General features: G+C 53.9%; 52 protein-coding genes, 1 tRNA gene and 1 pseudogene (1 of these 54 running past the window's edge). 42 read left to right on the top strand and 12 right to left on the bottom strand.

The window, feature by feature from the left end:
- From FD744_RS15665 to FD744_RS15615, 11 genes are all read left to right on the top strand, one after another.
- A protein-coding gene (locus FD744_RS15665) for an ABC transporter ATP-binding protein (protein ID WP_160833345.1) crosses the window boundary here: on the top strand, nucleotides 1-508 show its 3' portion. The gene continues 488 nt to the left of window position 1, outside the view; 508 of the gene's 996 nt are visible here — the last part of the coding sequence; its start codon lies off the left edge, out of view; it ends in the stop codon at nucleotides 506-508.
- Nucleotides 505-1,566, top strand: a complete 1,062-nt coding sequence (locus FD744_RS15660) for an ABC transporter ATP-binding protein (protein ID WP_160868670.1) — start codon at nucleotides 505-507, stop codon at nucleotides 1,564-1,566. The genes FD744_RS15665 and FD744_RS15660 overlap by 4 nt, the downstream gene beginning before the upstream one ends.
- Nucleotides 1,567-1,584: 18 nt before the next feature.
- Nucleotides 1,585-3,102: an ABC transporter substrate-binding protein gene (locus FD744_RS15655; protein ID WP_160868669.1), complete on the top strand. Its 1,518-nt coding sequence runs from the start codon at nucleotides 1,585-1,587 to the stop codon at nucleotides 3,100-3,102.
- Between the two features lie 17 nt (nucleotides 3,103-3,119).
- Nucleotides 3,120-4,061, top strand: a complete 942-nt coding sequence (locus FD744_RS15650) for an ABC transporter permease (protein WP_034827746.1) — start codon at nucleotides 3,120-3,122, stop codon at nucleotides 4,059-4,061.
- A 2-nt stretch (nucleotides 4,062-4,063) separates the two neighbouring features.
- Nucleotides 4,064-4,945 carry an ABC transporter permease gene (locus FD744_RS15645; RefSeq protein ID WP_160868668.1) on the top strand — a complete coding sequence of 294 codons (882 nt, stop codon included), beginning with the start codon at nucleotides 4,064-4,066 and terminating at the stop codon, nucleotides 4,943-4,945.
- A gap of 9 nt (nucleotides 4,946-4,954) precedes the next feature.
- A complete protein-coding gene (locus tag FD744_RS15640; RefSeq protein WP_160868667.1) occupies nucleotides 4,955-6,553 on the top strand; it encodes a gamma-glutamyltransferase family protein in 1,599 nt (532 codons plus the stop codon).
- 273 nt (nucleotides 6,554-6,826) lie between these two features.
- Complete coding sequence (locus FD744_RS15635; protein ID WP_034827740.1) at nucleotides 6,827-7,540, top strand: DUF3053 domain-containing protein; 714 nt, start codon at nucleotides 6,827-6,829, stop codon at nucleotides 7,538-7,540.
- A 479-nt stretch (nucleotides 7,541-8,019) separates the two neighbouring features.
- Entirely contained in the window at nucleotides 8,020-9,954 is a 1,935-nt protein-coding gene (locus tag FD744_RS15630) for a PTS mannitol transporter subunit IICBA (RefSeq protein ID WP_058961114.1), read from the top strand.
- A gap of 94 nt (nucleotides 9,955-10,048) precedes the next feature.
- On the top strand, nucleotides 10,049-11,197 hold the full coding sequence (gene mtlD / locus FD744_RS15625) for a mannitol-1-phosphate 5-dehydrogenase (protein ID WP_160868666.1): 1,149 nt from the start codon (nucleotides 10,049-10,051) through the stop codon (nucleotides 11,195-11,197).
- Between the two features lie 76 nt (nucleotides 11,198-11,273).
- A complete protein-coding gene (locus FD744_RS15620) occupies nucleotides 11,274-11,807 on the top strand; it encodes an MltR family transcriptional regulator (RefSeq protein WP_034827734.1) in 534 nt (177 codons plus the stop codon).
- An 88-nt stretch (nucleotides 11,808-11,895) separates the two neighbouring features.
- The gene (locus FD744_RS15615; RefSeq protein WP_058961117.1) at nucleotides 11,896-12,258 is read left to right on the top strand and encodes a YibL family ribosome-associated protein; all 363 of its coding nucleotides are present in this window, start codon (nucleotides 11,896-11,898) and stop codon (nucleotides 12,256-12,258) included.
- 7 nt (nucleotides 12,259-12,265) lie between these two features.
- On the opposite strand, the gene FD744_RS15610 is transcribed toward FD744_RS15615, so the two are convergent.
- The 3 genes from FD744_RS15610 to FD744_RS15600 all read right to left on the bottom strand — a co-directional run bounded on the left by FD744_RS15610 (nucleotide 12,266) and on the right by FD744_RS15600 (nucleotide 15,291).
- Nucleotides 12,266-13,270, bottom strand: a complete 1,005-nt coding sequence (locus tag FD744_RS15610) for a VirK/YbjX family protein (protein ID WP_160868665.1) — start codon at nucleotides 13,268-13,270, stop codon at nucleotides 12,266-12,268.
- Between the two features lie 190 nt (nucleotides 13,271-13,460).
- Nucleotides 13,461-14,078 carry a superoxide dismutase [Mn] gene (gene sodA / locus FD744_RS15605; RefSeq protein WP_034827730.1) on the bottom strand — a complete coding sequence of 206 codons (618 nt, stop codon included), beginning with the start codon at nucleotides 14,076-14,078 and terminating at the stop codon, nucleotides 13,461-13,463.
- A gap of 187 nt (nucleotides 14,079-14,265) precedes the next feature.
- Nucleotides 14,266-15,291: a LacI family DNA-binding transcriptional regulator gene (locus tag FD744_RS15600; RefSeq protein WP_160868664.1), complete on the bottom strand. Its 1,026-nt coding sequence runs from the start codon at nucleotides 15,289-15,291 to the stop codon at nucleotides 14,266-14,268.
- Between the two features lie 294 nt (nucleotides 15,292-15,585).
- On the opposite strand from FD744_RS15600, the gene FD744_RS15595 reads away from it, so the two are divergent.
- From FD744_RS15595 to alsE, 4 genes are read left to right on the top strand one after another with little or no spacing between them, the layout of a single operon-like run.
- Nucleotides 15,586-16,026: a PTS sugar transporter subunit IIA gene (locus tag FD744_RS15595; RefSeq protein ID WP_034827726.1), complete on the top strand. Its 441-nt coding sequence runs from the start codon at nucleotides 15,586-15,588 to the stop codon at nucleotides 16,024-16,026.
- Nucleotides 16,027-16,044: 18 nt separating this feature from the next.
- The gene (locus tag FD744_RS15590; protein ID WP_034827725.1) at nucleotides 16,045-16,311 is read left to right on the top strand and encodes a PTS sugar transporter subunit IIB; all 267 of its coding nucleotides are present in this window, start codon (nucleotides 16,045-16,047) and stop codon (nucleotides 16,309-16,311) included.
- 29 nt (nucleotides 16,312-16,340) lie between these two features.
- Nucleotides 16,341-17,603 (top strand): PTS ascorbate transporter subunit IIC, encoded by a 1,263-nt coding sequence (locus FD744_RS15585; protein ID WP_034827723.1) that lies wholly within the window; start codon nucleotides 16,341-16,343, stop codon nucleotides 17,601-17,603.
- Between the two features lie 51 nt (nucleotides 17,604-17,654).
- A complete protein-coding gene (gene alsE / locus FD744_RS15580) occupies nucleotides 17,655-18,335 on the top strand; it encodes a D-allulose 6-phosphate 3-epimerase (RefSeq protein WP_160833339.1) in 681 nt (226 codons plus the stop codon).
- 119 nt (nucleotides 18,336-18,454) lie between these two features.
- Here the strand turns inward: alsE and FD744_RS15575 are convergent, their stop codons facing one another.
- Entirely contained in the window at nucleotides 18,455-19,795 is a 1,341-nt protein-coding gene (locus tag FD744_RS15575; RefSeq protein WP_160868663.1) for an aspartate aminotransferase family protein, read from the bottom strand.
- Nucleotides 19,796-19,967: 172 nt separating this feature from the next.
- Here FD744_RS15575 and FD744_RS15570 point away from each other — a divergent pair, with 172 nt between their 5' ends.
- Nucleotides 19,968-20,744, top strand: coding sequence for a DeoR/GlpR family DNA-binding transcription regulator (locus tag FD744_RS15570; protein ID WP_160868662.1), 777 nt, complete (start codon nucleotides 19,968-19,970; stop codon nucleotides 20,742-20,744).
- Here the strand turns inward: FD744_RS15570 and fdhD are convergent.
- A complete protein-coding gene (gene fdhD, locus FD744_RS15565; RefSeq protein WP_373424417.1) occupies nucleotides 20,741-21,523 on the bottom strand; it encodes a formate dehydrogenase accessory sulfurtransferase FdhD in 783 nt (260 codons plus the stop codon). The genes FD744_RS15570 and fdhD overlap by 4 nt on opposite strands.
- A 305-nt stretch (nucleotides 21,524-21,828) precedes the next feature.
- Between fdhD and fdnG the strand changes: the two genes are divergently transcribed.
- The 9 genes from fdnG (at nucleotide 21,829) to FD744_RS15520 (ending at nucleotide 31,984) form a co-directional block, all read left to right on the top strand.
- A complete protein-coding gene (gene fdnG / locus FD744_RS15560) occupies nucleotides 21,829-24,876 on the top strand; it encodes a formate dehydrogenase-N subunit alpha (RefSeq protein WP_160868660.1) in 3,048 nt (1,015 codons plus the stop codon).
- 10 nt (nucleotides 24,877-24,886) lie between these two features.
- Entirely contained in the window at nucleotides 24,887-25,786 is a 900-nt protein-coding gene (fdxH, locus tag FD744_RS15555) for a formate dehydrogenase subunit beta (RefSeq protein WP_097118464.1), read from the top strand.
- A complete protein-coding gene (gene fdoI / locus FD744_RS15550; protein WP_034827952.1) occupies nucleotides 25,786-26,427 on the top strand; it encodes a formate dehydrogenase cytochrome b556 subunit in 642 nt (213 codons plus the stop codon). Before fdxH ends, fdoI begins: the two co-directional genes overlap by 1 nt.
- Nucleotides 26,427-27,353, top strand: coding sequence for a formate dehydrogenase accessory protein FdhE (gene fdhE / locus FD744_RS15545; protein ID WP_034827709.1), 927 nt, complete (start codon nucleotides 26,427-26,429; stop codon nucleotides 27,351-27,353). Before fdoI ends, fdhE begins: the two co-directional genes overlap by 1 nt.
- Before the next feature lie 129 nt (nucleotides 27,354-27,482).
- Nucleotides 27,483-28,094 (top strand): glutathione S-transferase, encoded by a 612-nt coding sequence (locus FD744_RS15540; RefSeq protein ID WP_034827706.1) that lies wholly within the window; start codon nucleotides 27,483-27,485, stop codon nucleotides 28,092-28,094.
- A gap of 13 nt (nucleotides 28,095-28,107) precedes the next feature.
- Complete coding sequence (gene selA / locus FD744_RS15535) at nucleotides 28,108-29,487, top strand: L-seryl-tRNA(Sec) selenium transferase (RefSeq protein ID WP_160868659.1); 1,380 nt, start codon at nucleotides 28,108-28,110, stop codon at nucleotides 29,485-29,487.
- A complete protein-coding gene (gene selB, locus FD744_RS15530; RefSeq protein WP_160868658.1) occupies nucleotides 29,484-31,334 on the top strand; it encodes a selenocysteine-specific translation elongation factor in 1,851 nt (616 codons plus the stop codon). The genes selA and selB overlap by 4 nt, the downstream gene beginning before the upstream one ends.
- 109 nt (nucleotides 31,335-31,443) lie before the next feature.
- Entirely contained in the window at nucleotides 31,444-31,728 is a 285-nt protein-coding gene (locus tag FD744_RS15525) for a type II toxin-antitoxin system ParD family antitoxin (RefSeq protein WP_058961180.1), read from the top strand.
- Nucleotides 31,694-31,984 carry a type II toxin-antitoxin system RelE/ParE family toxin gene (locus tag FD744_RS15520; protein ID WP_160833336.1) on the top strand — a complete coding sequence of 97 codons (291 nt, stop codon included), beginning with the start codon at nucleotides 31,694-31,696 and terminating at the stop codon, nucleotides 31,982-31,984. The genes FD744_RS15525 and FD744_RS15520 overlap by 35 nt, the downstream gene beginning before the upstream one ends.
- A 50-nt stretch (nucleotides 31,985-32,034) precedes the next feature.
- On the opposite strand, the gene glyS is transcribed toward FD744_RS15520, so the two are convergent.
- On the bottom strand, nucleotides 32,035-34,104 hold the full coding sequence (glyS, locus tag FD744_RS15515; RefSeq protein ID WP_034827701.1) for a glycine--tRNA ligase subunit beta: 2,070 nt from the start codon (nucleotides 34,102-34,104) through the stop codon (nucleotides 32,035-32,037).
- 9 nt (nucleotides 34,105-34,113) lie between these two features.
- Nucleotides 34,114-35,025, bottom strand: a complete 912-nt coding sequence (gene glyQ, locus FD744_RS15510; protein ID WP_034827699.1) for a glycine--tRNA ligase subunit alpha — start codon at nucleotides 35,023-35,025, stop codon at nucleotides 34,114-34,116.
- A 342-nt stretch (nucleotides 35,026-35,367) separates the two neighbouring features.
- Here glyQ and FD744_RS15505 point away from each other — a divergent pair, with 342 nt between their 5' ends.
- From FD744_RS15505 to FD744_RS15460, 10 genes are all read left to right on the top strand, one after another.
- Complete coding sequence (locus FD744_RS15505) at nucleotides 35,368-35,760, top strand: RidA family protein (protein WP_038643895.1); 393 nt, start codon at nucleotides 35,368-35,370, stop codon at nucleotides 35,758-35,760.
- Complete coding sequence (locus FD744_RS15500; RefSeq protein ID WP_160868657.1) at nucleotides 35,760-36,731, top strand: D-2-hydroxyacid dehydrogenase; 972 nt, start codon at nucleotides 35,760-35,762, stop codon at nucleotides 36,729-36,731. Before FD744_RS15505 ends, FD744_RS15500 begins: the two co-directional genes overlap by 1 nt.
- 86 nt (nucleotides 36,732-36,817) lie before the next feature.
- Nucleotides 36,818-37,714 (top strand): transporter substrate-binding domain-containing protein, encoded by an 897-nt coding sequence (locus tag FD744_RS15495; protein ID WP_160868656.1) that lies wholly within the window; start codon nucleotides 36,818-36,820, stop codon nucleotides 37,712-37,714.
- A 76-nt stretch (nucleotides 37,715-37,790) separates the two neighbouring features.
- On the top strand, nucleotides 37,791-39,317 hold the full coding sequence (locus FD744_RS15490; RefSeq protein ID WP_160868655.1) for an amino acid ABC transporter permease/ATP-binding protein: 1,527 nt from the start codon (nucleotides 37,791-37,793) through the stop codon (nucleotides 39,315-39,317).
- Nucleotides 39,304-40,344 (top strand): alpha-hydroxy acid oxidase, encoded by a 1,041-nt coding sequence (locus FD744_RS15485; protein ID WP_160868654.1) that lies wholly within the window; start codon nucleotides 39,304-39,306, stop codon nucleotides 40,342-40,344. The genes FD744_RS15490 and FD744_RS15485 overlap by 14 nt, the downstream gene beginning before the upstream one ends.
- Nucleotides 40,344-41,267 (top strand): ABC transporter substrate-binding protein, encoded by a 924-nt coding sequence (locus tag FD744_RS15480; protein WP_160868653.1) that lies wholly within the window; start codon nucleotides 40,344-40,346, stop codon nucleotides 41,265-41,267. The genes FD744_RS15485 and FD744_RS15480 overlap by 1 nt, the downstream gene beginning before the upstream one ends.
- Nucleotides 41,267-42,643, top strand: coding sequence for a dihydroorotase family protein (locus FD744_RS15475; protein WP_160868652.1), 1,377 nt, complete (start codon nucleotides 41,267-41,269; stop codon nucleotides 42,641-42,643). The genes FD744_RS15480 and FD744_RS15475 overlap by 1 nt, the downstream gene beginning before the upstream one ends.
- A gap of 14 nt (nucleotides 42,644-42,657) precedes the next feature.
- A complete protein-coding gene (locus FD744_RS15470; protein ID WP_160868651.1) occupies nucleotides 42,658-43,419 on the top strand; it encodes a GntR family transcriptional regulator in 762 nt (253 codons plus the stop codon).
- Nucleotides 43,420-43,455: 36 nt separating this feature from the next.
- Nucleotides 43,456-44,571, top strand: coding sequence for a mandelate racemase/muconate lactonizing enzyme family protein (locus tag FD744_RS15465; RefSeq protein WP_160868650.1), 1,116 nt, complete (start codon nucleotides 43,456-43,458; stop codon nucleotides 44,569-44,571).
- Between the two features lie 315 nt (nucleotides 44,572-44,886).
- On the top strand, nucleotides 44,887-45,882 hold the full coding sequence (locus FD744_RS15460) for an acyltransferase (protein WP_160868649.1): 996 nt from the start codon (nucleotides 44,887-44,889) through the stop codon (nucleotides 45,880-45,882).
- Here the strand turns inward: FD744_RS15460 and FD744_RS15455 are convergent.
- Nucleotides 45,867-46,799, bottom strand: coding sequence for a GlxA family transcriptional regulator (locus tag FD744_RS15455; RefSeq protein WP_160868648.1), 933 nt, complete (start codon nucleotides 46,797-46,799; stop codon nucleotides 45,867-45,869). The genes FD744_RS15460 and FD744_RS15455 overlap by 16 nt on opposite strands.
- 228 nt (nucleotides 46,800-47,027) lie before the next feature.
- Nucleotides 47,028-48,470 carry a xylulokinase gene (gene xylB, locus FD744_RS15450; RefSeq protein WP_160868647.1) on the bottom strand — a complete coding sequence of 481 codons (1,443 nt, stop codon included), beginning with the start codon at nucleotides 48,468-48,470 and terminating at the stop codon, nucleotides 47,028-47,030.
- A 167-nt stretch (nucleotides 48,471-48,637) separates the two neighbouring features.
- On the opposite strand from xylB, the gene FD744_RS15445 reads away from it, so the two are divergent.
- From FD744_RS15445 to FD744_RS15425, 6 genes and pseudogenes are all read left to right on the top strand, one after another.
- Nucleotides 48,638-48,732 (top strand) — tRNA-Sec (locus tag FD744_RS15445).
- A gap of 159 nt (nucleotides 48,733-48,891) precedes the next feature.
- Nucleotides 48,892-50,088, top strand: a pseudogene (locus FD744_RS15440) (tyrosine-type recombinase/integrase).
- Between the two features lie 471 nt (nucleotides 50,089-50,559).
- Nucleotides 50,560-50,922, top strand: a complete 363-nt coding sequence (locus FD744_RS15435; RefSeq protein WP_039556197.1) for a hypothetical protein — start codon at nucleotides 50,560-50,562, stop codon at nucleotides 50,920-50,922.
- 17 nt (nucleotides 50,923-50,939) lie between these two features.
- On the top strand, nucleotides 50,940-51,491 hold the full coding sequence (locus FD744_RS15430) for an ABC-three component system protein (RefSeq protein WP_096164791.1): 552 nt from the start codon (nucleotides 50,940-50,942) through the stop codon (nucleotides 51,489-51,491).
- Nucleotides 51,478-51,714 (top strand): ABC-three component system middle component 6, encoded by a 237-nt coding sequence (locus FD744_RS25980; RefSeq protein WP_015461032.1) that lies wholly within the window; start codon nucleotides 51,478-51,480, stop codon nucleotides 51,712-51,714. The genes FD744_RS15430 and FD744_RS25980 overlap by 14 nt, the downstream gene beginning before the upstream one ends.
- Nucleotides 51,701-53,392, top strand: a complete 1,692-nt coding sequence (locus tag FD744_RS15425; RefSeq protein WP_160868646.1) for a DUF2326 domain-containing protein — start codon at nucleotides 51,701-51,703, stop codon at nucleotides 53,390-53,392. The genes FD744_RS25980 and FD744_RS15425 overlap by 14 nt, the downstream gene beginning before the upstream one ends.
- A 174-nt stretch (nucleotides 53,393-53,566) precedes the next feature.
- On the opposite strand, the gene FD744_RS15420 is transcribed toward FD744_RS15425, so the two are convergent.
- Both FD744_RS15420 and FD744_RS15415 read right to left on the bottom strand, forming a co-directional pair.
- Nucleotides 53,567-55,192: a UvrD-helicase domain-containing protein gene (locus FD744_RS15420; protein ID WP_160868645.1), complete on the bottom strand. Its 1,626-nt coding sequence runs from the start codon at nucleotides 55,190-55,192 to the stop codon at nucleotides 53,567-53,569.
- A 1-nt stretch (nucleotide 55,193) separates the two neighbouring features.
- A complete protein-coding gene (locus tag FD744_RS15415; RefSeq protein WP_160868644.1) occupies nucleotides 55,194-56,894 on the bottom strand; it encodes an ATP-dependent endonuclease in 1,701 nt (566 codons plus the stop codon).
- Between the two features lie 207 nt (nucleotides 56,895-57,101).
- On the opposite strand from FD744_RS15415, the gene arsR reads away from it, so the two are divergent.
- Nucleotides 57,102-57,446: an As(III)-sensing metalloregulatory transcriptional repressor ArsR gene (arsR, locus tag FD744_RS15410; RefSeq protein WP_160868643.1), complete on the top strand. Its 345-nt coding sequence runs from the start codon at nucleotides 57,102-57,104 to the stop codon at nucleotides 57,444-57,446.
- 15 nt (nucleotides 57,447-57,461) lie between these two features.
- Here arsR and FD744_RS15405 read toward each other — a convergent pair.
- A partial coding sequence (locus FD744_RS15405; RefSeq protein WP_160868642.1) for an IS3 family transposase occupies nucleotides 57,462-57,671 on the bottom strand: 210 nt, incomplete at its 5' end.

Raw genomic sequence — 57,671 nt, 5'->3', positions numbered from 1 at the left:
GATGATCGCCATGGCATTGATTAACAATCCAAAGCTGCTGATTGCCGATGAGCCAACCACCGCACTCGATGTCACCATTCAGGCACAGATTCTGGCGCTGCTGAATACCCTGAAGCAGGAAACCGGCACCGCCGTATTGATGATTACTCATGACCTGGGCGTGGTGGCGGAAGTCGCGCAGCGTGTGGCGGTGATGTACGCCGGTCAGGTGGTAGAAACCGGCAGCGTGGAAGCGATTTTTAACGATCCCCAGCATCCGTACACCATTGGCCTGATGGGATCGATTCCCAGCCTGAGCGCACGCAGCGGCACACTGGCCACCATTCCTGGCCAGGTTCCATTACCGGAAAACATGCCCGCAGGGTGTCGTTTTGCCAACCGTTGCCCCTTTGCCGAACTCCGCTGTCAGCACAACCGCCCGACGCTGCGTGCGCTGGCTACCGATCATCAGGTCGCCTGTTTCCGCGCGCCGCTGGAACAGTACGTCTCGTTGGGAGAGATCGCATGAAGCCGATTTTAGAGTGCCGCGATTTAAGCAAAACCTTTGCCGGACCCAACCGCCTGTTCAAACGCAATCGCGGCGTCACCGCGGTGGATCGCGTGTCGTTACAGGTGATGCCGGGTGAGACGCTGGCAATTGTCGGCGAATCGGGGTCGGGTAAATCGACCCTCGGTCGTTTGCTGCTACGTCTGCTGGCGGCCAGTACCGGAGACGTGTTTTATCAGGGCGAAAGTATTACCGATGCCAGCGGCGCACGCCTGAATCAGCTGCGCCGCGAACTGCAAATCATCTTTCAGGACCCCTTTGCCTCACTAAATCCGCGTATGACGGTGCAACAGATTGTCGGCGAGCCGCTGTGGCTGCATGAAAAACTGAGCCGAGAGGCGCGCCATGCGCGCGTCGCTGAGTTACTGCGCACCGTGGGTTTACCGGGTGCCTGGGCAGAGCGTTATCCGCACGAATTTTCCGGCGGTCAGCGTCAGCGTATCGGCATCGCCCGTGCCCTCGCCTCCCAACCCAAATTGCTGCTGGGCGATGAGCCGGTTTCCGCCTTAGACGTTTCCGTGCAGGCGCAGGTGGTGAATCTGCTGGAAAGCCTGAAACAGCAGTTTGGCCTGACGATGATCATCGTGGCGCACGGTCTGGCGGTGATTCGCCATATGAGCGATCGCGTGGCGGTGATGTACCTCGGACAGATTGTTGAAGTCGCCACCGTGGACGAGATTTTTGACGCGCCGCTGCACCCCTATACCCAAGCGCTGATCGCCTCCGCGCCGCAGATGCAACCGGGTGTCAGCCGCCAGATTCCGATGTTGCAGGGCGATCTGCCCAATCCAGCCAATCCGCCTAGTGGCTGTCGTTTTCACACACGCTGCCCATGGGCGACATCGGATTGCCGTCAGTTTGAACCGATTAACCAGGTGCTGAGCGGTGGCCGCCAGATTGCCTGTCATCGCTGGCAGGAGATTAACCGCGATCGCAGCGTCATCGTGATTGCCCCCCCTTCTGCCGCCTTTTTACGTCGCCGCGCGCTGTTTGAGCAGGCGGTCAAGCAACAAGCCTAACCCTCTGGAGATTCGCCTGTGAAGAAAGCTCGTATAACGTTACTCACGGCCTTAAGCGGCCTGCTCTTGCTCGGTGCCAGTGCACACAGCCAGGCGGAAAGTGTGATTCGCATTGGTCTGGGTGCCGACCCAGACATGCTCGATCCGCATCTGGCGCGCACCTATTACGGACGTTTCGTGTTTGCGGCTATGTGCGACCGCTTGGTGGATGTGGATGAGAACCTGAAAGTGGTGCCCGGCCTGGCAACCGATTGGGCGTGGAGTGATGACGGTAAAACCCTGACTATGAACCTGCGCGAGGGCGTGACCTTCCAGGATGGCGAGAAGTTTGATGCTAACGCGGTGAAGTTCAATATTGAGCGTGCGCTGACGCTGCCGGGTTCGCTGCGTAAAAGCGAAATCTCTTCCATCGACAGCGTGGAAGTGAGCGGGCCGATGCAGGTGAAATTCCACCTGAAAACACCGGATGCGGCGCTGCTCAGCCAGCTCACCGACCGCGCTGGCGCGATGCTGGCACCGGAAGCCGCTAAAAAACCGGACTTCGCGACCCATCCAGTCTGCTCCGGCCCGTATCAGTTTGCCAGCCGCGTGCAGCAGGACCGTATCGTGTTGACGCGCTTTGAAAACTACTGGAACAAAAGCGCATACCACTTCGATAAAGTGATTTTCCTGCCGATCCCGGATGCCTCAGTGCGTCTCGCCAACCTGCGCGCAGGCGATCTCGACCTGACAGAAGGCGTGGCGGCCAGCGATGTGAAAACGGTTGAAGGCGACAGCAAGCTGGCGCTGGCCAAAGTCACCGGCCTCGGTTATCAGGGCATTACCTTCAACATCAATAACGGCAAGGTTGACGCCAACAGCCCGCTAAAAGATCCGCGCGTACGTGAGGCCTTCTCGCTGGCGATCGATCGCGATGCGCTGAATCAGGTGGCGTTTGAAGGCTTATATACCCCATCCAACCAAGCCTTCTCGCCGGTCAGTGCCTATCACGTCAACACCCCAATCAGTACACGCGATGTGGAGAAAGCCAAAGCGTTGCTGAAGGCGGCGGGTGTCACCACGCCGCTCAATCTGACGCTGCTGGTCACCAACAATCCAACCGCACAGCAGGTCGGCCAGGTGATTCAGGCGATGGTCGGTGAAGCGGGCATTAACCTCAACTTGCAGATGAGTGAGTTCGCCAGCTTGTTGGATCGTCAGCAGCGCGGCGATTACCAACTCAGCTTATCTGGCTGGTCCGGCCGTCCCGATCCCGATGGCAGCATCTACTCGTTTATCAACAGCAAAGGCACGCTCAACGACGGTCGCTACAGCAATCCCCAGGTTGATGAGTGGCTGAACGCCGCACGTCTCACCAACGATCAGGCGCAGCGCCAGGCGTTTTACACCAAGGTGGTGAATCAGCTGCAAACCGATATGCCAATCGCCTATCTCTATTTCGAGCCGCGCATCTTCGGCATGACGAAAAAACTGCAGGGCTTTAAAGCCTGGCCTGATGGCTTAGTACGCCTCGCGGGTGTGAGCATGGCGCAGTAAACCGCTGAGGAGCGATGATGCTGGAACTGATAGTTAAACGCTTACTGCTGGCGATCCCCACGCTGCTGCTGGTGAGCATCATGGTGTTTGCGCTGCAAAAGCTGCTGCCGGGCGATCCGGTGCTGGCGATGGCGGGTGAGGAGCGCGATCCTGCGGTCATCGCACAGCTGCGGGCGGAATATCACCTGGATGATCCGATTCCCACGCAGTATTTCTCGTGGATCGGCAATGCGCTGAAGGGTGACTTAGGCATGTCACTGCGCACCAAAGAGCCAGTGACCTCGCTGATCGCCAGTAAGTTGCCGGTAACGCTGGAGCTGTCGCTGCTGGCGATGGTGATTGCGCTAGGTATTGGCATCAGCATGGGCATTATCGCGGCGGTGCGCAAAGACACCTGGGTCGATCACACCACCAATTTTGTCGCGCTCTCCGGCATATCGGTGCCGCATTTCTGGCTGGGGATTCTGCTGATCCTGCTGTTTTCCGTGCATCTGCAATGGCTGCCAGCCTCAGGCTTTGTCCCCATCAGTGAAGATGTGGCGCAGAACCTGAAAACGCTGCTGCTGCCGGCGTTGGTGCTGGGTACCGGCCTCGCCGCCACGCTGATGCGCCATACGCGGGCGTCAATGATCAGCGTGCTGAAGGCCGATTACATCCGTACCGCGCGCGCCAAAGGTCTGCTGGCCCCGAAAGTGGTACTGAAGCACGCCTTTCGTAACGCACTGATGCCGATCGTCACGCTCACCACCTTGCTGTTTGGTGAGTTGCTGGGCGGTGCGGTGTTAACCGAGCAGGTTTTCACGCTGCCCGGCTTCGGCAAGATGATTGTCGATGCGGTGTTTAACCGTGATTACGCGGTGGTTCAGGGCGTGGTGCTGGTGGTGGCGATCGGCTTTCTGCTGCTGAACCTGCTGGCGGATGTGCTCTATCTGTTAATCAACCCGAAAATGCGAGGCTAGCCATGAGCGAGGTGTTAACAGCAGGCGCTGTGCCTGCGGTCGCAAAGCCCAACCGCCGGGTGCTGAAGAAATTCCTGCGCAATAAGAGTGCGCTGATCGGCGCGGTGATCGTGCTGCTGTTTGTTGCAGTGGCGCTGCTGGCGCCCTGGCTGGCACCGGCCGATCCGATCAAGGCGAACTTCCTTGCCGTGCGCAAAGCCCCTTCCGCGCTGTTCTGGTTGGGGACCGATGAGCTGGGCCGCGATATTCTGTCGCGTCTGATTTGGGGTGCCCGCACCTCGCTGCTGGCGGGGTGCATCTCCGTGATGATTGCCATTTTGATTGGCGTGCCGCTGGGCTTGGTCGCCGGTTACTGGCAGGGCTGGTGCGATGGCATTATCTCGCGCTTTATTGAAGCGCTGCTTGCCTGCCCGTTTCTGATTCTGGCGATTGCATTGGGTGCCTTCCTTGGGCCGAGCTTATCCAATGCAATGATAGCGATTGGGCTTTCCGCCATGCCCATCTTTGCTCGCCTGACGCGCGGTCAGGTGATTGCTATCCGCCATGAAGAGTATATCGACGGGGCACGCGCCATCGGGCTGCCAGACCGCTGGATCATCCTGCGTTATGTCCTGCCCAACGTGCTGTCACCGATTCTGGTGCAGGCCACGCTGGCGATTGCCTCGGCGATCATCACTGAAGCCAGCTTGTCATTTCTCGGCCTTGGCCAGCAGCCGCCGTCACCTTCCTGGGGCGCGATGCTGAACACCGCTAAAGGCTATCTGGAGCAGGCGCCATGGATGTCAATTTTCCCTGGGCTGGCGATTTTTCTCACTGTGCAGGGCTTCAATCTGCTGGGTGACGGACTGCGCGACGCACTTGATCCGCGCAATGACTCACATTAAGGAACCGTTATGAGCGATTTGGATTTCAACGTTAGCTATGCCTCGCACCGCGCCCCAATGATGGGCCGCAATGCAGTCGCCACCTCACAGCCGCTGGCGGCACAGGCGGGGATGCGCATGTTGCAACAGGGCGGTAATGCGGTAGACGCGGCGATTGCTACGGCGATGGCGCTCACCGTACTGGAACCCACCGGCAACGGCATCGGCAGTGATGCGTTTGCCATTATCTGGGATGGGAAAACGCTGCATGGCTTAAATGCCTCCGGCCGTTCCCCCGCCAGCTGGAATGCAGAACGCTTTGCCGGACAGAGCACCATGCCGGAAACCGGTTGGGAAGCCGTGACCGTACCGGGCGCGGTTTCTGCCTGGGTCACGCTGGCCGAGCGCTTTGCCACGCTGCCGCTGACCACACTGGCACAACCGGCGATCGAGTACGCCCGCGACGGCTTCCCGGTTTCGCCGCTGATCGCCCATCTGTGGCAGCGCGGCTACAACAAACTGAAGTCTCAGCCGGGTTTTGTTGAGTGTTTTGCGCCAGATGGCCGACCGCCGCGTGCTGGTGAGCTGTTCCGTAACCCGGCGCAGGCCGCCACACTGCAGAAAATCGCCGAAACCAGGGGGGAAGCCTTCTATCGGGGCGATCTGGCGGAAAAAATGGTGGCATTTGCCGGGCAGCACGGCGCGGCACTGAGCATGGCCGATCTCAACAACCATCGCGCCGATTGGGTGGATCTGTTGTCACGCCCGTTTGCCGATGGCTCGGTGCAGGAATTACCGCCCAACGGTCAGGGCATCGCCACTCTAATTGCGCTCGGCATTCTGGAGCAGTGGGACATCGGCAGCTACACGCCTGATTCCGTGCCGTGGCTGCACTTGTCGATTGAAGCGATGAAGCTGGCGCTGGTCGATCTGGATCGTTACGTCACCGATTACGACCATCTGGAATTCCCGGCAGAGTTGCTGCTGAGTGACAGCTACCTCAAGCAGCGCGCTCAGCTCATCAATCCTGACCAGGCCGGGGATTTTACCTTCGGCTCCCCACAGCAGAGCGGCACCGTATATCTGTCGACTGCCGATGCCAGCGGCATGATGGTCTCCTTTATTCAGTCCAACTATATGGGCTTTGGTTCAGGCGTGGTGGTGCCGGGCACCGGCATCAGCTTGCAGAATCGCGGCTGCGGCTTCTCGCTCGATCCGCACCATCCGAACGTAGTGGCCGGTAGCAAACGTCCGTTCCACACTATTATTCCGGCGTTTGCGCTGGATGCGGCGGGACAGCCATTGATGTCGTTTGGCGTGATGGGCGGCCCGATGCAGGCGCAGGGGCACTTACAGCTGGCGTTGCGCATCATGCAGCACAAGCAAAACCCGCAGGCAGCGATTGATGCGCCGCGCTGGCGTGTTGAGCAAGGCCGTGCGGTAGTAGTGGAGCCGGGTATTGACCGTAATGTGCTGGCGAAACTGCGCGAGATGGGTCACCAGATTACGGTGGAGGATCCATTACAGAGCTACAACTTCGGCGGTGCGCAGGCGATTGTGCGTGACCCGCAGGGCTTCTACATAGCCGCCACTGAAAGCCGGAAGGATGGGCAGGCGCTGGTGTTTTAAATCACAATCTGGCGGCATCAGTGCGGACTGCCAGATGCCGCCAGGTGATTTCAGCCTTTGGGTTCGGTTTTTGCCTGCGTTCGTTGGTGTCGATGGAGCACAACCTTTAGGGCCGACTACCCGCACATTTCTTTCATGACCTTAATCCGGCGCGCCAGAGTGCGCCTTTTCCCACAGTTTGCCGCGCCTCAACCCGTTGTACACGCCAAGCCATTGCACTATCCTTTAGGACCATTCCCACCGAATCGAAATTAGCCATAACAGGAGTTCAACATGGCGTCAGGATTATCCCGCATCTGGATGCGTACCGGCATGCTTATGATCAGCGCACTGGTTGTGCTGCAACTTACCGCCTGTGGCGATAAAGAAGGTGATCAGCGTAAAGCCTTCACCGATTTCCTGCAGAACACCGCGATGCGTAGCGGCGAACATCTGCCAAGCCTGAGCGAAAACCAGAAGCAAACCTTCGGTAACTACGCCAGCGACTACGCCATTTTGTATGGCTTCTCACAGCAGGCCAATCAGGCGGTTGAGCAAGGCATGCGCCCTGTGGTTGATGAACTGGCTGCGATTCGTGTGCCACAAGATTATCTGACCCGTCGCGATAGTCTGCGTCAGGCGAGCGGCAACCTCAGTGTGCTGTCACAGCAGATTCAGAGCGCCAAAATGCAGGCCGACAGCAGCAAAGCCACGCTGAAGCAGCCTGACGATCTGAAGAAAGTGTATGACAGCGTCTACGCCAAAGTGGTGACGCAGCCAGCGGGTACACTGATTCCGCTACTGCCTCAGCTTCAGGCGTTGAGCCAGGCGGCGGTGCAAACCGGTGATTATCTGCAGTCGCAGGGCACGCGTGTGACCTTCAATGACGGTGGCGTTCAGTTCCCAACGCAGGATCAGGCCACGCAGTACAACACCCTGATGAGCAACCTTTCCAGCAATGCTCAAGCCCTGACTCAGGCACAGAATGCTGTGCAGGGTGGTTTGTAACCTCGCTTTGAATGCGTTCAGGGGCGACTAACAGGTCGCCCTTTTCCTGACATACTTTTCATTGCATCTTTCAGATTTTTCGTCACTTCCTTACACCTTACTTATCAGCATCGCTATTGTGTGATCTGACGCATTTTCAACCAAAAATAGTTTGTGATCTCAATCACATTTATGAAACAAACCTGAGAGCTGCAAAGGTGACTTAAGTCACATTTATCCCGTTGTTTTGTATAAAATTTCGCCTTCGTACTTTTCTTACACTCTATTTATGTGATCTTCATCACCTTATAGCACCCTGACCACCCCAATTTTGAGTGATCTGCATCACACTTATCCCGGATGCTACGCAGCGTAATAAACTAGTGCTAGAGTCCGCGTGCATACAGTGATGCCACGGCCCGCGCCGGAACGGCTCAATAAAAGTCTTAACAAAAACAACCGCGCTCTTATTGCAGCGCGTCTCAATAAGGGGTGGGTTTATGTCCTCATCAGCGAAGGTCAAGGTCCAGAGCTTTGGTCGCTTTCTGAGTAACATGGTGATGCCAAACATCGGTGCGTTTATCGCCTGGGGTATCATCACAGCACTGTTCATCCCAACCGGATGGATTCCAAACGCAACGCTGGCGAAACTCGTCGGCCCAATGATCACTTACCTGCTGCCATTGTTGATCGGTTTCACCGGTGGACGTCTGGTGGGCGGCGATCGCGGTGGCGTGGTCGGTGCCATTACCACCATGGGTGTGATTGTCGGTGCAGATATGCCGATGTTCCTCGGCGCGATGATTGCCGGTCCACTGGGCGGCTGGGCGATCAAAACCTTTGACCGTATGGTTGATGGTAAAATCAAAAGCGGCTTTGAGATGCTGGTTAACAACTTCTCAGCCGGTATCATCGGTATGCTGTTGGCGCTGCTGGCGTTCATCGGCATCGGTCCATTGGTTGAAGGTCTGTCACACATTCTTGCGGCGGGCGTAAACCTGATGGTGCAGAACAACCTGCTGCCACTGACTTCTATCTTTGTTGAACCGGCGAAAATCCTGTTCCTCAACAACGCCATCAACCACGGTATCTTCTCGCCACTGGGTATCCAGCAGGCTAGCGAAGCCGGTAAATCCATCTTCTTCCTGATTGAAGCGAACCCAGGCCCAGGTATGGGTGTACTGGTTGCCTACATGATTTTTGGTCGCGGTAGCGCTAAGCAGTCTGCAGGCGGTGCGGCAATCATCCACTTCCTCGGTGGTATCCACGAAATTTACTTCCCGTACGTGCTGATGGCGCCACGTCTGCTGCTGGCAGTGATCCTCGGTGGTATGACAGGCGTGTTTACCCTGACCGTACTGAATGGCGGTCTGGTCTCTCCAGCGTCTCCGGGTTCTATTCTCGCAGTACTGGCGATGACGCCAAAAGGCGCATACTTCGCCAACATCGCGGCCATCATCGCGGCGTTTGCCGTCTCCTTCGTGGTCTCTTCAATCCTGCTGAAAACCAGCAAAGTAAAAGAAGATGACGATATCGAAGCTGCGACTCAGCGTATGCGTGATATGAAAGCGCAGTCGAAAGGTCAGGCCGTTGCCGGTTCTCCGGTTATCGCCGATGCCAACAGTGTTGATGTGAGCCACGTGCGTAAAATCATCGTGGCCTGTGACGCCGGTATGGGTTCCAGCGCCATGGGTGCCGGTGTGCTGCGTAAGAAAGTGCAGGATGCGGGCCTGAGCAATATCTCGGTCACCAACAGCGCGATTAACTCGCTGCCGGGCGATGTGGATCTGGTGATTACCCACCGCGATCTGACCGAGCGTGCGATGCGTCAGGCTCCGCAGGCGCAGCATATTTCGCTGAACAACTTCCTCGATAGCGCGCTGTACAGCAATCTGACTGAACGTCTGATTGCCGCTAACCGCAGCGAAGCGCATCGTGAAACCGTGCAGACCACGCTGGCAGACAGCTACGACGATGGCAGCGCTAACTTGTTTAAATTGGGCGCGGACAACGTGTTCCTGGGCTTGAGCGCCAACAACAAAGAGCAGGCGATTCGCTTTGCTGGTGAGCAGTTGGTGAAAGGCGGTTATGTCCAGCCAGAGTACGTTGAAGCGATGCTGGAACGTGAAAAGCTGACCCCGACCTATCTCGGTGAGTCTATCGCTGTGCCACACGGCACCGTGGAAGCCAAAGATCGCGTGCTGAAAACTGGCGTGGTGTTCTGCCAGTACCCAGCGGGCGTGCTGTTTGGCGAAGAAGCCGATGACGTGGCGCGCCTGGTGATCGGTATTGCGGCTCGCAATAACGAACACATTCAGGTGATTACCAGCCTGACCAACGCGCTGGATGATGACAGCGTGATTGAGAAGCTGGCGAACACCACCAGCGTTCAGGATGTGCTGGATCTGCTGTCAGGTAACACCGCGAAAGCGTAATACCACGTTTTAACTTCCCTGGGGCGGGCAAGCCCGTCCCACATTTCCGGGGCGGATTTGCCCGCCCTTTCGTCATTTGATATGGGTCAAATTTATGAAAGCGTTACATTTTGGAGCAGGTAACATCGGTCGCGGTTTTATCGGTAAGTTGCTGGCTGATGCCGGTATCGAACTGGTCTTCGCGGATGTGAATCAGGTGGTTCTGGATGCCCTTAACGCCCGTCATGAGTATCCGGTTCATGTAGTTGGCGAGCAGGCAAAGGTCGAAATCGTTACCGGCGTTAGCGCAGTGAACAGCACCAGCGACGACATCGTCACGCTGATTGCTGAGGTTGATATCGTTACCACGGCGGTTGGTCCGCAAATTCTGGAGCGCATCGCAGGCGGTGTGGCGAAAGGTCTGGCCAAACGCAGCGACAACGGTAATGTCCGTCCGCTGAATATCATCGCCTGTGAAAACATGGTGCGCGGCACCAGTCAGTTGAAGCAGCACGTTCTGAAAGCGCTGCCAGAACAGTATCACGCGTGGGTTGAAGAGCACGTTGGCTTCGTCGACTCCGCCGTTGACCGCATCGTGCCGCCATCTGAGGCCGGCAGCAACGATCCGCTGGAAGTGACAGTCGAAACCTTCAGCGAATGGATTGTCGATAAAACGCAGTTCAAAGGTGAATTGCCAAACATTCCTGGCATGGAGCTGACTGATAACCTGATGGCATTTGTCGAGCGCAAACTCTTCACGCTGAATACCGGCCATGCCATCACCGCGTATCTTGGCCAGTTAGCTGGCCACGCCACCATCCGTGATGCGATTCTGGATGAGAAAGTGCGTGCCGTGGTGCAGGGTGCGATGCAGGAGAGCGGCGAGGTGCTGATCAAGCGCTATGGCTTTGATGCCGACAAGCACGCCGCTTACATCCAGAAAATCCTCACTCGTTTTGAAAATCCGTACCTGAAAGATGATGTTGAACGTGTTGGCCGCCAGCCGCTGCGTAAACTCAGCGCGGGCGATCGTCTGATCAAACCCACGCTCGGCACCCTTGAGTACCACCTGCCACACGCCAACCTGGTGCAGGGTATTGCTGCCGCGATGCACTACCGCAGCGAAGCCGATCCGCAGGCGCAGGAACTGACTGCCCTGTTGGCTGAAAAAGGCCCGCAGGCAACGCTGGCCGAGATCTCTGGACTGGAAGCCAATAGCGAAGTGGTCACCTCAGTGGTGAGTGCTTACAACGCTATGGCATAATGCGCGCCTTTTAATAGCTCACTCGGGCGCGGTGCCAACCGTGCCCGTCGGCGGTAGCGGAACGATGCAGGCAATAATGGAAGAGAAGCAAGCTTTTGAAAACCGGGTGCTTGAGCGCCTGAACGCCGGTCGATCGGTGAGAAGCTTCCTGATCGCCGCCGTTGAGCTATTGGCTGAAGCGGTCAACCTGCTTGTGTTGCAGGTTTTCCGTAAAGACGATTATGCCGTAAAGTACGCGGTTGAACCGCTGCTGCTCGGTGACGGTCCGCTGGGCGAGCTATCGGTGCGTTTGAAACTGATTTACGGTTTGGGCGTGATTAATCGCCATGAATATGAAGATTGTGAGCTGCTGCTGGCGCTGCGTGAAGAACTCAATCACGACACCAGCGACTACCGCTTTACTGACGATGAGATTTTGGGGCCATTTGGTGAACTGCACTGTGTTGTAGCGTGGCCGCCACAACCTGACTTCACCCGGGATGACGAAGCATTACGCAGTATGCAGCAGCAGCGCTATCTGCAGATGGTGCGATCCACCATGGTGCTGTCGCTCACCGAGCTGATATCGCGCATCTCCCACAAGCAAGCCTTCAAGAAGCCGGCCGTTTAGGGGCACTGTCGCGGTCGAATCCGCCCCGCTGCAAAATCGCCCCGTTTTGATGTATCCTTTGCCTGTTTTCCTTAACGAGTTTCCCCTGATGAAAGAACAAGAAAAAGCCGAGATCAAACTGCTCAGTGATCAACTGGACGCATTGAATCGCAAAGAACCCCAGCTGCTGGAATCTGGCGATGCCGAAAAACTCGGCGAGCTGCTGCGTGAAAAAGAGAAGCTGGTGCAGGAAATTGAACGTCTGCGCAGTGTTCGCGATGAGAAACTGAGTAAAGAAGCGCAACAGCTGCAGAAGCTGGGTTTCAGCCGTGAGATCACCAGGAAAGAACAAGCCAACATGGGCGCATTTAAGAAGAGCGTGCGCGGCCTGGTGGTGGTGCATCCAATGACCGCGCTGGGACGTGAGATGGGGCTGAAGGTGATGACCGGCTACGCGAAGCAGCCGTTCTGATACCCGATTACGCGGCGTGTGATACGTCGCGTTCCACGCTCTGTTCCTGCACTGCTTCAACCCCTGCCACGGGTTCAACCCCTGCTGCCAGCAATACCTGGGTGTTCAACGCATCCAACAGTGCATAGCGACGACGATACTCCGCACGTTTCTTACTGGCGATCTCTTCCAGTGCTTTCCTTTCCATCTGCAGCGGCAACGTAAACAGGTCGTCGGCACGGGCTTCACCGCCCAGTGACAGCCAAAACTCGCTGTAGCTGGCAAAGAACTTATCACCTTTACTGTGGCGATAACGCATGCTGCGGAACACATGCGTGGTATCTCCTACTGCGCAAATCGCTTGCACGCCACATTGTTGCGCCAGAATAAATACCGCTTCCATTAACAGACGTTTCGGGAATACGCCATGTGCGGCTTTGGTTGCATCGCGAATAACATCATTTGAGATGTGTTTGCGCGGCCCCTGCAATCCACCAATCAATAATGTGCGCTTGCCCTTTTCCTGAATAATGGAAAAAGAGAGCGAGGCAATATTCATGGTTTGATAATGCAGTGTCAGGGTTATTTCACCTTCACGGTCAAAATGTCCTGGGCAGCAATTAATAGCAAACACCTCATCATTTTTTCCGTTAAAAGTGGCAATCACATTTAACACCGGACTCAGCAGTAACTGGCGCAGTTTGGCATTATCCAGTTGATCCATCAGCGTGTAATGGTCAAGCAGTGCCTGCGCACGTTGTGCCACGCTAAAGCCTGCGCGCAGGTAAGGGCGATGCGGTTTAGCCGGCAGCAAACCCTGCATTTTCAGCAGTTGCGGCAGAAACGGCAGTTTCGCTAATGCGTTAAGGTAATTGAATGTTGTAACAGGAAAGATTAAAGACCTTAAAGCAAATTTAAAGCGGAACATACTGCTATTCCATAACTTATCAGGTCTGACTTTTCCGCTAATTAACGGCAAAAACAGGGATGCCGACGAATCTTTATTCGCCACAGGGGTAGTGATAGTAGACATAGTTATTTTACTTTCGTGTGATCAACTGCGGCTACTGTATGCCCCAAATTATCAACGGCAGGTTAATAACGGCCGTAACGGTATTGTCAGCAGAGGTAATATCGAGGTGGTTTAAGAAGTGTTTAGATTTCGTAAAGAAAAAACCGGTGAAGCAGCTTCACCGGTTGTATGCGTTGGCTATCGCCTGAACTTACTTAGCAGCAGCGAAACGTGCAGCTGCTTCGTCCCAGTTCACCACGTTCCAGAACGCTTTGATGTAGTCAGGACGTTTGTTCTGATACTTCAGGTAGTAAGCGTGTTCCCACACATCCAGACCAATGATTGGCTCACCGGATGCGCCAGAAATGGCTTCACCCATCAGCGGGCTATCCTGGTTAGCGGTTGAAACCACTGCCAGCTTGTCGCCTTTTTTCACCAGCCACGCCCAGCCTGAACCGAAACGGGTGGTAGCGGCTTTCTCGAACTCAGCCTGGAAAGCTTCAACGCTGCCGAAATCTTTTTCGATAGCGGCTTTCAGTTCGCCTTGCAGGCTGGTGCCCAGTTTCAGGCCTTTCCAGAAGAAGCTGTGGTTAGCGTGGCCGCCTGCGTTGTTACGCAGTGGACCTTTTTTATCTGCTGGCAGCTGATCCAGTTTAGCGATCAATTCTTCAACCGGCAGGTTAGCGAATTCGGTACCTTCCAGCGCTGCATTCGCGTTGTTAACGTAAGCCTGGTGGTGTTTAGAGTGATGGATTTCCATCGTCTGCTTGTCGAAGTGTGGTTCCAGTGCGTCGTACGCGTAAGGCAGGGATGGCAGTGAATAACTCATGTTCTTCCTCTCCATTTAGTGTTTTGCAGCATCACCTTAGCAGGGTGCCGCGTAAGCAGTCGGATCATTATAGTTAAAATCATGATCGGTAAAAGGGTTATCAATGCCTTAGTAATGATAAGGATTTGATGAATCTGGGAAAAGCACCGCACGCAGAGTCACATCCCATGCACGCGATGCCGCAGGATTACATCTTGTGCGTGCTGGCACGCAGCTTGAGCTGTACCGGCAGTTCGTTGATGGCAGGTGGCTCATCGCCCTTCAATGCGGAGAGTAAGCGCTTGCCCGCCATGCGCCCCATCTCTTCATAAGGCAGGACAACGCTGGTGAGCGGCGGTGAGCAGACGGCTGCCAATGGGCCGCCACCGATGCTGGCAATCGCCAGCTGGCTGGGAATGGAGATGCCTGCGGCGTGGCAAGCCATGATGGCACCGCACGCCACTTCATCGCTGGTACAAATCAGCACATCCAGTTCCGGCCAGGTCAGCCGGATCTCCGCCAGCAGGCTATGTCCAGCGGCAAAGGTCGGCATTTTCGGCGAGGTCACCACGCGGTGCGGCGCCTGATTTGATGCCAGCATGCCGCTATGCCAGCCATTCAGCAGTTGGCGGAAAATCGTGGTATTGGTTTGCGTACACAGCAAGCCGAGATGACGATAACCGCGCTCCACCAAACTCTGCAACAGCTGGCGAATCGCTTTAGCGTAATCGACACCAATGCTAATACCCGCAGATTCCTGATGCACCCCGCCGATATCCATCACCGGCAGGCCGGAATTACTCAGCAAACGATGAGCTTCAGCGGCATTGTCGAAGTTGAAATGCACCATCGCCGCCGGATTATACGAGAGCAGCATCTCGATCAACTCGCTCTCTTCCGCCGCCGAGTGGTTGGCTTCCGCCAGCATCATGTTGTAACCCTGCGGACGCAGAATCTCTTGCAGCGCTTCCGACACAATCGCGCTGCCCGGCGTGGCGAACGAAGGCACCACCATGGTGACTAGCTTCGACGATGCCGACGCCAGATTACGCGCCTGGATATTGGGCACGTAAGCCAGTTCGGCGACGGCCGCATCAATTTTGGCGCGGATTTCAGGCGAGACCTTTTCCGGCATGCGTAACGCACGTGATGCCGTCATGGTGCTCACGCCGACCAAACGGGCAACATCGGCCAGTGTGCTTTTGCCGGTACCGCGCCGTTTTTTTTCTGCCATGCCTTCTCCTAACTGACTCGCTACAAATGCCCGCACGCAGCTTAAAACCAAATGCGTCAACGTGCCACGTTAATCACCACAGATTCGGGCACGCCTCACCTGCTGAGCATTTTCAGAATCTCCGAGCATGTCAGGTGCTTGCAACGATGACAAACGGGCTGCACAAAAATGTTAGCGATAACACAGTTTTTAACAACATCCGTGTTAGCGCTAACTTTTGCGACAATCATCACAGAAAAGCGCTGAGAAAATCACCTAAAGTGCACTCCATCGACGAATAACCAGGAATTACTGATGCTCACTCAATGGCTGACACCGCAACATATTCGCATCGTAGAACAGGTCAGCGACTGGCAGGACGCGGTACGTTTATCCGCTGAGCCGCTGCTGGCCGAAGGGGCGATCACCCCGGCTTACCTCGATGCCATCTTTACTTCGCATGCCGAACTGGGGCCTTACTACGTACTGGCACCCGGCCTGGCGATGCCGCATGCCCGTCCGGAACAGGGCGCGCGTAAGAATGGTTTGTCGTTGCTGCATGTGAAGAACGGTGTGAGCTTTGCAGCGGATGAAAACGATCCGGTGCATGTGGTGATTATGCTGTGCGCCGTTTCCGGCGACGATCATATCCAGATGATCACAGCATTAGCCGAAGTATTCAGTGACGAATCTCGCCTGCAGCAATTGCTGACGGCGGCAACCCTACCAGCGATTGAAGCTGTTATTACAAATTAACCACCAGAGAATCCTATTATGAAAAAAGTCCTGATTGTGTGCGGTAATGGTTTAGGCAGCAGCTTTATTGTGGAAATGAACGTGAAGAAAATTGTGGCGGAACTAGGGAAAGAGGCCGAAGTGGGCCATACCGATTTAACCACGGCGAAATCTGAACAGGCCGACCTCATTATCAGCGCCAAAGATATTGCCGATCAGTTATCCGGGCACAGCGCACAGGTATTCGGTCTGACGAATTTATTAGATAACGCCAAAATCAAAGAAATCCTGGCGGAAAATCTGTAATAGCCCGATTTTACTCACATGGAGTAATTATGCTGCAATTTATCATCAAGGATGTTCTTGGAACACCCGCAATACTTGTCGGCCTTTTTTCCCTGATTGGTTTATTACTGCAAAAGAAACCGGTGTCGGATGTGATTTCCGGTACGCTGAAAACCATCATGGGTTTTGTGATTCTTATCGCCGGGGCCAACCTGATTGCGGCGACACTGACCATTTTCAGCCAGCTGTTTGAGCACTCATTCAATATTCAGGGTGTGGTGCCGAATACCGATGCGATGGCCGCGCTGGCGCAGAAGAGTTACGGTACTGAAACCGCGATGATCATGGTGTTCGGTATGCTGGTGAACATCCTGCTGGCGCGTATCACCCCGCTGAAGTACATCTTCCTGACCGGTCATCACACGCTGTATATGTCGGCGATGCTGGCGGTGATTCTTTCCGTCGGCGGCGTACATGGCTTCTGGCTGGTGCTAATCGGTTCACTGATTCTCGGCACCATGATGGTGGTGTGCCCGGCGATTCTGCAGCCGTTCACACGTAAAATCACCAATTCGGACGATCTGGCGCTCGGCCACTTCGGCTCAACCGGTTATCTGCTGTCTGCGCTGGTCGGTAAAGCAGTGGGCAAAGGCAGTCCATCCACCGAAGAGTTGAAGGTGCCGAAAACCCTCAACTTCCTGCGTGATTCCTCGGTCGCGATTTCGCTGACCATGATGATTCTGTTTATCGCGCTGGTGTTGGTGGCGGGTAAAGAGTTCACCGAAAGCCAGGTGAGCGGCGGTCAGAACTTCATCGTGTTCGCGATTATTCAGTCCATCACCTTTGCGGCGGGCGTTTATATCATCCTCGCCGGTGTGCGTATGGTGATTGCCGAGATCGTGCCGGCCTTTAAAGGCATCGCAGATAAGTTAGTACCGAACGCCAAACCGGCGCTGGACTGCCCAACCGTGTTCCCGTTCGCGCCGAATGCCGTGATCATCGGCTTCCTGTGCAGTTTCTCCGCCGGTCTGATCAGCATGTTCCTGTGCCCATTGTTTGGTCTGAGCGTGATTGTTCCTGGTCTGGTGCCCCACTTCTTCTGCGGTGCCACCGCGGGTGTATACGGCAACATCACGGGTGGACGTCGTGGCGCGGTAGTCGGCTCCTTTGTACAAGGGCTGCTGATCTCCTTCCTGCCGGCGATTCTGCTGCCGCTGATGGGCGACCTGGGCTTTGCCTCGACCACCTTCGGCGACGCGGACTTCGGTATTGTCGGCATCGTACTCGGCCACATTATTTCGTTCTTCCATTGATGTCATAACACAGCGCCTGCGGGCGCTGTTTATGTAATGAGGAAAAAAACAATGAACGCTCAATTTTCACCGTCATTAATGTGTATGGATCTCACCCGCTTTCGTGAACAGATCGAAGCGATGAATAGTACTGCGGCTTTTTATCATGTCGATATTATGGATGGCAGCTACGTTAAAAATATTACGTTATCGCCGTTCTTTATTGAGAACCTGCGTAAAATTACCGATGTGCCAATTGATGTGCATTTAATGGTCAATCACCCGGAAGATATTATTCCGATGTGCATTGAAGCGGGGGCGGATATTATTAGCTTCCATCCCGAAACCGCGAATAACAAAATATTCCGCCTGCTGACTCAAATCAAAGAAGCGGGCCGTCGCTGCGGCGTGGTATTAAACCCGGCGACACCTGCCGAGAGCATTCGTGAGTATGCACATCTGCTGGATAAGGTTACGGTGATGTCGGTGGATCCTGGCTTTGCGGGGCAGAAATTTATTCCGGAAACGCTGAACAAGATTCGCCGGCTGATTGCCATGCGCGAAGAGCACGGTTATCACTATCTGACCGAGATTGATGGTTCCTGCAATGCGCGCACCTTTAAGCAGATTGCGGCTTCTGGTGTGGATGTGTTTATCGTTGGCACGTCAGGTTTGTTCAATCTGGATGACGATGTGGCGCAGGCGTGGCAGAAGATGGAAAGTATTTTTGCCGAGGAAACGGCAGCCGCGTAATCCTTTCCAGGTGCGCATCCACGTGCACATTGAGTGAAACGTGCAGATTCTCAGCCGGGTCGCCAGGAATGGCGACCCGCTTCATCTTCCTGATACTGCTTTGGGGCAACCTTAGCCTTTTACCGACCCAGCTCGGTCAGTGACTTATCCAGCGCACCCACCAGCCAATCAATATCCGATTCCTGGAACGCCAATGGTGGACGCAGCTTCAGTACGTTGCCGTACGGCCCGGCCACCGACGTCAGCACATGGTGATCGCGCAGCTTCTCGGTGAGATCCAGCGCCAGCGCTTTATCCGGCGTTTTGCTGGTGCGGTCCTGCACCAGTTCGAAGCCGATAAACAGCCCCGCTCCGCGCACATCGCCAATGCTTTCATGGCGATCCATTAACTTCTGCAACTCGGCGAGCAGTTTGGCACCCACCACGCGGCTGTGCTCTTGCAAGCCCTCTTCTTTAATCACCGTCAGGACCGCCTGCGCCGCCGCCATAGCAACCGGGTTACCGCCAAAGGTGTTGAAGTAAGGGATATCGTCACTAAACGCCGCCAGCACATCACTCTTCGCCAGCAGGCCGGAAACCGGAATGCCGTTACCCATCGGCTTACCAGTGGTCACCACATCCGGCACCACGCCGTGACGGGCAAAGCCCCAGAACGCATCGCCAGTACGACCAAAGCCAGGCTGCACTTCATCCGCAATGAAGATACCGCCATTAGCGTGCACCACATCCACCGCTTTCTGCAGGAAGCCGCGTGGATTCGGTAACACACCATCGGAAGAGAAGATCGAATCCGCGAGGAAGCCAGCAAATTTAATGCCGTGTGCTTTCATGTCATCGATCTGTTTCTGAATTTCGTTGGCAAACCATTCGCCGAGATCCGGTGCGTTGACGCGGTAGGCATCCGGCGGCGAAACCAGGCGTGTAGTGGCCGCCAGTGGCTGACCGCTGCCCAGTGCCGGGGAGACGCCAGACGTGAGATCGCTGGTGCCGTGATAGGCCTCCTGCGACACGATAATGCCCGTGCCGCCGCTGAAAGCACGCGCCACGCGGATCGCCAAATCGTTAGCTTCCGACCCGGTGCACATATACATGGCACGGTCGATGGTGTCTGGCGTGGTTGCCAGCAGCTCTTCGGTGTAATCGAGAATGCGTTCGTGCAGATAACGGGTGTGGGTGTTCAGCATCTTCATCTGCTGGTTTACCGCTTCGATCACCGCCGGATGGCAGTGGCCAATACTGGCCACGTTGTTGTACACATCGAGATATTTGTTACCTGCAGCATCCCACAGATACTGCCCTTCACCGCGTACCAGATGCACCGGCTTACGATAAAACAGGCGATACGACTCGCCCAACACTTTGCTGCGCTTGTCCGTCAGCTGGCGGGTTGCTGCATCCAGACCGTCGGCGTGCTCAGCACGAAAACTGTTGGTGTCCATGATGGTGGAACGTGTAGCCATGGTAACTCCCGTTGCGAAGGTGAAAGGGGTGCATGATGTGTGACCGTTGTCACCATCATGCCTGCTTTAACGAGAAATGCAACCAAATACACAAATACAACCAAATACACATGACGCCGTAATGACACTCAGGTAAGCTTAGGCCCAGATTATTACGCTACAGGGAAAAGTCATGCTGCAGGAAACCCGCTTACACCGCATTCGAGCCCTGCTGACCACGCAGCATCAGGTCAGCACCGAGCGCATTATCAATGAGCTGGGTATTTCACGGGAAACGGCACGGCGAGACATTATTGAGCTGGAAGCGCAGGGTTTAGCACGACGGGTGCACGGCGGTTTAGTCGCGGTAGATAGCCAGCCGGAAGCACCGCTGCAAGTGCGCCGCAGTGCTCAAGCCAAAGAGAAACGTGCGATTGCCGTGGCGGCCGCACAGCACTTGCAGCCGGGCCAGACGCTGTTTCTGGATGCCGGCACCACCACCACCATGCTGGCGGAGCAGCTGCGCAGCATGGCCGGCTTAACCATTATCACTAACAGTTTGCAGGCTGCACTGGCGCTAAGCGCCGCCGAAGAACATGAAACGCTGAATAATCAGGTGATTTTGCTCGGTGGGATAATGATGGCAGGTGCACAGCAGACGCGCGGCGAAATCACGGTCAGCGAGATTTACCGCTATCGCGCCGACGTTGCCCTGCTGTCACCGGTTGGCATTGATGCTAAAAACGGCGCCAGCAGTTTCCATCCACACGAAGCGGCGATTGCCCGTGCCATGGTGCAGCAGGCTGTGCGCACCTTTTTGCTGGCGGATCACAGCAAGCTAGGGGTGATCAGTCGCACGGTATATGCGCCGATTGGAGACGTGGATTTGCTGATTTGCGACAGCGGCTCCGCCAAACCAGGCGCATTAGCCGCGCTCCAACAGGCGCTGCCACAGGTACAGGTGGTTTAAATCAGGCGCTGTGGATGGCTATACACCGTAGCGCGTCCCGGTTTACTAAACCCTATCAGCGTTAAATGACAACGCTCGGCGACCTCAACGGCAAGTTGGGTCGCCGCAGATACCGCAAATAATATCTCCACGCCGCACATCGCTGATTTCTGCACCATCTCATAACTGGCGCGGCTGGAGACCAGCACCGCGCCCTGCTGCCACGGCTGCTGGCTACGATGCCCCAGCAGTTTATCCAGTGCCACATGACGGCCCACATCTTCGCTGCCACCGAGTAATTCACCCTGCGGCGACATCCATGCCGCCGCGTGCGTGCATCCGGTGAGATTGCCGATCGGTTGATAATTACGCAGCTGTGCCAGGCCGGTATCGAGGTTCGTCAGATCGAAGGTTTGGGTAAACGGCAACGGCTGCAGCGGCTTACCAATCTGGTCGAGTTGTTCCACACCGCATACGCCACAGCCGGTTCTGCCCGCCATGGCACGGCGCTGCTCTTTCAGCGCCATAAAGCGGCGGCTGGAGAGTTCGATCTGCACTTCAATGCCGTTGCAGCCGGGCACCACATCCATGCCGAAGATCTCATCCGGTTTATCGATGATGCCTTCCGAGAGCGAGAATCCGAGCGCAAACGCCTCGAGATCGTTGGGCGTGGCCATCATCACCACATGGGAAATGCCGTTATACACCAGCGCGATCGGCACCTCTTGTGCCAGCCAGTCGGTTTCCGCCGTGCGGATATCACGCCGCTGACGTACCGGCGCCTGCACTGCGCCTGAGATCTCAATCACACTCTGATGACTTTCCTGTGCTTTAACTTTCACTTTGCTCGCCTCGGACAACAACCCTATTAAAGCAGTGGTATTATTCTACTGCTATTCTCACACTGTTAGTTGGGTCATTGTGAATCTCGTCCCAACGCATCACAAAAAAATTTTTGCCCGTCATTCGGATAGTGGCAAGGCAGCAAGCCCCTTCAAACCGGGAGCTTACACCCGTAAGCGACAGAAACGAATGGGTGAAGGCCATGTAGCGACCATTTGAACGACGCAGGCAAATTGTAGCAATGTCGACTCAAGGATTATTCATGAACGTCAGCCGAAGAAAATTCTTCAAAATCTGTGCTGGCGGTATGGCAGGGACATCGGCAGCACTCCTCGGCTTTACGCCAGAGGTGGCGCTGGCGGAAACGCGACAGTACAAGCTGCTGCGTGCCCGCGAAACCCGCAACACCTGCACTTACTGCTCAGTGGGCTGTGGCTTATTAATGTATAGCCTCGGTGACGGCGCGAAAAACGCCAAAGAGACCATTTTCCACATTGAAGGCGATCCAGACCATCCGGTGAGCCGTGGCGCATTGTGTCCGAAAGGCGCTGGCCTGCTGGATTTTGTCCACAGTGAAAGCCGCCTGCACTACCCCGAATACCGCGCGCCAGGCTCCGATAAATGGCAGCGCATCAGCTGGGACGATGCCTTTGACCGTATCGCGAAACTGCTGAAAACCGACCGTGACGCCAACTTTATCGCGCAGAACGCCGCAGGTGTTACCGTCAACCGCTGGCTGTCATCAGGCATGCTGTGTGCTTCTGCCTCCAGCAACGAAACTGGCTATTTAACCCAGAAATTTACCCGATCGCTCGGCATGTTAGCGGTCGACAACCAGGCACGCGTTTGACACGGACCAACGGTAGCAAGTCTTGCTCCAACATTTGGTCGCGGTGCGATGACCAACCACTGGGTCGACATCCGTAATGCCAATCTGATCGTTGTGATGGGTGGCAACGCCGCTGAAGCGCATCCTGTGGGATTCCGCTGGGCGATGGAAGCCAAGATTCACAATAAAGCCAAATTGATTGTTATCGATCCGCGCTTCACGCGTACGGCATCGGTGGCAGACTTTTACACGCCGATTCGTTCCGGCACCGACATTGCTTTCCTGTCGGGCGTGCTGCTGTGGCTGCTGCAAAATGACAAAATCCAGCATGAATATGTGCAGGCGTACACCAATGCCAGCCTGATTGTGCGCGAGGATTATCATTTTGATGAGGGCCTGTTCAGCGGCTACGACGACGAAAATCGCAAATACGATAAAACCAGCTGGAACTATGAACTGGGCGATGACGGCTTTGCCAAACGTGATGACAGCCTGCAACATCCACGCTGTGTGTGGAATCTGCTGAAACAGCACGTCAGCCGCTACACGCCAGAAATGGTGTCACGCATCTGCGGCACGCCGAAAGAGGACTTCCTGCACGTCTGCGAGCTGATCGGTGAGACCAGCGCGCGCGATCGCACCACCTCATTCCTGTATGCGCTCGGCTGGACGCAGCACTCGGTCGGTGCGCAAAACATCCGCACCATGGCGATGATCCAGTTGCTGCTCGGCAACATGGGCATGGCCGGCGGCGGTGTGAATGCATTGCGCGGTCACTCCAATATTCAGGGGCTCACCGATCTTGGCCTGCTGTCGCAAAGTTTGCCAGGTTACATGACGCTGCCTTCGGAGAAACAGACCGATCTGCAAAGCTATCTCGCGGCCAACACGCCGAAACCGACGCTACCCGGCCAGGTGAACTACTGGGGTAACTACCCGAAATTCTTTGTCAGCATGATGAAAGCCTTCTTTGGCGACAAAGCGCAGGCCGAGAACAGCTGGGGCTTCGACTGGCTGCCGAAGTGGGACAAAGGCTACGACGTCTTGCAGTATTTCGAGATGATGTCGCAGGGCAAAGTGAATGGCTATCTTTGCCAGGGCTTTAACCCGGTGGCCTCGTTCCCGAACAAACGCAAAGTGATCGATTCACTGTCGAAGCTGAAGTTCCTGGTGACCATCGACCCGCTCAACACCGAAACCTCGACCTTCTGGCAAAACCACGGTGAGTTTAACGATGTCGATCCGGCGAAGATTCAGACCGAGGTTTTCCGCCTGCCCTCCACCTGCTTCGCGGAAGAGAATGGCTCCATCGTTAACTCCGGTCGCTGGCTGCAGTGGCACTTCAAAGGTCAGGATGCGCCGGGTGAAGCGCTGAACGATGGTGAAATCCTCTCCGGCATTTACAGCCGTCTGCGCAAAATGTACGCCAGTGAGGGCGGTGCCTTGCCCGAACAGGTGCTGAACATGACCTGGAACTACCAGACGCCTGATAACCCGGCGTCGGAAGAAGTGGCTATGGAGAGCAACGGCAAAGCGCTGGCAGATGTGTTCGATGATAAAGGCACGTTGCTGGTGAAAAAAGGCCAGCAGCTCAGCAGCTTTGCGCAGTTAAAAGATGACGGCAGCACCAGCAGCGGCTGCTGGATTTTCGCGGGTAGCTGGACGCCAGATGGCAACCAGATGGCGCGGCGTGATAACACCGATCCGAGTGGAATGGGCAACACGCTGAACTGGAGTTGGGCATGGCCGCTCAACCGTCGCATCCTCTACAACCGCGCATCGGCCGATCCACAGGGCAATCCGTGGGATCCGAAACGGCAAATCCTCAAGTGGGATGGCAGCAAATGGGGCGGCATGGACATTCCGGACTACAGCGCCGCCGCACCGGGTAGCAATGTGGGGCCGTTTATCATGCAGCCAGAAGGCATGGGCCGCCTGTTTGCCCTCGACAAAATGGCCGAAGGTCCGTTCCCGGAACACTACGAGCCGTTTGAAACGCCACTCGGTACTAACCCGCTGCACCCGAACGTCATTTCGAACCCGGCAGCACGCGTGTTCAAAGACGATCTGGCGGCGATGGGTAAAGCCGAGCACTTCCCGTATGTCGGCACCACGTATCGTCTCACCGAGCATTTCCACTACTGGACCAAACACGCGTTACTCAATGCCATCGCGCAGCCGGAGCAGTTTGTGGAGATTGGTGAGAAGTTGGCCAACAAGCTGGGCATCGTGCAGGGCGATACGGTGAAAGTGAGCTCCAATCGCGGTTACATCAAAGCCAAAGCGGTGGTCACCAAACGCCTGCGCCCACTTGATGTGGATGGCAAAACCGTCGATACCGTCGGCATTCCGATTCACTGGGGCTATCAGGGCATTGCGAAGAAAGGCTTTATCGCCAATACCCTGACGCCGTTTGTCGGTGATGCCAACACGCAAACGCCCGAGTTTAAGGCGTTCCTGGTTAACGTTGAGAAGGTGTAGGAGAACGTAGATGGCTTATCAATCTCAAGACATTATCCGCCGCTCCGCCACCAATGGTTTCACGCCTGCTCCGCAGGCGCGGAATCATCAGCAGGAGGTGGCGAAGCTGATCGACGTGACCACCTGCATCGGTTGCAAAGCCTGCCAGGTGGCGTGTTCAGAGTGGAACGACATCCGCGATGAAGTTGGGCATAACGTTGGGGTGTATGACAACCCAGCGGATCTGACCGCCAAATCCTGGACGGTGATGCGCTTCTCAGAAGTGGAGGAGAATGGCAAGTTAGAGTGGCTTATCCGCAAGGATGGGTGCATGCACTGCGCCGATCCCGGCTGCCTGAAAGCCTGTCCGTCCGAAGGTGCGATTATTCAGTACGCCAACGGCATCGTCGATTTTCAGTCCGAGCAGTGCATTGGCTGCGGCTACTGCATTGCCGGCTGTCCGTTCGACGTGCCGCGCCTGAATAAAGACGACAACCGCGTGTATAAATGCACGCTGTGTGTCGATCGTGTCAATGTTGGCCAGGAACCGGCGTGCGTGAAAACCTGCCCGACCGGCGCCATCCATTTTGGTAGCAAAACCGATATGCAGGCGCTGGCGGCAGAACGCGTGGCGGAGCTGAATACGCGCGGCTATGACAATGCGGGCTTGTACGATCCGGAAGGCGTCGGCGGCACGCACGTCATGTACGTGCTGCATCATGCTGATAAACCGCAGCTGTATCACGGTTTGCCAGAAAACCCGAGCATCAGTCCGGCGGTCACCTTCTGGAAAGGTATCTGGAAACCGCTGGCGGCCATCGGTTTCGCCGCCACCTTCGCTGCCTCGGTATTCCACTATGTCGGCGTCGGGCCGAACCGGGTGGAAGAGGATGAGGACGAGAACCTGCACGAAAAAGAGGAGCGCGAATGATGAAAAAGCGCGATCGTCTGGTGCGATACAGCGCACCGGAACGCATCAATCACTGGATTGTGGCGTTCTGTTTTGTTCTGGCAGCCCTGAGCGGGCTGGGTTTCTTCTTTCCCTCCTTTAACTGGCTGATGCACGTTTTGGGCACGCCACAACTGGCGCGCATCCTGCATCCCTTTGTCGGCGTGGTGATGTTTGCTGCTTTTCTGATCATGTTTTTGCGCTACTGGAAACAGAATCTGATCAATCGCGAAGACCTGATCTGGGCGAAAAACATCAATAAGATCGTACGCAATGAAGAGGTGGGTGATACCGGCAAATACAACTTCGGGCAGAAGTGTGTGTTCTGGGCTGCTATCATCAGCTTAGTCTTGCTGCTGGCGAGCGGAGTGGTTATCTGGCGTCCTTACTTTGCAGGTGCCTTTGCGATTCCGCTGATTCGCGCCGCTTTGGTGGTGCATTCGGTCTCAGCTGTGGCATTGATCGTGGTGATTATGGTGCACATTTATGCGGCCCTGTGGGTCAAAGGTACCATTACTGCCATGGTTGAGGGCTGGGTGCCGGCCGCGTGGGCGAAGAAACATCATCCACGCTGGTATCGTGAGCAGCGCCAACGCCAAACACAACAGGAAAAACGTCCCTGATGAGTATTCGCATTATCCCGCAGGACCAGCTGGAGAAAGGCGAAAAAAACACGGCGGAACAGGTTCCGCCGCTGCTTTTCCCTCGGCTGAAAAATCTGTACAGCCGCCGTGCAGCGCGTTTACGTGAGCTGGCAGCGAAGAATCCGCTGGGCGATTATCTGCGCTTTGCTGCCGTGATCGCGCAGGCGCAAGACATCGTGCTGTACGATCATCCGCTGCAACTCGATTTGCGCCAGCGTTTGGCCGAAAGCGCCGAACAGGGCAAGCCGCCGCTCGATATTCACACCTATCCCCGCGATGCCCACTGGCAGCGTCTGCTGCATTCGCTGATTGCCGAGCTGAAGCCCGAGATGAGCGGCCAGGCATTGGCGGTGCTGGAGAACCTGGAAAAAGCCTCCTCTTCCGAGCTGGAAGGCCTGGCCAGTGCGCTACTGGAGGGTGATTTTGCGCAGGTCAGCAGCGATAAAGCCCCGTTTATTTGGGCAGCGCTTTCGATCTATTGGGCGCAGATGGCAGCGCTGATCCCAGGCAAAGCCCGCGCAGAATACGGCGAGCATCGCCAGTTCTGCCCGGTGTGCGCCAGCGTGCCGGTCACCAGCGTGGTGCACATGGATGTGGGCCAGCAGGGGCTGCGTTATCTACACTGTAATCTGTGTGAAAGTGAATGGTATGTGGTGCGCAGTAAGTGCTCCAACTGCGAGCAAACGCGCGACCTGCACTATTGGTCACTCGACAGCGAAAGAGCCGCAGTGAAAGCCGAAAGCTGTGGTGACTGCGGCACCTATCTGAAGATGTTGTATCAGGAGAAGGATCCGGCGGTGGAACCGGTGGCCGATGACCTGGCCTCACTGGTGCTGGATGCGCGTATGGAGCAGGAAGGCTTTGCGCGCAGCAGCCTGAATCCGTTTATGTTTCCTGGGGATTGAGCAAATTGCCGCTTTCCTACGAACTGTCGCGGCACGATTTATCGCGCTGTTTTTGAGCCAGACAACAACGTGCAATAAATCGCGCCGCTACAATTTGTGTACCTATCTCTGTCGCAAAGGAAACACCTGATGAAACTGATTGGCAGCTACACCAGCCCTTTTGTCCGCAAAATTTCAGTGATCCTGTTGGAAAAGGGCCTGGTGTTCGAATTTGTTAACCAGTCGCCTTGGGTGGAAGACAGCCACGTGCCGCACTATAACCCGCTGGGCAAAGTGCCTGCACTGGTAGACGATAACCATCTCACCTGGTTTGATTCTTCGATTATCGCCCAGGTCATTGAGCTACGCGGTGACGCCCCTGCTCTGTTGCCGGATGACGCCCTGCTCGCTCTGCAGGTACGTCAGCTGGAAAAGCTCGCCGATGGCATCAACGATGCCGCCGTGATGATTGTGCGCGAACAGATGCGCCCCGGCGATCAACAATCCGAAGAAGTGTTAATGCGCAATCGCGAGAAAATTTTGCGTGGGTTGGATGCGCTGGAAACGGCGGCGGCCCAGGGTGAACTCTTGAACAGCGGTACGCTCAATCTGGCCGACATCGCCACTGGCTGCATGATTGGTTATCTCAACTTCCGCCGGGTGCTGCCTAACTGGTGCGTGAACCGCCCGGCATTGATCAAGCTGGCCGATACGTTGTTTGCGCGGGAGAGTTTTGCCCGCACCGTTCCGCCTTCCAGCTAAGCTAAGCCACCCGATGAAAACACTGTATTCACAACTGCCTGCTATCGACAGCCTGCTGCGCGATCCCGCGATGCAGCCGCTGCTGCTGCAGACGGGCACCGCGTTTACCACCCGCCAGCTGCGCGCCATGCAGCAAGAAGCACGCACGCATATTCAACAGCATCAAACTTTACCCGGCTGGCATCTTAACTGGCCAGAGGAAGCGCAGCGCCGCGCGCAACAGCAGCAACAAAGCGCGCTGCGTCCGGTGTTCAATCTCACCGGCACGGTGCTGCACACCAACCTGGGCCGTGCGCAGTTAAGCGATAGCGCAATTGAGGCGGTCACAGCCTGTTTGCGCCAGCCGGTCACGCTGGAATATGCGCTGGATGATGCGTCACGTGGCCATCGCGATCGTGCGGTAAGTGCGCTGCTGTGTGAACTGACGGGGGCTGAAGCGGCCTGTATCGTGAACAACAATGCCGCCGCCGTGTTGCTGATGCTGGCAGCACTGGCGCCAGGTCGCGAAGTGATTGTCTCACGCGGTGAGCTGGTCGAAATCGGCGGCGCGTTCCGCATCCCCGATGTGATGCGCCAGGCGGGCTGCCAGCTGGTTGAAGTCGGCACCACTAATCGTACCCATCTGAAAGATTATCGTGCTGGCATCAGCGACAACACCGGTTTGTTGATGAAGGTGCATACCAGCAACTACCAGATTCAGGGCTTCACCCATGCGGTAGCGGAAGCCGAGCTGGTGGCGTTGGCGGCGCAACATCAGCTGACGGTGATCACTGATTTAGGCAGCGGTTCGCTCATCGACATGACCGCTTTTAATTTGCCCGCCGAGCCGATGCCGCAACAGCTGATTGCCGCCGGTGTGGATCTGGTGAGTTTTTCCGGCGATAAACTACTGGGCGGCCCGCAAGCAGGGATTATCGTCGGCAAACAGGCGCTTATCGATCGGCTGCAACAGCATCCGCTCAAGCGTGCTTTGCGCGTGGATAAAATGACGCTGGCCGCGCTGGAAGCCACCTTGCAGCTTTACTGCCAGCCGGAAACGTTGCGCGAAGCGCTGCCCACCCTGCGCTTGTTGACGCGATCGTCACACGAGATTTTGCAGCAGGCCGAACGGCTGATGCCTGCGCTGGAACACGCCTATGGCGCTGATTTTTCCCTTAATATCGCCGCCTGCTCGTCGCAAATCGGCAGCGGTTCATTACCCGTTGAGCGCTTACCGAGTTTTGCCATCACGTTTAGCCCACGTGACTCTCACGGCAGCTCGCTGGATGCACTGGCGCAACGCTGGCGTGCATTATCACAACCGGTGATTGGCCGCATCCAGGAAGGAAGACTGTGGCTGGATTTACGCTGCCTTGAAGATGAAGCGGCGCTGATACGGAACTTAACCACATGATTATCGCCACCGCTGGACACGTCGATCACGGTAAAACCGCACTGCTACAGGCGTTAACCGGTGTCGATGCCGATCGCCTGCCTGAGGAGAAACGGCGCGGCATGACCATCGATCTTGGCTATGCCTATTGGCCGCAACCGGATGGCCGCGTTGTGGGCTTTATCGATGTACCAGGACACGAGAAATTCCTCGCCAATATGCTGGCGGGCATCGGCGGTATTCATCATGCACTGCTGGTGGTAGCGTGCGACGACGGTGTGATGCCGCAAACGCGTGAGCATCTGCAACTGCTAAGCCTGGTCGGGCAACCCCCGCTTAGCGTGGCGTTGACCAAAGCGGATCGCGTCGACGCCGTCCGTATCGCTGAAGTGCAGCATCAGGTGGCGGAGTTGACGCAGCAACTGGGCTGGCTGGCAGTACCGCAATTTGTCACCAGCAGTACCACCCAGCAAGGCATCGACGCGCTGCGCCAGCACTTGAGTGAACTACGCGCACCGGATGTCGATATGGGTCGCCGCTTCCGCCTCGCCATTGACCGCGCGTTTACCCTCAAAGGCAGCGGATTAGTGGTCACCGGCACCGCCCTGGCGGGTGAAGTCAGCGTGGGCGATACCTTGTGGCTCAGCCGCCTCAATTTGCCCGTGCGCGTGCGTTCGCTGCATGCGCAGAATCAGTCGGTGACGCGTGCGCAGGCTGGAGAACGTATTGCGCTGAATATCGTCGGCGATGTGGAGAAAGACCAGATTGCGCGCGGTGACTGGCTGCTGGCACAACCGCAACCCTCGGGCACCCAGCGACTGATCGTGGCGCTGCGTTTGCTACAGCCGTTAAGAAATCCCTCGCAGCCGGTACATCTTCATCATGCCGCCAGTCATGTGACTGGCCGACTGAACCTGATTGCGGGCGAACTGGCAGAACTGGTGCTCAACGAGCCGCTGTGGCTGGCGGAAAACGATCGGCTGATTATCCGCGACAGCAATGCACAGCTCACGCTCGGTGGCGGACGGGTGCTGCTGCTGAACAGCAAGAAACGCGGCAAGCGCCATCCTGATTATCTTGACTGGCTGCAACAGCTGGCGGCGGCGGAAGCCGATGAAGAGAGTCTGCAGTCGCACCTGGCTCAGCAACCCGTCGACATGGCCGAGCTGAGTTGGGCACGCCAGCTGAGTGACGATGCACTCAACAACCTGCTGGACAAGGTGGCGCCCGTGCGACTCGGCAGCGCCATCATGGCTGTGGAACAGGCCAATGACTGGCAGCAGCGACTGCTGGAAGCGCTCACCGCGTTTCATCAGCAGCACCCTGAAGTGCCGGGCATTGGTCGCGATCGATTGCGTCGCGTGGCTCTCCCCCACCAGCCGCCGGAACAGGTTATCGCATTGATCGATCGGCTGCTTTCACAAGGCCAGTTGCAGCACCGGCAAGGCTGGTTGCATTTGCCTGATTTCGAACCGCGCTTCAATCCCCAGGAAGAAGCGCTGTGGCAGCAGGTTGGCCCACTGTTCAGTGACCAGCCGCTATGGGTACGCGACATCGCACTGGCCACCCAGCAAGATGAAGAAACCATTCGCAGCCTGCTGCTCTCCGCCGCGCGCCTCGGTCATATCACAGCGATCGTGCGCGATCGCTATTACCGCAGCGACCAGATCCAGATCTTCGCCGATCTGATTCGCCAGCGTGACGCCAACGGTGGCAGCACCAGCGCCGCCGATTTCCGCAATCAGCTCGGTACCGGGCGTAAAATCGCGGTACAGATTCTGGAATTCTTCGACCGCAGCGGTTTCACCCGCCGTCGTGGCAACGATCATCTGCTGCGCGACGCCCGCCTGTTCGACACCAGCACTTAATCCTTCGCGTTGCTTCGCAGTTGTCGCTGTAACTGCACTGCAACGCCGATTCCGCATTGCTCAAAAATGTGCCAGGATGTAAGAATATTTCTTACATTGGGGCACGATGATGGCACGTACCATGACAATCGATTTAGGTGATGAACTGCGCGAGTTTGTTGAATCTCTGGTGGCTTCCGGTGATTACCGTACTCAAAGCGAGGTGGTGCGCGACTCGCTGCGTTTACTGCGTGAGAAGCAGGCGGCGTCGAAGCTGGAGGCGCTAAAAGAATTGGTAAGACAAGGATTCGAGAGCGGTCCTGGTAAAGAGTGGGACCATGAAGATTTTCTGAGACGAGCAAAGGCCAGGGTGGGCATTTATGAAAAGGAAGATCACGATAAAACCGGAAGCTGATGCCGATCTGATGAAAATCTGGATTTACGGATACTGGAATTTTGGGGAGCAACTCGCAGACGCTTACAACCTTAAATTTTCCCAGCTCTTCGATAAAATTGCCCTGTTCGACTTAGGGCGAAAACGGCCTGATTTAGGCTATCAAATCTATTCACTTTCCTTCGGTCAGCACATTGTGATTTACCGTGCTGAGGTTGATGAGATCTTTATTGGGCGCATCTTGCACCACTCCCAGGAAGTCAGCGCCGAATTTTAAAAACAAAAAGGGACGATTTCTCGTCCCTTCGGTTCACTTCAACACATCGCTTACTGCAGCAGTGAAATATCCGCTACCTGCAGGAACAGTGCGCGCAGTTGCGCCAGTAGCGTCAGGCGGTTAATACGCACTTCCGCTTCATCGGCGTTCACCATCACGTTATCGAAGAAGTTATCGACCGCTTCACGCAATTGTGCCAGCTCCACCAGCGCATCCTGATAGCGGCCTTCCGCGAAGTACGGCTGCAGTTTGTCACCCAACGCCGTCACGAAAGTCGCCAGCTGGATCTCAGCGTTCTCTTTCAGCAACGATGCCTGCACGCTGTCGTTGAGGGTTTCGGTGGCTTTCGCCAGGATGTTAGACACTCGCTTGTTGGCCGCAGCCAGCGACGATGCCGCTTCCAGCGTACGGAAGTGGGACACCGCTTTCATGCGCGCATCGAAGTCCGCCGGGCGGGTTGGACGACGTGCCAGCACGGCCTGAATGGTGTCGACGCTGTGGCCCTCTTCCTGATACCAGGTACGGAAACGACCCAGCATGAAGTCGATCACTTCATCCACCACTTTGCCGTTGCTCAGCTTGCTGCCGTAGAGACGCACCGCTTCTTCGGTCAGCGTTTGCAGATCGAGTGGCAGGTTCTTCTCAACGATAATACGCAGCACGCCCAGCGCAGCACGGCGCAGTGCGAACGGGTCTTTATCGCCTTTTGGATGCTGACCAATGCCGAAGATGCCCGCAAGGGTATCCATCTTGTCGGCAATCGCGACAGCACAAGCCACGAGGTTCGATGGCAGTGCATCACCGGCAAAGCGCGGCTGATACTGCTCGTTCAGCGCCACCGCGACATCTTCGGCTTCGCCATCATGACGTGCATAGTGCATGCCCATCACGCCCTGCGTATCGGTGAACTCGAAGACCATGTTGGTCATCAGGTCACACTTCGACAGCAGGCCCGCGCGGGTGGCGTGGTTCACATCGGCACCAATCTGAGCGGCAATCCAGCCCGCCAGCGCCTGAATGCGGTCCGTTTTATCACGCAGCGTACCCAGCTCTTTCTGGAACAGTACGGTCTCGAGACGCGGCAGGTTATCTTCAAGACGCTTTTTACGGTCAGTGTTGAAGAAGAACTCGGCATCGGCCAGACGCGGGCGCACGACCTTTTCGTTACCGGAGATGATTTGCTGCGGGTCTTTAGATTCGATGTTGGTGACGAAGATAAAGTTTGGCAGCAATTTACCGTCAGCGGAGTACACCGGGAAGTACTTCTGGTCGCCCTTCATGGTGTAAACCAGCGCTTCAGCAGGCACCGCGAGGAACTTCTCTTCGAATTTCGCGGTGAGCACCACTGGCCACTCCACCAGCGAGGCCACTTCTTCCAGCAAGCTGTCGCTCAGATCGGCGATACCGCCCAACTGCTGCGCCGCCGCTTCCGCATCCGCTTTGATTTTGGCTTTACGGGTCGCAAAATCAGCCACCACTTTGCCGCGCTCCAGCAGCAATTGCGGATACTGATCGGCGTTGTCGAGTGTGAACTCTGACTCGCCCATAAAGCGGTGGCCGCGAATCACGCGATCGGACTGAATACCGAGAATCGTCGCCGGGATCAGCTCATCGCCCAACAGCAGCGTCACAGTATGTACCGGACGGACAAACTGCACGTCGCTTGCGCCCCAGCGCATCAGTTTTGGAATCGGCAGCTTGCTCAGGGCGGTTGCCACCATCGCAGGCAGCAGTGCCTGGGCGCTTTCGCCTTTCACTGACGCGCGATGTACCAGCCATTCGCCTTTGTCGGTGCTCAGACGTTCAGCCTGATCCACGGTGATACCGTTACCGCGCGCCCAACCTTCAGCTGCTTTGGTGGCGTTGCCATCGGCATCAAACGCGGCAGCAATCGCTGGGCCACGTTTTTCCACTTCACGATCGGCCTGCGCGGTCGCCAGTTGGGCGACTTTCAGCGCCAGGCGGCGTGGAGCGGCAAACCAGTTCACTTCACCGTGCGCCAAACCGGCGCTGTCCAGTTCAGCGGTAAAGTGCGCGGCAAAGGCTTCTGCCAGGCTGCGCAGGGCTTTCGGAGGCAACTCTTCGGTGCCAATTTCCACCAGGAAAGTTTTATCGGTCATGGCTGCCTCTTACTTGTTTTTATTGCACATGGGGAAACCGAGCGCCTCACGAGACGCGTAATAGGCTTCCGCCACGGCTTTCGTCAGGGTGCGGATACGCAGGATATAGCGCTGACGCTCGGTTACCGAGATCGCCTTGCGTGCATCCAGCAGGTTAAAGCTGTGTGCCGCTTTCAGGATGCGCTCATAAGCTGGCAACGGCAGGGGTTTTTCCAGCGCCAGCAGCTGCTGCGCTTCTTTCTCGTACTGCTCGAAGCAGGAGAACAGGAAGTCCACATCCGCGTATTCAAAGTTGTAGGTCGACTGTTCGACTTCGTTCTGATGGAACACTTCACCGTAGGTGGTTTGGCCAAATGGGCCGTCGCTCCACACCAGATCGTAAACACTGTCGACGCCCTGGATATACATCGCCAGGCGCTCAAGTCCGTAAGTGATCTCACCCGTCACTGGCTTACACTCCATGCCGCCCACCTGCTGGAAGTAAGTGAATTGCGTCACTTCCATGCCGTTGAGCCACACTTCCCAACCCAGTCCCCAGGCACCCAGCGTAGGGTTTTCCCAGTTATCTTCCACGAAGCGAATATCGTGTACGGTCGGATCCAGGCCCAGCTCTTGCAGTGAACCCAGGTACAGCTCCTGCAGATTGTCCGGGTTAGGTTTGATCATCACCTGGAACTGATAGTAGTGCTGTAAACGGTTCGGGTTTTCACCGTAGCGACCATCGGTAGGACGGCGTGAAGGCTGCACATAGGCGGTAGCCATCGGCTCTGGGCCAATGGCGCGCAGGCAGGTCATTGGGTGTGAAGTGCCAGCGCCCACTTCCATGTCCAGCGGCTGGACGATGGTGCAGCCCTGACGCGCCCAGTAATCCTGCAAGGTCAGGATCAGGCCCTGAAAGGTCTTGGTATCAAACTTTTGCATGTTGAGTACGCGATAAGGGTCGATTAAAAAAGAGTGCGACAGTATACCCTTTGACCGCGGATTGTGCAGCCGGAAATCCTGGCGCGCCGGGGAGTGGTTTTGCCACGGTTTAACCGGCTGAAACCTTGAGATAAGAAAATCGTATACGATTCAATCCAACACCTAAGCGAGCGCGTCAAACCCTCATTTAACCCTTAATTTTCATAAAATTAACCACGCTATAATCAAATCCTATTACGTGACAGGCATCACCTTTTCGACCCGATGGTCAAAAATCGCGCATTGACACTTGTATAATCGTATACGAAATTGCGGTGAAACAGTTTTGCTTGGAATTTCACCATGAAGACCGCGATTGCTTATCCAGGAATGAATGCCAGTGACCGCCCAATGGGCCCGGCTCCGCTTTCCGCCGCCGTACTGCACGAACCGATGCTGTTTATCTCCGGCCAGGTGGCGATTGACCCCTACAGCGGTGAGATCAAGGGCAATGACATCGCCAGCCAGACGCGTCAGGTATTGAAAAACGTCGGCGATCTATTGAGCGAAGCGCAGATGACCTTCGATAACGTGGTGCGCGTGACGATCTATCTCACCGACCTCAGCACCTTCAGTGAGATGAACGCGGCGTATAGCGAGTTCTTCCAGTTCCCCTTCCCGGCACGCGCCACCGTCGGTATTCAACTCAACCATCCTGACCTGCTGGTCGAGATGGAAGTCACGGCGATGCGCTGATGCATATTCATATCGAAAACGACGCCAGCGCCCCGCAGGCATTACATCTGACCCCGCAGCACCTGCAACAGCAGTTGGATGCCCATCCGCAACTGCGCGGTCACTTTACCCTGAGCGAAAACAGCCAAGCCGCGCATACCGCAGATTTCCTCGCCACCAGCGACATTTTGTGGAGCGGACGCAAGCTGGCGCTCGATACCTTCAGCGCACCACGTCTCGGCTGGGTGCAGGTGATGTCCGCCGGCGTCGAGCAGTGGCTGGCACATCTGCCGGAGGGCGTGACGCTGACCAATGCGTCCGGCGTGCACGGCGATAAAGGCGCCGAGTTCATTCTGATGGCGGCGTTGATGTTCAACTTTGGCATTCCGGGTTTTCTGCAGGATCAGGCTCAGCGCCTGTGGCGCCCCACCTTCGGCGGCTGCGCGCGTGGCAAAACGGTCTTGCTGCTCGGCGTCGGCGGTATCGGTGCCGCAGCGGCGAAACTGCTGACCGCGCAGGGCTACCGTGTGATTGGTGTGACGCGCAGCGGCCAGTGTGATGCCGACGTAGCGCGTTGTATTCGCATTGATGCGATGGACGATGTTCTGCCGCAGGTGGATGTCCTGGTCTCAACGCTGCCGCTCACGCCCCAGACAGACAAGTTGTTTGACCGTCGCCGTCTCGATCTGCTGCCTGCCCGCGCCGGCATCGTGATTGTCGGCCGTGCCGCCGTGTTCGACTACACCGCGATGCGCGAAAAACTGTGCGCCGGTGAACTGGCCGGTGCGGTTCTGGATGTTTATCCGCAAGAGCCGCTGCCAGTAGACGATGCGTTGTGGAGCACGCCGGGCGTGGTGATGACACCGCACTGCAGTCTGGACGATCACAGTGCCTACCTTGAGGGCTGCCTTGAGGTGTTTATCGATAACCTGGTGCGTTTCCGCAGTGGCCATCCGCTGCGCAACCAGGTTGATGTTGCAAGAGGTTATTGAAGTCGCAGTACCGATAAAAGCCGTAAGACGTTCATAAAACACAAGGTCATCGCTTACACATTCACCAGCACCAGGGGAACCTTATTATGAAATTTGCACGCATCGCAATACTGATCTCTGGCATCACCGGCACGCTGTTAGCGGGCCTTTCCAGCGCCCATGCCGCCAGCACCGACCCGATTACGCCAACCGCCAGCGATTTTGCGGCGATGGCGCAGTGCAAGGCGCTGCAGACCAAATACCCGTCACTCAAAGGCAAAGATCTGGTGGTAGGCCTGGGTGGCTACACCAAAGGCTTCGAAGCCCCTTCCGAAAAAGACCCAAGCATTATTGAAGGTCTCGATCCTTCGCTGTTCGAACGTATCAGCAGCTGCCTTGGGGCAAAACACAGTTATCAGACCGGTTCGTTCAACGTGCTGCTGACCTCCATCTCCAGCGGTCGTGCCGATATCGGTCCGATGCTGTATGTCACCGATGAACGTCTGAAGCAGATCGCTTTTGTCGCCTCCATGCAGGTGCAGGATGGCTCGATTCTGGCGAAGGGCAATCCAAAGAAAATCACCACCGTGGATGACCTGTGCGGCAAAACCGTGGCCGCCGCTGCCGGTTCTTACGAAGCCAACAAGTTGGTGCCCGAGCAGAGCGCCAAATGCACCGCCGCTGGTAAGCCAGAAGTCAGCATGCTGATGGTGCAGAACACTGACAACAGTATTCAGGCGGTGAAAAGCGGTCGCGCCGACATCTATCTGACTGAAGCCGGATCCGCCATCGCCATCGCCAAAGCTGACAAAACGCTGGAAAGCGGCTTTACCGTTGACCTGCCGATCATGGTTGGCTTCCCCATCGCCAAAGACAACACCACGCTGCGCAGTGCAGTGATGGATGCAATGAAGGTGATTCAGGAGAGCGGTGCGCAGAAGAAATTGCTGGATTACTGGGGTCAGGGCAGCGCGGCTGAACGCCCGGTTGTTGCACGTGGTTAATGCATAAACTCAGTCGGATCAATTGGGTTGCTGCATCACGGGCAACCCAGGCGATCGCATTGAGGGAGATAACGCCTTGGATGATTTTCTTAAGTACCTGACCTTCCCTTACCTGTGGGAAGGGGCCGTCATCGCTGTTCAGCTGCTGGTAGGCGCATTAGCGGGCGGCATCCTGATTGGCTTTTTCCTGGCGTTGGCCAGCACCTCAAAGCACTGGTTTATCCGCGTGCCGGTGAAAACCTATATCTATCTGCTGCGCGGCACGCCGGTGCTGCTGCAGCTGATTTTGCTCTACAACGTGCTGCCAGAATTCGGCCTGCGTTTTAGCCCGTTCACCAGCGCCCTGCTGGCGTTGATGATCAACGAAACCGCCTTCTGCGCCGAGATCATTCGCGGCGGCATTATGGCCACCGATCGCGATCAGAGCATGGCAGCGCAGGCCTTTGGCTATTCGCGCACCAAAGAGATGATCCACGTGGTGATCCCGCAAGCGCTGCGCGCCATTCTGCCGACCATGGGCAATGAAACCGTCGGCCTGCTGAAATCCACCTCGCTGGCTTCTGTGGTGGGTGTGAATGAGCTGACGATGCGTGGCCAGGCCATCGTGTCGCAGAACTTCCTGTTCATTCCGGTGCTGGTGGCTTCGGGCGGTATTTACCTGATTCTCTCTACGCTGCTGGCGGGTGGTCAGTGGTGGCTGGAGAAGTTCTATAATCTCGACGAACGTGCCCGCCGTGCCCGTGCGCGCCTGGCAAAACTGCCGCCAGAAGCGGACGTGATGTCGATGCAGTTGCCGAAACGTCGCTGGGATACGCAAACCGCCGCGCCGGTGCTGGAAGTGGACAACTTGTGCGTCGAATTTGCGGGCAAAGCGGTACTGAAATCCCTGTCGCTGACTGTACGCCGTGGCGAAGTCGTGGTGCTGCTCGGTCGTTCCGGCTCCGGTAAAAGTACCCTGCTGAAATCGATTCTGGCGCTGACGCCACGCAGTAGCGGCACCATTCAGACCGAAGGCCACTTTATGGGCAGTGATGAAAACGGCCGCCCACTGGCTGCCCGCCATCTGCCGGCTAACCGCGCCAAATCCGGCATCGGTATCGTGTTCCAGCACTTCGCGCTGTTCGATCACCTCACCGCGCTGGAAAACGTGATGAGCATTCTGCTGCGCGTTCAGGGTGCTCAACCCGAAATCGCCCGCGCCAAAGCGATGCGCGCCCTGAAGATGGTCGGATTGCAGGACTTCGCCGCTTCACTGCCGCATGAGCTGTCCGGCGGGCAGAAACAGCGCGTCGGCATTGCCCGTGCGTTAGCCGCTGAACCGCAAATCCTGCTGTTCGATGAGCCGACCTCGGCGCTCGACCCTGAGCTGGTGCGTGAAGTGAACCAGACCATGCGCAGCCTGGCGCAAACCGGCATCACCATGATTATCAGTACCCATGACATTGCCTTCGCGGCGGGCGTGGCCGATCGCGTGGTGTTCCTGCAGAACGGGGCGCTGATTGAAGAAGGGCCACCGGCGATTTTGCAGAATCCCAAAACGCCGGCTTTTGCCACCTTCCTCGAACATGAAAATGCCACGGAGGCCCAGCATGCCAATGCATGATCTTGCAGCGCGTGAACGTCTTGGCGATGCGCTGTTCCGCTATATGCAGGGGCAGCCAGCCGATGCGCTCGCTGACGAACCGGATGCTAACCAGCAGGCGCTGCGCCGTTTTCGCTTGCTGCCGCGTGTACTGCAGGGCAATGAGGCGATCAGCACCCAGATCACTATCCTCAATCAAAGCTGGTCTGCTCCGCTCGGCGTCGGTGCCTTTGCGGGTGATCGCATCTTCCATGAAGAGGGATTGCTGCCGATTGCCCGCGCCTGCAAACGTCTGCAACTGCCGCTGGTAATCTCCGAAGAGACGGTCACGCCGCTGGAACAGATTGGCGCGGAGTACGACCGCTGCTGGCTTCAGCTACGCGCGGCAGGTGATGTTGGGCGTATCAAAGATTTGATCGATCAGGCTGCACAAGCCGGATTCAAAAATATCGTTCTCACCGTGCTGGCACCGGTGCATCCGGTGCCGGGATTACAGCCAGGCGGCTTCTCAATTGGTGAAGCGCTCAAACAGCGCGGCTGGCACACCGTCGGCGGCACGCAGCCGGGCGTTGAGCCCTTGCCGGCCTTTCCGGTGTGGCGCTGGCAGGAAATTGACGAGGTGGCGGCACACTGCGCTGCGCGTCAACTGCCGCTGTGGCTAAAAGGTATTTTGCATCATGACGATGCAGCACCGGCTGCACAACATGGTGTCAGCGGCATCATCGCCTCAAATATTGGCCTGCGCCAAAGTGCGCGCTGGGCCACGCCGGTGGATCAGCTCGCTGATTTGCAAGCAGTGACTCGCCTGCCGCTGCTGCTGGATGGCGGCGTGCGCTGCGGCAGCGATGCTGTGGTGGCACGTTGCCTCGGCGCCTCGCTGTCACTCAGCGTGCGACCGATCATCAGCGCCCTGGTAGCAGGTGGCGAAAGCGCGGTGTTCGATCTGCTCTCCGGCTGGATCAATGAAATCACCGCCATTAGCCACTGGTGCGGCGTCAGCGACATGGCTGCGCTCAACGGCAGTTTTGTTACGGAGGTGCGTGGCTGATGCAGACGTTAATCTTCAATCAGGGCGATGCCAGCGAATCCCGCATCTATTACTGCGCCCACTATTTGGCCGACAGCCTCGGCTTGTTCGCCGCCGAGCAGTTGCAGGTCACCTTCACCACCAGCGCATCGGGCGGGCATACCGTGCAGGGCGGACAGGTGCCGGCTGTGTTGAGCCGCGAAGCGGATCTCACGCTGGGCGGACCGATGGTGGTGATGAAGCATTACCAGCAGCACGGCGCTGAGTTGCAGTGCTTTTGCGCCTCGGTTGCCGCTAATCCGTGGTTTCTGGCGGCAGTGCAGGCTCAGCCCGATTTTCAGCTCAGTGATTTGCGCGGTAAACGCGTGCTGGATGTCGGTAATGTCGGCACCGCTACGCTGACTTTCCGCTGGCTGCTGGCAGAGCACGGTTTGCTGGATCAGGTGGCGTTGATTGCCGGTAGCGGCGATCAGGCCCGCGATTTCGCGGCTGTGGCTAACGGTGAAGCTGATTACGCGCTGCACGCCATGCATATGCTGGCACCAGCGATTGCCGCCGGGCAATTAAGCAGCATCAGCAGCCTCGCCTCACTGTGTGGCAAGGTGCCGTGGAGCGCCTATATTGCCCGGACCGATGTCCTCACGGAGAAAGCTGCTGCGTTTGCGGCCTTCTCGCGCGCCATCGAACAGGCACTGGCGTGGATCGCCACGCATGATGCCGAAACACTGGCCGCACAGGTGCAGCACTGTTATCCCGATTATCCGCTTGATGCGCTGATCACCGGTTTAGCCGCGTATCAGCAAGCGCACGTCTTCGCGCCCAGCGGCCTGATTCCAGCCGATGAATTTGACCACTTCAGCCAGTTGCTGAGCGCTATCGGCTGGCTGGATCCTTCTCAACCCGTGCCCTATGGCGCACTGGTGACGCAAGCAGGAGCAGAGTGATGAAACAATTAATTATCAACGGCCTGGTGGTGACAGAAACCCGCGCCGCGCCCGCCGATGTGCTGATTGAGAATGGCAAAATCAGCGGCCTGCTGATGCCGGGTGCCCTCGCTGACGGCGTCGATGAGATCATTGATGCGCAGGGGCTAATCATCGTACCCGGCGCGATTGATGTGCATACCCATTTCACCGGCTCGCACGATTTCCCTGAACAGGAGCTGCGCGAAGGCACGCGTGGTGCGGCTGCGCACGGCGTCACCACTATCGTTGAGATGCCGCACTCACTGCCGCCCGCCACCAGCCTCGCTAACTTCACCGCCAAGCAGCGCTGGCTGGCGGACAACTGCTCGGTGGATTACGCCATGTGGGCCGGACTGGATGGCCGCAATGTGCACGAGTTAGCGGCGCTGGATCAGGCGGGCGCACTGGCGTTCAAAGCGTTCCTGTGTAGCGGCGCGCCCAATGGTGAAGCCACTGACGAGAAAGGCTTACCGCGCCTCGACGATGATGGCTTGCTGCGTGCGATGCGTGAACTGGCCACCTTTGACGGTTTGATTGGCGTCCACGCTGAGAACCACGACATTCTGATCGGTGCCGGCAGCGAACTGCGCCGCGCTGGACGCAAAGATACCCGCGCGCATGCGCTGGCCGGGCCAGAAATCGCCGAAATCGAAGCCGTGGGTCGCGTTTTGGCGGTGGCGGAAGAGACCGGCGCGCGCTGCCACATCGTGCACGTCAGCTCCGCGCGTGCCGCCGAAACCATCGTCGCCGCCAAAAGTAAGGTGCGCGCCAGTTTCGAAACCTGTCCGCACTATCTGATTCTGGATGAAGACGATCTGGTACGCATCGGTCCGAATGCTCGCTGTGGCCCGCCGATCCGCCCACGTCCGGTGGTGGATGCGCTGTGGCAGGTGCTGCTGCGCGGCGATGTCGACATGATTGCCTCTGACCACTGCCCCTACACCCCGGCACAGAAACAAGCCGGTGAAGCCAGCATCTGGGACGCCGGTATGGGGCTAACCGGTGTTGAGACATTAAGTCCGATGTTCTTCAGCGCGGCACATATCGATCGCGGCCTGGCCCTCACCGAGTTTGCGCGCATGACCGCCAGCGGTCCGGCCAAAGCCTTCCAGCTGTGGGGCAAAAAAGGCGCGATCGCACCTGGCTTCGATGCCGATTTGGTGTTTATCGATGCGCAGCAGAGCTGGATCGTGGAGGGGGAAAAATTCCAGGGACTCGGCAAGTGGAGCGCATTTGAAGGCATGCGCTGTCAGGGTAAAGTGGTGCGCACACTTATTCGTGGTGTCACGGTATTCCAGGATGACCAGATGCAGGTTGAACCCGGCTTTGGTCAGTTCGTGACCCGGCAGGTATAAACAGGACAATCACCATGGCAGGAAAATCATCCACCCCAAGCCGTAAAAGCAGCGCACCGCTGGCGCAGGAAGCCGCTTCAGACGGCAACTGGCAAGCTGCGCGTCCGCGCACGCTGGTCGATCACGCCGTCGATGCGATTCTCAGCGCCGCCTCGCGCGGATTGATTTTACCCGGCGACCGTATTGCCGAACCGGATCTGGTGGCAAAACTCGGCATGAGCCGCGTGCCGATCCGTGAAGCGCTGCGCATTCTTGAAAGCCAGGGCATCGTCACCAGCGAGCCGTATAAAGGCATCCGTTTGATGGAGATTTCCCATCAGCGGCTGGAGCAGATTATTGATGTGCGCATCCCACTGGAAACATTGGCCTGCCGCCGCGCGATTGAAGCCGGACGCAATGGCGCCGAGCAACTTAATCAGCTGTATCAGGGCGTGGCACAGATGCAAACCATGATGCAAAACGATGATGTGTATGGCTTTGCCTCGGCGGACACCGATTTCCATCGCACGCTGTGCAGCTTCGCCCACAACCCGGTATTGAGCAATTTGTGGGAGTCAATTGCGCGCCAGCTGACGGTGATTTTTGGCCTCTCCACCATGGGCAAATCGATGAGCGACATCATTGAAGAGCACCAGCGACTGATCAACGTGTTCGCCGAGGGCGATATCGCGCAGATGACCGATGAAATTGAAAACCACATCCGCATTCAGGCACTGGATGTGGATTACGAGACCTTGATTACGCAGCGCCGACAGCAGCGTTCCGCTGTGGGCTGATGCTTTATTGATTGCCTTTACACCAGGAAAACCACGATGAAGATCACCAACGTTGAAGCGTTTTATCTGCGTCTGCCGGTTATTGAGCAGCGCACCGATAGCTCGCAGGATGCACTGCTTATCAAAATCACCACCGATGCGGGCATCACCGGTTGGGGTGAAGTGGATGGCAGCCCGTATGTCACCAAAGCCATTATCGAAGCACCCTATTCGCACACCATGGTCACCGGACTGAAATCGCTGCTGATCGGCGAGAACCCGCTGGAGACCGGCCGTTTGTGGAAGAAGATGCACAAAGCCACCATCTATTACGGACGCAGCGGTGCCGTGCTGCAGGCGATGGCGGGCATTGATATCGCCCTGTGGGACATCAAAGGCAAAGCGCTGGGCAAACCGATTGTTGAACTGCTGGGCGGTGCGATGCGCGACAAGATGCGCGTTTACTCCTCCAACATGTTCCAGTACAGCGTCGAAGAGACGGTGGCGCGCGCGCAGCACGCCATCGATACTGGCCACACTGGCGTGAAGTTTGGCTGGGAGCCGTTTGGCACCGATGAAGCGCTGGATCTGCGCTATCTGGAAGCGCTGCGCACCGCGATGGGCGACAGCGTGGATCTGATGCTGGATGTCGGCCACGTCTGGGATGCGAAGACCACCGTGCGCCGCAGCCAGCGTTATGAACATCTCAACCTGTTCTGGATCGAAGAGCCGCTGCACCCGGATAACTACGCCGGTTACGGCCAGGTGTCTGCCGTCTGCCAGCAGCACATCGCCGCAGGTGAGCAAGAGTGTTCGGTGGTTGGCTTCCAGCGCCTGATTGATGAAGGCGGTATCGACATCGTGCAGATCGATCTGACACGCACCGGCTTTACCCAGGCGATGGAGATCGCCAGCTACGCGCACAGCCGTGGTCGAAAAGTGTGTAACCACAACTTCACCACCGACATCAACACCGCCGCCTCGCTGCATTTCCTGTGTGCGATTGAGAACGCGCTGGTGATGGAATATTGCGTGGAGCCGGGTGAAATCAGCCGCTCGCTGGCGAAAAACCCGGTGCGCATCGCCGACGGATACGCCTGGTTACCGAGTGAGCCAGGTCTGGGCGTAGAGCCGAACGAAGCGGTAATCGAGAAGTTCCTCGTCCGCGATTAAGCCACCGCCAGGCAAACACCGGATGCGTGATTAATCCATTGTTCAGCACACTCCTGGTCGCGACGCGATTTATCGCCTAAGGTTCATCCGTTTTATTCGCCAAAGCGGCCACGGTTAAACGTGGCCGCATTTTTCATTTGAATGAGCATGCTGGCGTGCAGGCCAAAGCACCACGGCTATTGCCGGGCTGTCCTCACGCTGCGACCAGGCAGTGTCACCCGTAACAGAGTGATCCGAATTTCAGTCCCAAAGGTTGTTGACGCATCACGCTGTGACTACCCTTCTTCGCACGGACGTATTGCCGACGAGGAAGCCATGTCGCAAAAAATACACTGGATCGACAACTTACGTGCGGTTGCCTGCCTGATGGTGATCGTCATTCACACCACCACCTGGTATATCACCGGCCCGATGGCCGTCACAGGTATTAGCTGGGATGTGGCGAACCTGCTCAACTCCGCATCGCGCGTCTGTGTGCCGTTGTTCTTTATGATTTCGGGCTATCTGTTCTTTGGCGAACGCAGCGCGCAAGGGCGCCATCTGCTGCGCATCGTGCTGTGTTTACTGTTCTACAGCGCGGTGGCGCTGGCCTACATCACCTGGCTGACGCCGATCAGCGAAGGCCGTTCGCTGCTGAAGCTGCTGCAAAAACCGGTGTTCTATCACCTGTGGTTTTTCTTCGCCATTATCGGCATCTACCTGCTGTCGCCATTGATTCAGGTGAAAAGCGTGCAGCCGCGCTACGTCGCATTGCTGGTCTTGGTGCTGGCGGTGCTGGCCAATCCCAACACCGTGAGCCAGTCGCTGGGGCCGTTTCATTGGTTGCCGGTGAATCTTTACGTCAGCGGCGACAGCATTTACTACCTGCTGTACGCGCTGCTGGGGCGCGCGATTGGTTGCATGGACACCGATAAGCGCGGCATCAGCTGGCTGGCGGGATTGGGCTTTATCGCCTGCTGGATTGGCATTACGCTCGGCACCAAACAGATGCTAAAAATCAACGGCGCATTCAACGACACCTGGTATCTTTACTGCGGTCCGCTGGTGTTTATCGCCGCCATCAGCTTGCTGGTGCTGTTCAAGAATGTGCTGAACAGCCGCACACTGCCGATGCTGGCGACGATTTCGCGCTATTCACTGCCGATATATGGCTTTCACGCGCTGTTTATCCACTATCTGCGCACCAACCATTACGACGATATGTCACGTCCGTGGCTGGATCTGCCGTGGGTATTTGGCATCACGCTGATCGGCAGTTTGCTGCTAGCGATGCTGCTCAAACGCGTGGATAAACATCATCTGGTGAGCTGATCGTCCCAGCGCTGATGCGCGCGACGCAACTGGCGTGCCGAGGAGAATCCAGCCGCCAGCGCGGCTTTCTCTGCCGCTTCGCCCTGTTGCTGGCGCTGACGCGCAATTACCAAACGCAGCTGTTCATGGTATTCGCGCACGCTGATGCCGAGATGCTGGCGGAACAGGCGCGTGAGATGACGCTCGCTGACATGCGCGCGCTCGGCCAGCGCGGTCAGTGACCAGTCGTGTTCGGGGTGGGCGATCATCACGTCCTGCGCCCGGTGAATCGCCGGATGCAGGTGATTGCGATAGCGCAGCCACGGCGAGAGCTGGGGATCGTCACCCGAACGCCGGAACCACACCACCATTTCCCGCGCCACCTTCAGCGCCTGCGGTGCGCCGCAAAGCCGGTTGATCAGATGCAGCGCCAGATCGATGCCCGCCGTGATACCCGCGCTGGTCCATATGCCATGATCTTCCACAAACACGCGGTTATCCTTCACTAACGCTTCCGGTGCGGCGGCTTTCAGGCGCGGTAACACATCGTGGTGAGTGGTGCATTGCACACCATTTAGCAATCCGGCCTGCGCCGAGAGCAGTGCACCGGAACAGATGCAGACTAATGTGATGCGTTTAGAATGGATGGCGGACTGCTGTGAGCGGAGCCAGTCGCGCGCGGCGGCAGCAGGTGCCGTATCGAACCAGACTTTGGAGTCATACACGCCGGGCACCACCAGCAGGCTGTTATCGGGTAGCTGCTCAGGAAGTGGCGCAATATCCGCGATCGTCATGCCGGTGGAGCAGCGCACGCTGGCTTGCGGGCCGATGTAGTGCAGAGCAAAGAAGCCATCGGCTAGCTGCAGCGTTTCCGCCGGACCAGTGAGATCGAGCGCCATCACGCCAGGAAGAACCAGAAAATAGACGGGCTGCGGCATTAAAGGCTCCAGGGTAGGTGATGTGTTTTTCCCTCAGCCTCTGCGTGGCAGAGAACTGTTCGAGGGTTAACGTAACATTGCTGCTGCCTCAGCCTCTCTGGATGTCTTTCCCTTATGTGACGGGAGCGTGCTAAGGACAATTCAGGCCATAAGAAACTAACCTGATTTGCCCATCATAGCGAAATAAATATAAAAACCACGACCCAATCCGGCCATCACTTAACCGAATCAGGACATCAGCGGTTTGAGATGCTGATACAACTGCGCAAACTTCTCACGCTGCGGCTGATAAGCTTGATGATGAGCCGCATCGGGCTGATGCCGCTGCACCAACTCTGGCGCGGGCCACTCGCTCTGCGGATCACTCGCCCATTGCGCCAGACGTGCAGCACCAAGAGCTGGCCCTACCTCACCGCCGTGGCAATAATCCAGCGTTAATCCGCTGATATCCGCCAGCATTTGCCGCCAGTACGCACTGCGCGCGCCACCGCCGATCAGCATCACGGTTTGCGGCTGCACGCCGCATTCATGCACCGCGTCCATCCCCTCGGCCAGCGCAAAGCCCACGCCTTCCAGCACCGCGCGCGCCAGTTCAGGACGGCCATGCTGATGGGTCAAACCAAAAAATACGCCTTGTGCCTGTGGATTGTTGTGCGGGGTGCGCTCACCGGACAGATATGGCAAAAATAAAATCGGTGCGGCTTCACCGCTGGCTTTTTCCGCTTCCGCCAGCAGCTCAGGCACGTCTTTACAGCCAGTTAAGGTGGCTGCCCAGTCAAGGCAGGATGCGGCACTCAGCATCACCGACATCAAATGCCAGCGATTGGGCAGCGCATGGCAAAAACTGTGCACCGCTTGCTGCGGATTGCTGAGATAGCCGTCGCTGACCAGGAAGTAAACGCCTGATGTGCCAAGCGACAACATTCCCTGACCCGGCGCCACCATGCCGACACCCACCGCGCCCGCCGCGTTATCTCCGCCGCCCGCCACGATCGGCACCGCGTTCATCTTCCAGCGTGCGGCAACGTCAGGCGATAAGGTTCCAGTGATCTGATCGCCTTCATAAAGCGCAGGCATCTGGCTGCGGTTGAGATCGCAGGCGCTGAGCAGGGCATCACTCCAGTCACGCTGTGCCACATCCAGCCACATCGTGCCGGCTGCATCGGACATGTCGCTGGCGAAGTCACCGCTCATCCGCCAGCGCAGGTAATCTTTGGGCAGCAGAACTTTCGCCACTCGTTTAAACACACCGGGTTCGTGCTGCTGCACCCATAACAATTTGGGTGCAGTGAAACCGGGCATCATCAGGTTGCCGGTAATCTGGCGCGAATCGGGCACGCGCTGCTCCAGTTCCCGACACTGCTCACTGCTGCGCCCGTCGTTCCACAGAATCGCCGGACGCAGTATCTGGTGCTCAGCGTCCAATAGCGTGGCGCCGTGCATCTGACCGCTCAGACCAATGGCCTTCACGCCGCTGAGATCGTGCTGCTGCGCCAGCGCCTGCATCGCCTTGTCTGTAGCACTCCACCAGCTTTCGGGATCCTGCTCGCTCCACAACGGCTGCGGACGCGACACCTGCAATGGCGCGGTCTCCACGGCAATCACCTGCCCCTGCGCATCCAGCAACACCACTTTGACGCCAGAGGTGCCTAAATCGATCCCGATAACCATGTTCAGCTCCTGATGCAGTGAGAAATCATAACTGTAGCCTTAGGTGGAGAATTTAATCACCTCTGCGCGGCGACGCTTCATATCAGAGCGTGAGAACGTGCTGTAGCGCACGGCTAAGATCAAGATTTTGCGCTGGGTTGTCGCTATAATTGCGCGGCATCTTCAAAGGAAGATCGTCGTCTCCGGTGAGGCGGCCGGATTTCAAATCCGGTTGGGGCCGCCAGCGGTCCCGGGCAGGTTCGACTCCTGTGATCTTCCGCCAATCAAGCTCTTCTGAACTCTCTTTAAGTCAATAAATCCCTTATAATACCTACCATACAGGCAAGTTATGCTCTCCTGATGTCAACCTAGGTCAACCCAAATCAAGGGTTAACTGGGGGCATAAATGGGGGCATTAATGATGTCCCCATTTATGCCCCCAATGAAGCTTACTGCACGGCAAGTAGATGCCGCTAAACCCAAAGAAAAAACCTATAAACTGGCTGATGGCGGCAGCCTCTATCTTGAAGTCACAACCAGTGGTTCACGATATTGGCGCTTCAAGTACCGTTACGGAGGTAAAGAAAAGCGCTTAGCCTTTGGTGTCTATCCAGAGGTGTCTCTTGCTGGTGCCAGGGAACAAAGGGAGGCTGCTAAGAAGCTACTTGCTTTAGGTAATGACCCTGGGGAAATGAAAAAGGCTGAGAAGGCAGCCCAGAAATTAAGTTTTGAAAACACCTTTGAAGTTCTGGCGCGTGAGTGGCATCAAAACAAAGCAGATCGCTGGTCGTTACGCTATCGCGATGAAATCATCAGCACCTTTGAAAAAGATATTTTCCCTTACATAGGCAAGCGGCCTATCACCGACGTAACGCCAATGATTCTGCTGGATGTGCTGCGCAAGATGGAAAAGCGTGGTGCTCTGGAGAAAATGCGTAAAGTCCGTCAGCGCTGTGGCGAAATGTTTCGTTATGCCATCGTCACTGGACGCGCTACCTACAACCCTGCGCCAGATTTAGCCGCTGCTTTGGCTACGCCTAAAAAAACGCATTTCCCATTCTTAAGCGCTGAAGAGCTGCCCTTCTTTATAAAGGACTTAGCTGGATACACAGGTAACGTGATTACCAAGACTGCCACTCAAATTATCATGCTTACAGGCGTGCGGACTCAGGAACTGCGTTGTGCCCGCTGGGAGGACATCGACTTCGATAAGTGCCTTTGGGAGATCCCTGCTGAGGTGATGAAGATGAAGCGCCCTCACATTGTCCCCCTATCCAAACAGGTTATAGGGCTATTTGAATCATTAAGGCCGGTTACCGGCATGTACCCACTGGTTTTTGTCGGTCGCAATGACCGCTCAAAACCTATATCTAAAGAAAGTGTTAATCAGGTTATCGAGTTGCTGGGATATAAGGGAAGGCTTACAGGACATTGATTCAGGCACACGATGAGCACCGTTTTGCATGAGGAAGGTTTCGACTTTGCTTGGATTGAAACACAGCTTGCCCACGTTGATAAGAACGCGATTCGTGGAACGTATAACCATGCTCAGTATCTTGACGGGAGGAGAGAGATGATGCAGTGGTATGCGGATTGCATTGATAATATTGGTAAATTTAATCTAATCATAGCATCATAATTTCACCTACAAACTTAGCTACTTATTCGTTAGATAGAATGAAAACACAAGCTGAACTCCTCCAAACGGAGGGGGTTAATAGCAGAAAATTTCATTTTTTTACTGAGTTGCATTTACTCTTGCTTCAGAAAGGTTAGATCTGCGTATTACGGTACTGCTTAGTACTAGAAGCGAAGGTTACCCATACCACATTGTATTAATTAATGTGGGACAGGTTACCGCTAAACTAAGAGTTTACTGACTATGGCTGGTTGTATAAGGGCGACATATCAGAGGCCAGATGCAGCGTGGGCAGAAAGAGAAAACATCTTCAATGTCTTACTCTGTACGAGGGCAAAATGGAACACTTTTCCGCTGAGCACTTCAGACGAACTCTTTTATAGTTATGAGTAAGTTATGCACCTTTTAGTGGCACACTATGTGTGTGAATTGTACAATGTATGTTCACATGTATAGACGTCGAGATAAGAAATGCAAGAATTTTGGAAACTCTTTGGCAGCGAACCTTTCGTAGCTATCGCTTGGATCTGTACCGTTGCCAGTTGCATATATGCCTTTGTACAAAAAAGCAACGTGACCAAGATTGAACAGAAATTCAGGGACCTACACATTACACATAGTGACCTAAAATTTCAAAATAATACTCTTAAACAGAAAGTTGAGACTCTAGAAATCTCTAACAATGAATTAAATGTTCAGAATACAATTCTGCAACAGAAAATAATAAATACCGAAAAAAATGATATTCATGATAATTATCAAGAAGTGCATCAACACGGAAAAAATAACTTTAACCAAGGTGTGATTAAAGGCGACTTTATTTACAATAAATAATTTTTCTGGGCTTACCTATGTATGAAACAAGATTTGACATTCATAACATTGAAGGTGACTTCTACAATGTGGAAGCTCCAGAAAATAATGTTGACTCTATTATAAATGTTATAATTGGAGATATTGCATCAGCTAAAGTTAATATCGACCGCAGTGATCGTTCTTTCCCTGCTAATGTTGCTAAAAAAATAGAACACAATATGCTTAATAGCAAGCGCCGTATAGTCTTGCAATACAAATCTTACTCCTCTCATATTGAAAGAGCCTACACTCTTGCAGAACAAAATATAATAAATGGTAAACAATCAGCTATGGAGTTATTAAATGGAATGTACTGTAATTCATTAGATAAGTATGAGATCGATTCTTTTGAACCAGACATAACAAAAGTACGACAGCATGCTGACGACATAATCAGTGATGTAATTAAACAACTGAGGAAATTCGTTTATAGCTCAGCAAATGTCACTCAATACAAAGAGCAAGTGGAAATTGGCTTAAATGTTGTCGTTGCGCATGCCTTTGTAGAGTGCTGTGTCTTGGAGAATCCAAATAATGCTACCAACTAAAGGATCTCATCCAGAGATGAACGTGCTCTACATCGGTGGATTCATTCTGAAGCAGCTACAAGAGTGCAAAAGGGGGCGTATAAAGATCACTCAACTAATGAAAACTGGGGAAAAAGAGCTTTCTGTTTCTGTAGACCATATAATTTTAGCGCTGGACTGGCTGTATATAATTTCAGCTATTAGCTACGATCGGAACGAGGTTTTTATTAATGAAGTTGCTTAGGTTTTTATTGGAGATAGATGGAAAAGAAATACGCTCGATACCGTTTCTCGAGAATTTAAATATAATAACAAGTAAAAAGGAGTCTGATGACCCTGGTAATAGTGTTGGTAAATCTACGTTGGGAAGGGTTCTGGACTATTTGTTTGATGGCTCAATTAAGCCTATCTATATTGATGAAGAGTTTCAAACACCTAAAAAAGAAATTGAACAACTTTTCACTAAAAATGAAGTACACGTATCATTAGAATATTTAGGTTTAGACAACCAGCATAGTATTATTAAGCGTAGGCTCTCTACTAATGTAGACTTGCAAAGTTATATTTTAAATGGGAGAGAAGTAACAAGTAAAGAATATATCCATCATATCATGGGTAGTGTTTTTAATGTTAGCTCTGCTAAACCAACGCTTAGAAAACTCGCTCCAAAATTCTTTAGAACAACGCAACACCGTATGACAAAAACAGTTAACTTTGACAATGGCAGGAACGTTTCCAAGTCAGATGTTAGTACTGTTTTTCTATATTTGTTTAACTTTAATGACACTGAAATACTTACCAAAATACATAAACTAAAGACTGCTATAAAAGGTTATGAAAGAAACCTAAAAGCGTTTAATAGTGTTATTTCTCAAGATAAGATTGTTAGTTCGATAGCCCATATGAGACGAGAAATTTCTAAGTTGGAGAGGTCTCTTTTATCGTCTGAAAAAGGAATCGATAAGCTAGAAATAGTCTCTAAAATTAATAGGGTAGATGATGAGCAGAATGCCTTGTCTGATGAAATATTGTCGTTAGATTTAAATATAAAAAACATCTTAGAAACTAATGAAATACTTAAGAGTAATGAACAAGTTCATTTGTTAGATGAATTACAGGCAATTTATGAATACGCATCAGTTAAGATAGAATCTACCCTTCAGGATTACCAGCAAGCACTTGCGTTCCACGCACATCTTCTAAGTACTAAGCGTGAATTTGTTTCTCATGGGTTGGATAAGCTTCAAGCTGAGCATGAAAAAGCAACGGTTAAGTTCGGTCAGTTAAAAAATCAGAAGCAGAGTCTTTTCGACGAGCTTAAATCTAAAAAGAAAATAGAAGAGATTTCTGATGCAATGAAAGAAATCGGTAAACTAGATAAAGAATTAGCCAAGCTGACTGCCATAATTGACAAAAAAGATGATATTGATTCAAAGTTGGCTATAGAAAGGCAAAGCTTAACTGAATTATCAGGGCAGCTGGAAGCTGAACTTACTAGCGTAACCTCTTTCGAAGGTAAATTCATAGATAATTTCAAAGAATATACTCGTGGTTTTTATGGTGTTGAGTACAAATTCAGTCTCAATTTAGATCAAGAAAAGGGCGAATGTACCCCACATGTAGATGATGTGGAGTCAAATAACGAAGGTGGGTTAAAGAGACTTGAGGTTGTTACTTTCGATCTGGCATATATCAAGACCGTTTGTGATAAAAAAGCTTTGAGACCTAACTTTGTACTACACGATTCTATTGATGAAATCGATATTCAACACGTTCGCAAAATTTTTGATGAGTCGATTAAATTGTCAGGGCAACATATTGTATCTATGCTGTCTGATAAATTAATAAAAGAAGATTACCAGAAATATAATCGTCATATTATTCTTGAATTATCTCAAGACAATAAATTTTTTAAGCTTTAATTCTGCAGGCTGCTGAGTTAGCAGCCGTTCTTCTGGAATGTTGCTCCTTATAAAACCAATTGCTAAAATTAATAATCGGCATGTTGGTGTTCATATTTTTACACTTAGTGTGTTGAGTGTTGAAATTAAAGGAGGTTTTTTTAATTATCCCTCCTATGTAAATGATTACAAAGTTCAACTATACAGATTATTTAACTGCGGTAATTTGAAGAAATATGATTCATCTGTGTTTTTAAAGTCCCCAGATGCATTTTCTCTGAGAGATGAGTTAATAAGGATGCAACAATTCTCAGCTCTGGTTATACCAACGTAGTGGAGGTTAAGTTCTTGTTGAAGCGTTGGGTATAGAGGTGTGTATCTGTCTTCGCTGTTATATTCTCTAAATGGGAAAGACCATTCATCTAAATCTAGGTGAAATACTAATTTGAATTCCAGTCCTTTAGATTTATGAAGGGTCATTACTTGTATTTCATTATCATCTAATGGTTTGAATTGTTTGACTAAAATATCGTCTGAGATTGTTCTTATTACAGCCCCATCAGTATGTTCTGTTGAATTTATCCCTAAAATATATGCAATATCATGAAACTTATGTATTAAATCTTCATTTTTTAATTCATTTCTAATTGTTTTTATTTTTTTCCTTAGTAAGAGCAGAGTGTTATCATCTACTATAACCCCATCAAAAACTTTGTTAATAAACTCTTGTGCTGTACTTATAGAGCCGTACTTGTATGCTAACAGATCTTTGTATAGATCTGAGCAATCAGTACCAATTTTATCTAGAGGTGTGTCAACATAAAGCCTGAAGTTTAAGTTTAATCCAGAGCAGAATAATGTTAATGATTTTTCTTTTCTTGCTAAAATGGCTATTTGATTTGCTTTTTCTAACTTCCATTCGCCACTACTCAGCCATCCTGAAATCCAGGAGGAAATCGTAACAGCAGCATCTTTAAGATTTCCATTAAGTCGTCTCCTAAATACTCTTATCTCATCCGCAGGTAGTAAAACATAGGATGGTTCAAGCAATCTTGAAGCATAATTGCTTATTGATGGGTGGCATCTATGGTTGAAATTTATCTCAAAATGCTTAAAGCATTCTGTATTATTTACCAATTCTAAAAGAAGCTCCGAATTCCCTCCTCTAAATTCATAGATTGATTGCCAAACATCACCAACAGCAATGGAGCATAAGCCAAGTTCGTTTATTTTTAGAAATAGCTCATGCTGAGATAAAGACGAATCTTGATACTCATCTATGAATATATGGCTATATCTTGCTTTGATATACCGCTTCGCAGCAGATGATTCATTAATTATTTTTAATGCTAAGGCCGAGAATGACCCCATCCAAAGTATTCCCTCATCGTATAGTTTTTTATACCCAGGGTCCTCATTGATATTAATAACTGATGGTGTGCCAGCAAAATTGCTTTCTATGAAATGGTTATATGGAGATTCCAATTTCTTTAAGACTTTGCACTCTGTTGGTGTTCCTCCCCATACCCTTGAAAGAAATGGAATAATTATTTCCTTTAAGCAAAAACTATCAATAGTACCAAAGAAACTATGTTTTACATTGTGTCCTTCAGCCTTGCATCTACGTTCCAGTTCTGAACTTGCTTTCTTTGTGAATGTAATTGCAATGACCCCTTTATGCTCTGGAAGGCAGTCGGTAATATTTCTGATTTTTTCTTTTATAACCGTAGTCTTACCGCTTCCCGGACATGCTGTTATTACCATGCTTCCAGTGTAGTCAATGGCTAATGTTTGCTGAGGTGTTGGTGAGAAAGTACTCATTTCATTCACCTCTAATTATTTTTACAAGATGGTTTAACGGTTTAATTAATTCACCGGCATTAAGCTTGTGAAGGTCTGTTTTTATATCTTTAAGAAGTTCTCGCATTCTTAATGCTTTTTTCTTTTGTAAGTACTCTATCGCACCTTGGTCATTTTTCTTACCTAAAGCGTTTAAAATTGGTGCGCTTAATTCTCCGACCAGATCAGTTTCTAAATCAACTTTGGATAAATATACCCCGCATTTATTTATTTCTTCAGAAACTGTTTGCCAATCACCGCTGGTCAGAGTATCTATAGGTACTATTTGTATGTCGCTATGTTCAAACTTTTTCAAACCGGCTATATCTAAACATCGGTTTATACCTGAATATTGCCACTTGTCTTGATCTTTAAGTTTAGATATATCGTTATCCGTTCGCATTACCCATGGGATCTCTAAAGCATCTAGTATAGCTACGTAAATTTTAAATGATATTCCGTCCACTGAAACCAGTGAAATATTTAGATAATCAAGATCAATGTTTAAATTTTCGGCTAAAGAATGGTAGAATAAAACTTCTGATGGTCCTTCGATTAAGAAAACTCCATTTGAAAAAAACGATTCTGCTGGCAATATACTCATCCGATAGCTCATTCCTTCCCAGCCATCTGAAATATCTTTAGAACACCCTTCACTTGCGGCTACTGTGTGTCCAGCACGGTCAAGCAACCTTATTACTGAGCCTGGTTCAAAGTTTACAGCTATTTGTGGTGAGTGGGATGAAATGATCGTTTGACCTGGAAGTTCTGATATCAAATAATCAGCCAGTTTTCTTTGTTGGTGAGGATGTAGGTGTGCTTCAGGTTCTTCGATAACATAGAAGATAACCTCGTTCTCGATATCATGTTCCTTAATACTTTTCGCTTTCCATAAAGCTAATAATATTTGATTGTTTCGCCCGTCTCCTCCAAGCATAACATTAGAACCATTTGTATTAGCTCCAAGTTGTAGGTTGTCAATAAAATCATTTATTCCAATTGCCCCAGTATCTAGTTGCACTGAATACTCTGAGTAATGATGCGCAAGTTTTTTTAGCTCATCGTTGACATCTTTTGTAGCTCTTTCTACATATATAAGTTGAGATATTTTATCATTAATAGACTGTAAATCTATACTTATCTCTCCTAACAAATCATCATCTTCTTCTCTTTCTTCAGAGTTCAATGATTGCTGTGCGATTTTTAATAGTTGTCTTTTTTCTTTACGAATAAACCTCTCTAAATCTCGTTGTGATTGAATATATTTTAAATTAACGAATTTAAGATAATAGCGAGAGTTGATTTCTTGTAAAAACTCTAAAGACTCACCAATAAAAAGTTTATAGCTGAGATCGGATTTTTGTGCAATGTACTTAATGAACGATTCACCTGAGTCACTGACATTCCCTTTCAAAATTGAAAGTACTGCATCTTCATTGATATCTTTAAAATGAATAATAATTTCAAATTCTTCACATGATTTTCCATTTTCTAAATGAAAGTCAAGTTCATTTGGTTCAATTTCTGAATCTGATATACTTTTATCCAATAGCATTCTTAGCGAATGCAACATATTACTTTTGCCAACATCATTGGCACCGATGACCAGAGTATTTGAGTTAAAATTGATGTGCGCATCTTTAAAGTTTCTAAAACCTTTGAGTTTCAGAGATGATATTTCCAACTTAAAATCCCTCTTTAAAGTAAAAAAAATCTATTTCATGATGAGGTATCACGTAAACTATGCAACCGAATTTTGCTCATTTTTTGCGGAAGATCTATTAGTTGATTTGGTTAAACGAAGGGACTAATATGATGTTAAATATATGATTTACCATATGCAACGCATCTATTCTTTAAGCAACACAATTTCAAGGATTCGTTAAATTTGATGAAAATCATAACATTACAACTCTTCAAAAACCTCTCCGATGAAACCCGTTTGGGCATCGTGTTGCTACTCAGAGAGATGGGAGAGCTGTGCGTGTGCGATCTTTGCACTGCGCTAGAACAGTCACAGCCCAAAATCTCCCGCCACCTGGCAATGCTCCGGGAAAGTGGCCTATTGCTGGATCGCAAGCAGGGGAAATGGGTTCACTACCGCTTATCTCCGCATATTCCTTCCTGGGCTGCTCAGGTGATTGAGCAGGCCTGGTTAAGCCAACAGGACGACGTACAGGCCATCGCCCGTAAGCTGGCATCAGCCAACTGCTCTGGTAGCGGTAAGGCTGTTTGAATCGCCACGGGTAATCTAGACACTTCTGAGCCGTTGATAATATAGGTTTTCATATTCAGCCGGTGGCATCTGCTCGCTCGAACCATGCCGACACTTACTGTTATAAAACATTTCGATGTAATCAAAAATATCGCTTCTGGCTTCGTCTCTCGTTCCGTAGATCTTTTTCTTAATCCGTTCGCGTTTCAGTAGCTGGAAAAAGCTTTCCGCAACCGCGTTGTCATG

Source organism: Pantoea sp. Taur, assembly GCF_009830025.1.
Taxonomy (GTDB): Bacteria; Pseudomonadota; Gammaproteobacteria; order Enterobacterales; family Enterobacteriaceae; genus Pantoea; species Pantoea communis.
This window is presented reverse-complemented; position numbering and strand designations above follow the sequence as displayed.

Bases quoted from the DNA above. Each gene is read 5' to 3' on its own strand.
- FD744_RS15475 (WP_160868652.1), top strand. From the start codon at position 41,267: ATGAAACAATTAATTATCAACGGCCTGGTGGTGACAGAAACCCGCGCC.
- fdhE (WP_034827709.1), top strand. From the start codon at position 26,427: ATGAGTATTCGCATTATCCCGCAGGACCAGCTGGAGAAAGGCGAAAAA.
- selB (WP_160868658.1), top strand. From the start codon at position 29,484: ATGATTATCGCCACCGCTGGACACGTCGATCACGGTAAAACCGCACTG.
- FD744_RS15540 (WP_034827706.1), top strand. From the start codon at position 27,483: ATGAAACTGATTGGCAGCTACACCAGCCCTTTTGTCCGCAAAATTTCA.
- FD744_RS15610 (WP_160868665.1), bottom strand. From the start codon at position 13,270: ATGTCTACTATCACTACCCCTGTGGCGAATAAAGATTCGTCGGCATCC.
- FD744_RS15480 (WP_160868653.1), top strand. From the start codon at position 40,344: ATGCAGACGTTAATCTTCAATCAGGGCGATGCCAGCGAATCCCGCATC.
- FD744_RS15425 (WP_160868646.1), top strand. From the start codon at position 51,701: ATGAAGTTGCTTAGGTTTTTATTGGAGATAGATGGAAAAGAAATACGC.
- FD744_RS15420 (WP_160868645.1), bottom strand. From the start codon at position 55,192: ATGAGTACTTTCTCACCAACACCTCAGCAAACATTAGCCATTGACTAC.
- FD744_RS15620 (WP_034827734.1), top strand. From the start codon at position 11,274: ATGGAAGAGAAGCAAGCTTTTGAAAACCGGGTGCTTGAGCGCCTGAAC.
- FD744_RS15590 (WP_034827725.1), top strand. From the start codon at position 16,045: ATGAAAAAAGTCCTGATTGTGTGCGGTAATGGTTTAGGCAGCAGCTTT.
- FD744_RS15640 (WP_160868667.1), top strand. From the start codon at position 4,955: ATGAGCGATTTGGATTTCAACGTTAGCTATGCCTCGCACCGCGCCCCA.
- sodA (WP_034827730.1), bottom strand. From the start codon at position 14,078: ATGAGTTATTCACTGCCATCCCTGCCTTACGCGTACGACGCACTGGAA.
- FD744_RS15615 (WP_058961117.1), top strand. From the start codon at position 11,896: ATGAAAGAACAAGAAAAAGCCGAGATCAAACTGCTCAGTGATCAACTG.
- FD744_RS15600 (WP_160868664.1), bottom strand. From the start codon at position 15,291: ATGGCAGAAAAAAAACGGCGCGGTACCGGCAAAAGCACACTGGCCGAT.
- mtlD (WP_160868666.1), top strand. From the start codon at position 10,049: ATGAAAGCGTTACATTTTGGAGCAGGTAACATCGGTCGCGGTTTTATC.
- FD744_RS15465 (WP_160868650.1), top strand. From the start codon at position 43,456: ATGAAGATCACCAACGTTGAAGCGTTTTATCTGCGTCTGCCGGTTATT.
- FD744_RS15525 (WP_058961180.1), top strand. From the start codon at position 31,444: ATGGCACGTACCATGACAATCGATTTAGGTGATGAACTGCGCGAGTTT.
- glyS (WP_034827701.1), bottom strand. From the start codon at position 34,104: ATGACCGATAAAACTTTCCTGGTGGAAATTGGCACCGAAGAGTTGCCT.
- FD744_RS15570 (WP_160868662.1), top strand. From the start codon at position 19,968: ATGCTGCAGGAAACCCGCTTACACCGCATTCGAGCCCTGCTGACCACG.
- FD744_RS15645 (WP_160868668.1), top strand. From the start codon at position 4,064: ATGAGCGAGGTGTTAACAGCAGGCGCTGTGCCTGCGGTCGCAAAGCCC.
- FD744_RS15460 (WP_160868649.1), top strand. From the start codon at position 44,887: ATGTCGCAAAAAATACACTGGATCGACAACTTACGTGCGGTTGCCTGC.
- arsR (WP_160868643.1), top strand. From the start codon at position 57,102: ATGAAAATCATAACATTACAACTCTTCAAAAACCTCTCCGATGAAACC.
- FD744_RS15495 (WP_160868656.1), top strand. From the start codon at position 36,818: ATGAAATTTGCACGCATCGCAATACTGATCTCTGGCATCACCGGCACG.
- FD744_RS15520 (WP_160833336.1), top strand. From the start codon at position 31,694: ATGAAAAGGAAGATCACGATAAAACCGGAAGCTGATGCCGATCTGATG.
- fdoI (WP_034827952.1), top strand. From the start codon at position 25,786: ATGAAAAAGCGCGATCGTCTGGTGCGATACAGCGCACCGGAACGCATC.
- selA (WP_160868659.1), top strand. From the start codon at position 28,108: ATGAAAACACTGTATTCACAACTGCCTGCTATCGACAGCCTGCTGCGC.
- FD744_RS15455 (WP_160868648.1), bottom strand. From the start codon at position 46,799: ATGCCGCAGCCCGTCTATTTTCTGGTTCTTCCTGGCGTGATGGCGCTC.
- FD744_RS15430 (WP_096164791.1), top strand. From the start codon at position 50,940: ATGTATGAAACAAGATTTGACATTCATAACATTGAAGGTGACTTCTAC.
- FD744_RS15630 (WP_058961114.1), top strand. From the start codon at position 8,020: ATGTCCTCATCAGCGAAGGTCAAGGTCCAGAGCTTTGGTCGCTTTCTG.
- FD744_RS15485 (WP_160868654.1), top strand. From the start codon at position 39,304: ATGCCAATGCATGATCTTGCAGCGCGTGAACGTCTTGGCGATGCGCTG.
- FD744_RS15500 (WP_160868657.1), top strand. From the start codon at position 35,760: ATGCATATTCATATCGAAAACGACGCCAGCGCCCCGCAGGCATTACAT.
- xylB (WP_160868647.1), bottom strand. From the start codon at position 48,470: ATGGTTATCGGGATCGATTTAGGCACCTCTGGCGTCAAAGTGGTGTTG.
- FD744_RS25980 (WP_015461032.1), top strand. From the start codon at position 51,478: ATGCTACCAACTAAAGGATCTCATCCAGAGATGAACGTGCTCTACATC.
- glyQ (WP_034827699.1), bottom strand. From the start codon at position 35,025: ATGCAAAAGTTTGATACCAAGACCTTTCAGGGCCTGATCCTGACCTTG.
- FD744_RS15660 (WP_160868670.1), top strand. From the start codon at position 505: ATGAAGCCGATTTTAGAGTGCCGCGATTTAAGCAAAACCTTTGCCGGA.
- fdxH (WP_097118464.1), top strand. From the start codon at position 24,887: ATGGCTTATCAATCTCAAGACATTATCCGCCGCTCCGCCACCAATGGT.
- FD744_RS15575 (WP_160868663.1), bottom strand. From the start codon at position 19,795: ATGGCTACACGTTCCACCATCATGGACACCAACAGTTTTCGTGCTGAG.
- FD744_RS15435 (WP_039556197.1), top strand. From the start codon at position 50,560: ATGCAAGAATTTTGGAAACTCTTTGGCAGCGAACCTTTCGTAGCTATC.
- FD744_RS15505 (WP_038643895.1), top strand. From the start codon at position 35,368: ATGAAGACCGCGATTGCTTATCCAGGAATGAATGCCAGTGACCGCCCA.
- FD744_RS15585 (WP_034827723.1), top strand. From the start codon at position 16,341: ATGCTGCAATTTATCATCAAGGATGTTCTTGGAACACCCGCAATACTT.
- FD744_RS15470 (WP_160868651.1), top strand. From the start codon at position 42,658: ATGGCAGGAAAATCATCCACCCCAAGCCGTAAAAGCAGCGCACCGCTG.
- FD744_RS15595 (WP_034827726.1), top strand. From the start codon at position 15,586: ATGCTCACTCAATGGCTGACACCGCAACATATTCGCATCGTAGAACAG.
- alsE (WP_160833339.1), top strand. From the start codon at position 17,655: ATGAACGCTCAATTTTCACCGTCATTAATGTGTATGGATCTCACCCGC.
- FD744_RS15650 (WP_034827746.1), top strand. From the start codon at position 3,120: ATGCTGGAACTGATAGTTAAACGCTTACTGCTGGCGATCCCCACGCTG.
- FD744_RS15635 (WP_034827740.1), top strand. From the start codon at position 6,827: ATGGCGTCAGGATTATCCCGCATCTGGATGCGTACCGGCATGCTTATG.